At 66.5% G+C, this 56,499-nt stretch carries 53 protein-coding genes and 1 tRNA gene (2 of these 54 cut by a window edge); 32 read left to right on the top strand and 22 right to left on the bottom strand.

Going from position 1 to position 56,499, the window contains the following annotated elements:
- Together fcl and C8D95_RS04285 are read left to right on the top strand one after the other, a co-directional pair.
- Positions 1-25 carry the 3' end of a GDP-L-fucose synthase gene (fcl, locus tag C8D95_RS04290; protein ID WP_109757865.1) on the top strand. The gene continues 917 nt to the left of window position 1, outside the view, so 25 of the gene's 942 nt are visible here — the last part of the coding sequence; the start codon falls outside the window, past its left edge; it ends in the stop codon at positions 23-25.
- Positions 26-47: 22 nt separating this feature from the next.
- Positions 48-758: a substrate-binding domain-containing protein gene (locus C8D95_RS04285; RefSeq protein ID WP_164721577.1), complete on the top strand. Its 711-nt coding sequence runs from the start codon at positions 48-50 to the stop codon at positions 756-758.
- 6 nt (positions 759-764) lie between these two features.
- On the opposite strand, the gene C8D95_RS04280 is transcribed toward C8D95_RS04285, so the two are convergent.
- The 3 genes from C8D95_RS04280 to C8D95_RS04270 all read right to left on the bottom strand — a co-directional run bounded on the left by C8D95_RS04280 (position 765) and on the right by C8D95_RS04270 (position 5,477).
- On the bottom strand, positions 765-3,881 hold the full coding sequence (locus C8D95_RS04280; RefSeq protein WP_109757863.1) for an efflux RND transporter permease subunit: 3,117 nt from the start codon (positions 3,879-3,881) through the stop codon (positions 765-767).
- 4 nt (positions 3,882-3,885) lie between these two features.
- Entirely contained in the window at positions 3,886-5,049 is a 1,164-nt protein-coding gene (locus C8D95_RS04275) for an efflux RND transporter periplasmic adaptor subunit (protein ID WP_109757862.1), read from the bottom strand.
- A 179-nt stretch (positions 5,050-5,228) separates the two neighbouring features.
- The gene (locus tag C8D95_RS04270; protein WP_109757861.1) at positions 5,229-5,477 is read right to left on the bottom strand and encodes a ParB N-terminal domain-containing protein; all 249 of its coding nucleotides are present in this window, start codon (positions 5,475-5,477) and stop codon (positions 5,229-5,231) included.
- A gap of 264 nt (positions 5,478-5,741) precedes the next feature.
- Between C8D95_RS04270 and C8D95_RS04265 the strand changes: the two genes are divergently transcribed.
- Both C8D95_RS04265 and C8D95_RS04260 read left to right on the top strand, forming a co-directional pair.
- Positions 5,742-5,972, top strand: coding sequence for a hypothetical protein (locus tag C8D95_RS04265; protein ID WP_109757860.1), 231 nt, complete (start codon positions 5,742-5,744; stop codon positions 5,970-5,972).
- A 4-nt stretch (positions 5,973-5,976) separates the two neighbouring features.
- Positions 5,977-7,023 carry a fatty acid desaturase gene (locus C8D95_RS04260; RefSeq protein ID WP_109757859.1) on the top strand — a complete coding sequence of 349 codons (1,047 nt, stop codon included), beginning with the start codon at positions 5,977-5,979 and terminating at the stop codon, positions 7,021-7,023.
- 53 nt (positions 7,024-7,076) lie between these two features.
- Here C8D95_RS04260 and C8D95_RS04255 read toward each other — a convergent pair whose 3' ends face one another.
- Positions 7,077-9,158, bottom strand: coding sequence for a TRAP transporter permease (locus tag C8D95_RS04255; RefSeq protein ID WP_109757858.1), 2,082 nt, complete (start codon positions 9,156-9,158; stop codon positions 7,077-7,079).
- Positions 9,159-9,263: 105 nt separating this feature from the next.
- The gene (locus C8D95_RS04250; RefSeq protein WP_241239812.1) at positions 9,264-10,268 is read right to left on the bottom strand and encodes a TAXI family TRAP transporter solute-binding subunit; all 1,005 of its coding nucleotides are present in this window, start codon (positions 10,266-10,268) and stop codon (positions 9,264-9,266) included.
- Between the two features lie 188 nt (positions 10,269-10,456).
- Between C8D95_RS04250 and C8D95_RS04245 the strand changes: the two genes are divergently transcribed.
- From C8D95_RS04245 to C8D95_RS04195, 11 genes are all read left to right on the top strand, one after another.
- Positions 10,457-11,311: a dihydrodipicolinate synthase family protein gene (locus C8D95_RS04245; protein WP_109757856.1), complete on the top strand. Its 855-nt coding sequence runs from the start codon at positions 10,457-10,459 to the stop codon at positions 11,309-11,311.
- A gap of 1 nt (position 11,312) precedes the next feature.
- Positions 11,313-11,966 (top strand): GntR family transcriptional regulator, encoded by a 654-nt coding sequence (locus C8D95_RS04240; protein WP_109757855.1) that lies wholly within the window; start codon positions 11,313-11,315, stop codon positions 11,964-11,966.
- 43 nt (positions 11,967-12,009) lie between these two features.
- Complete coding sequence (gene dctP, locus C8D95_RS04235) at positions 12,010-13,005, top strand: TRAP transporter substrate-binding protein DctP (protein ID WP_109757854.1); 996 nt, start codon at positions 12,010-12,012, stop codon at positions 13,003-13,005.
- 51 nt (positions 13,006-13,056) lie between these two features.
- Positions 13,057-13,617, top strand: a complete 561-nt coding sequence (locus tag C8D95_RS04230; RefSeq protein ID WP_109757853.1) for a TRAP transporter small permease — start codon at positions 13,057-13,059, stop codon at positions 13,615-13,617.
- Entirely contained in the window at positions 13,614-14,909 is a 1,296-nt protein-coding gene (locus tag C8D95_RS04225; RefSeq protein WP_109757852.1) for a TRAP transporter large permease, read from the top strand. The genes C8D95_RS04230 and C8D95_RS04225 overlap by 4 nt, the downstream gene beginning before the upstream one ends.
- An 80-nt stretch (positions 14,910-14,989) precedes the next feature.
- A tRNA-Cys gene (locus C8D95_RS04220) sits at positions 14,990-15,063 on the top strand.
- A 77-nt stretch (positions 15,064-15,140) separates the two neighbouring features.
- The gene (locus tag C8D95_RS04215) at positions 15,141-16,454 is read left to right on the top strand and encodes an MFS transporter (RefSeq protein WP_109757851.1); all 1,314 of its coding nucleotides are present in this window, start codon (positions 15,141-15,143) and stop codon (positions 16,452-16,454) included.
- Positions 16,455-16,562: 108 nt separating this feature from the next.
- On the top strand, positions 16,563-17,081 hold the full coding sequence (locus C8D95_RS04210) for a 2Fe-2S iron-sulfur cluster-binding protein (RefSeq protein ID WP_109757850.1): 519 nt from the start codon (positions 16,563-16,565) through the stop codon (positions 17,079-17,081).
- Positions 17,078-18,052: an FAD binding domain-containing protein gene (locus tag C8D95_RS04205; RefSeq protein WP_109757849.1), complete on the top strand. Its 975-nt coding sequence runs from the start codon at positions 17,078-17,080 to the stop codon at positions 18,050-18,052. Before C8D95_RS04210 ends, C8D95_RS04205 begins: the two co-directional genes overlap by 4 nt.
- 41 nt (positions 18,053-18,093) lie before the next feature.
- Complete coding sequence (locus C8D95_RS04200; RefSeq protein ID WP_109757979.1) at positions 18,094-20,274, top strand: xanthine dehydrogenase family protein molybdopterin-binding subunit; 2,181 nt, start codon at positions 18,094-18,096, stop codon at positions 20,272-20,274.
- An 82-nt stretch (positions 20,275-20,356) separates the two neighbouring features.
- Positions 20,357-20,551, top strand: a complete 195-nt coding sequence (locus C8D95_RS04195; protein ID WP_109757848.1) for a YgaP family membrane protein — start codon at positions 20,357-20,359, stop codon at positions 20,549-20,551.
- A 91-nt stretch (positions 20,552-20,642) separates the two neighbouring features.
- On the opposite strand, the gene C8D95_RS04190 is transcribed toward C8D95_RS04195, so the two are convergent.
- From C8D95_RS04190 to C8D95_RS04175, 4 genes are read right to left on the bottom strand one after another with little or no spacing between them, the layout of a single operon-like run.
- Positions 20,643-21,431 (bottom strand): FAD binding domain-containing protein, encoded by a 789-nt coding sequence (locus C8D95_RS04190; protein ID WP_109757847.1) that lies wholly within the window; start codon positions 21,429-21,431, stop codon positions 20,643-20,645.
- 22 nt (positions 21,432-21,453) lie between these two features.
- Positions 21,454-23,829, bottom strand: coding sequence for a xanthine dehydrogenase family protein molybdopterin-binding subunit (locus C8D95_RS04185; RefSeq protein WP_109757846.1), 2,376 nt, complete (start codon positions 23,827-23,829; stop codon positions 21,454-21,456).
- A 25-nt stretch (positions 23,830-23,854) separates the two neighbouring features.
- On the bottom strand, positions 23,855-24,334 hold the full coding sequence (locus tag C8D95_RS04180; protein WP_109757845.1) for a (2Fe-2S)-binding protein: 480 nt from the start codon (positions 24,332-24,334) through the stop codon (positions 23,855-23,857).
- Positions 24,335-24,361: 27 nt separating this feature from the next.
- The gene (locus C8D95_RS04175; protein WP_109757844.1) at positions 24,362-24,925 is read right to left on the bottom strand and encodes an SRPBCC family protein; all 564 of its coding nucleotides are present in this window, start codon (positions 24,923-24,925) and stop codon (positions 24,362-24,364) included.
- A gap of 184 nt (positions 24,926-25,109) precedes the next feature.
- Between C8D95_RS04175 and C8D95_RS04170 the strand changes: the two genes are divergently transcribed.
- From C8D95_RS04170 to C8D95_RS04145, 6 genes are all read left to right on the top strand, one after another.
- On the top strand, positions 25,110-25,817 hold the full coding sequence (locus tag C8D95_RS04170) for a response regulator (protein WP_282957624.1): 708 nt from the start codon (positions 25,110-25,112) through the stop codon (positions 25,815-25,817).
- A gap of 40 nt (positions 25,818-25,857) precedes the next feature.
- Positions 25,858-27,027: an FIST N-terminal domain-containing protein gene (locus C8D95_RS04165; RefSeq protein ID WP_109757842.1), complete on the top strand. Its 1,170-nt coding sequence runs from the start codon at positions 25,858-25,860 to the stop codon at positions 27,025-27,027.
- The gene (locus C8D95_RS04160; RefSeq protein ID WP_109757841.1) at positions 27,027-29,213 is read left to right on the top strand and encodes a PAS-domain containing protein; all 2,187 of its coding nucleotides are present in this window, start codon (positions 27,027-27,029) and stop codon (positions 29,211-29,213) included. The genes C8D95_RS04165 and C8D95_RS04160 overlap by 1 nt, the downstream gene beginning before the upstream one ends.
- Positions 29,214-29,282: 69 nt before the next feature.
- Positions 29,283-30,191, top strand: coding sequence for a GTPase Era (gene era, locus C8D95_RS04155; protein ID WP_109757840.1), 909 nt, complete (start codon positions 29,283-29,285; stop codon positions 30,189-30,191).
- Positions 30,188-30,586, top strand: a complete 399-nt coding sequence (locus C8D95_RS04150) for a hypothetical protein (protein WP_109757839.1) — start codon at positions 30,188-30,190, stop codon at positions 30,584-30,586. Before era ends, C8D95_RS04150 begins: the two co-directional genes overlap by 4 nt.
- A complete protein-coding gene (locus C8D95_RS04145) occupies positions 30,583-30,915 on the top strand; it encodes a DUF1491 family protein (protein ID WP_241239811.1) in 333 nt (110 codons plus the stop codon). Before C8D95_RS04150 ends, C8D95_RS04145 begins: the two co-directional genes overlap by 4 nt.
- 8 nt (positions 30,916-30,923) lie before the next feature.
- Here the strand turns inward: C8D95_RS04145 and rsgA are convergent, their stop codons facing one another.
- Complete coding sequence (gene rsgA, locus C8D95_RS04140; RefSeq protein ID WP_109757837.1) at positions 30,924-31,991, bottom strand: ribosome small subunit-dependent GTPase A; 1,068 nt, start codon at positions 31,989-31,991, stop codon at positions 30,924-30,926.
- Positions 31,992-32,103: 112 nt separating this feature from the next.
- On the bottom strand, positions 32,104-32,736 hold the full coding sequence (locus C8D95_RS04135) for an arylesterase (protein ID WP_241239810.1): 633 nt from the start codon (positions 32,734-32,736) through the stop codon (positions 32,104-32,106).
- Positions 32,737-32,815: 79 nt separating this feature from the next.
- Between C8D95_RS04135 and C8D95_RS04130 the strand changes: the two genes are divergently transcribed.
- The 5 genes from C8D95_RS04130 to C8D95_RS04110 all read left to right on the top strand — a co-directional run bounded on the left by C8D95_RS04130 (position 32,816) and on the right by C8D95_RS04110 (position 38,516).
- Positions 32,816-33,511, top strand: a complete 696-nt coding sequence (locus C8D95_RS04130) for an ABC transporter ATP-binding protein (RefSeq protein ID WP_109757835.1) — start codon at positions 32,816-32,818, stop codon at positions 33,509-33,511.
- Positions 33,508-36,030 (top strand): ABC transporter permease, encoded by a 2,523-nt coding sequence (locus tag C8D95_RS04125; RefSeq protein WP_109757834.1) that lies wholly within the window; start codon positions 33,508-33,510, stop codon positions 36,028-36,030. The genes C8D95_RS04130 and C8D95_RS04125 overlap by 4 nt, the downstream gene beginning before the upstream one ends.
- Positions 36,031-36,159: 129 nt before the next feature.
- Entirely contained in the window at positions 36,160-36,975 is an 816-nt protein-coding gene (locus C8D95_RS04120) for an ABC transporter substrate-binding protein (protein ID WP_109757833.1), read from the top strand.
- Positions 36,976-37,788, top strand: coding sequence for an amino acid ABC transporter permease (locus C8D95_RS04115; RefSeq protein ID WP_109757832.1), 813 nt, complete (start codon positions 36,976-36,978; stop codon positions 37,786-37,788).
- Complete coding sequence (locus C8D95_RS04110) at positions 37,788-38,516, top strand: amino acid ABC transporter ATP-binding protein (protein WP_109757831.1); 729 nt, start codon at positions 37,788-37,790, stop codon at positions 38,514-38,516. The genes C8D95_RS04115 and C8D95_RS04110 overlap by 1 nt, the downstream gene beginning before the upstream one ends.
- Here C8D95_RS04110 and C8D95_RS04105 read toward each other — a convergent pair.
- The 3 genes from C8D95_RS04105 to C8D95_RS04095 form a co-directional block, all read right to left on the bottom strand.
- Positions 38,513-39,796: a TRAP transporter large permease gene (locus tag C8D95_RS04105; protein ID WP_109757830.1), complete on the bottom strand. Its 1,284-nt coding sequence runs from the start codon at positions 39,794-39,796 to the stop codon at positions 38,513-38,515. The genes C8D95_RS04110 and C8D95_RS04105 overlap by 4 nt on opposite strands.
- Entirely contained in the window at positions 39,797-40,333 is a 537-nt protein-coding gene (locus tag C8D95_RS04100) for a TRAP transporter small permease (RefSeq protein WP_109757829.1), read from the bottom strand.
- 69 nt (positions 40,334-40,402) lie between these two features.
- Positions 40,403-41,380, bottom strand: a complete 978-nt coding sequence (locus C8D95_RS04095) for a TRAP transporter substrate-binding protein (RefSeq protein ID WP_109757828.1) — start codon at positions 41,378-41,380, stop codon at positions 40,403-40,405.
- 64 nt (positions 41,381-41,444) lie between these two features.
- On the opposite strand from C8D95_RS04095, the gene C8D95_RS22720 reads away from it, so the two are divergent.
- A complete protein-coding gene (locus C8D95_RS22720) occupies positions 41,445-42,182 on the top strand; it encodes a FadR/GntR family transcriptional regulator (protein ID WP_109757827.1) in 738 nt (245 codons plus the stop codon).
- A gap of 33 nt (positions 42,183-42,215) precedes the next feature.
- On the opposite strand, the gene C8D95_RS04085 is transcribed toward C8D95_RS22720, so the two are convergent.
- The 8 genes from C8D95_RS04085 to C8D95_RS04050 all read right to left on the bottom strand — a co-directional run bounded on the left by C8D95_RS04085 (position 42,216) and on the right by C8D95_RS04050 (position 51,948).
- Positions 42,216-43,163: an ABC transporter substrate-binding protein gene (locus C8D95_RS04085; protein ID WP_420902659.1), complete on the bottom strand. Its 948-nt coding sequence runs from the start codon at positions 43,161-43,163 to the stop codon at positions 42,216-42,218.
- A 31-nt stretch (positions 43,164-43,194) separates the two neighbouring features.
- Positions 43,195-44,196 (bottom strand): ABC transporter permease, encoded by a 1,002-nt coding sequence (locus tag C8D95_RS04080; protein WP_206508434.1) that lies wholly within the window; start codon positions 44,194-44,196, stop codon positions 43,195-43,197.
- Positions 44,196-45,716, bottom strand: coding sequence for a sugar ABC transporter ATP-binding protein (locus tag C8D95_RS04075; RefSeq protein ID WP_109757825.1), 1,521 nt, complete (start codon positions 45,714-45,716; stop codon positions 44,196-44,198). Before C8D95_RS04075 ends, C8D95_RS04080 begins: the two co-directional genes overlap by 1 nt.
- Positions 45,717-45,916: 200 nt before the next feature.
- On the bottom strand, positions 45,917-46,972 hold the full coding sequence (locus C8D95_RS04070) for an endonuclease/exonuclease/phosphatase family protein (protein ID WP_109757977.1): 1,056 nt from the start codon (positions 46,970-46,972) through the stop codon (positions 45,917-45,919).
- Positions 46,973-47,153: 181 nt separating this feature from the next.
- Positions 47,154-48,161 (bottom strand): 5-oxoprolinase subunit C family protein, encoded by a 1,008-nt coding sequence (locus C8D95_RS04065; protein ID WP_109757824.1) that lies wholly within the window; start codon positions 48,159-48,161, stop codon positions 47,154-47,156.
- A complete protein-coding gene (locus C8D95_RS04060; RefSeq protein WP_109757823.1) occupies positions 48,158-48,886 on the bottom strand; it encodes a 5-oxoprolinase subunit B family protein in 729 nt (242 codons plus the stop codon). The genes C8D95_RS04065 and C8D95_RS04060 overlap by 4 nt, the downstream gene beginning before the upstream one ends.
- 95 nt (positions 48,887-48,981) lie before the next feature.
- Positions 48,982-50,931 (bottom strand): TRAP transporter permease, encoded by a 1,950-nt coding sequence (locus C8D95_RS04055; protein WP_109757822.1) that lies wholly within the window; start codon positions 50,929-50,931, stop codon positions 48,982-48,984.
- Between the two features lie 78 nt (positions 50,932-51,009).
- Positions 51,010-51,948, bottom strand: a complete 939-nt coding sequence (locus tag C8D95_RS04050) for a TAXI family TRAP transporter solute-binding subunit (RefSeq protein WP_109757821.1) — start codon at positions 51,946-51,948, stop codon at positions 51,010-51,012.
- A gap of 262 nt (positions 51,949-52,210) precedes the next feature.
- Between C8D95_RS04050 and C8D95_RS04045 the strand changes: the two genes are divergently transcribed.
- The 5 genes from C8D95_RS04045 to C8D95_RS04025 form a co-directional block, all read left to right on the top strand.
- Positions 52,211-53,842 (top strand): sensor histidine kinase, encoded by a 1,632-nt coding sequence (locus tag C8D95_RS04045; RefSeq protein WP_109757820.1) that lies wholly within the window; start codon positions 52,211-52,213, stop codon positions 53,840-53,842.
- 281 nt (positions 53,843-54,123) lie between these two features.
- The gene (locus tag C8D95_RS04040; protein WP_109757819.1) at positions 54,124-54,855 is read left to right on the top strand and encodes a FadR/GntR family transcriptional regulator; all 732 of its coding nucleotides are present in this window, start codon (positions 54,124-54,126) and stop codon (positions 54,853-54,855) included.
- Between the two features lie 34 nt (positions 54,856-54,889).
- A complete protein-coding gene (locus tag C8D95_RS04035; RefSeq protein WP_109757818.1) occupies positions 54,890-55,879 on the top strand; it encodes a TRAP transporter substrate-binding protein in 990 nt (329 codons plus the stop codon).
- Positions 55,880-55,930: 51 nt separating this feature from the next.
- The gene (locus C8D95_RS04030) at positions 55,931-56,392 is read left to right on the top strand and encodes a TRAP transporter small permease (RefSeq protein ID WP_109757817.1); all 462 of its coding nucleotides are present in this window, start codon (positions 55,931-55,933) and stop codon (positions 56,390-56,392) included.
- Positions 56,393-56,395: 3 nt separating this feature from the next.
- Positions 56,396-56,499 carry the 5' portion of a TRAP transporter large permease gene (locus C8D95_RS04025; protein WP_109757816.1) on the top strand. It continues 1,171 nt past the right edge of the window, so 104 of the gene's 1,275 nt are visible here — the first part of the coding sequence; it begins with the start codon at positions 56,396-56,398; its stop codon lies off the right edge, out of view.

Here is a 56,499-nt window from a genome sequence, read left to right as displayed (position 1 = left end):
TGGCTGGTACAGCGAGCACCGTTGACCCTCTCCCTCAAGGATCGAAGATGAGTCCGACCGCGTCGTCCCCCCGCCCTCTGCGCATCATCACCTCCGGCGCGCAGGCGGCCCCGATCGAGACGCTTTTGCCCGGTTACGATGGCGAGGTGGAGGTCTCCTACGGCTCGTCCCTGGGCGAGGCGCACGACTCGATCCCGACCCGGCTCGCAAAGGGCGAGCGCTTCGATCTCTACTTTCTGGCCGAAGCGGCGCACGCCCGGTATTCGCGGGACGGTCTCGTCTCTCAAGACTTCGTCCCGCTCGTCGCGTCGCGCATCGGGGCGGCCGTCCGCGAGGGCGCGCCCGTTCCCGACATCTCGACCTCCGCCCGGCTCAAGGACGCGCTCCTGGCCGCCGGATCGGTTGCGCACGCCGCCAGCGCCAGCGGCATCTATCTCTCGACGGAAGTCTTTCCCGCCCTCGGCATCGCCGACGAGATGAAGGACAAGGCGCGCACGATCTTTTCCGAGCGTGTCGGCCGCGTCGTGGCACGAGGCGACGCGGACCTCGGCTTCCAGCAGATGAGCGAGTTGCTTCCGATTCCGGGCATCACCATCGTCGGCCCCCTGCCCCCGGACTTCGCGCGCGTCTTCGTCTTCGGCGCAGCCTACGGCCTCGACGAGGGGATGCGGCCAGCGGCCGAGGCGTTCCTCGAGTTCCTGCGACGCGAGGACGCCGCGCCGACCTTCACCGCCTGCGGTCTCGATCCCATTAGCTAGGGAAGCTCACTCCGCCGGCGTGCCGCCGGTCGCCGCCCCCAACTCCCTCACGAGGATCGCCTCCTCCTCGGCCTTCGGTCGCGACAACCGCGCGAAGACGAGGTAGGCGACGGGGGTCAGGAACAGCGTGAACAGCGTCGCAAGTCCAAGCCCGCCCACGATGATCCACCCCAGCGCCTCGCGTGCCTCTGCGCCTGCGCCGGACGAAAAGATCAGCGGCACTCCACCCAGCACCGTCGAAGCCATCGTCATCATCACGGGACGGAGCCTGACGGTGGAAGCCTCGAAGATCGCGTCCCTGACGGACTGGCCCTGATCGCGAAGCTGGTTGGCGAACTCGACGATCAGGATGCCGTTCTTCGCCATGATGCCGATCAGCAGCACAAGCCCGATCTGGCTGTAGACGTTGAGGCTGCCGCCGGTGATGAGAAGTGCGAATACCGCGCAGGCGAGACCGAGGGGCACGGTGGCCATGATGATGATCGCCGAGACGAAGCTCTCGAATTGCGCCGAGAGGACCAGGAACACGACGAGGAAGGCGAAGCCGAAGGTGACGAACAGACCCGAAGACGTCTCGGATAGGGTGGCTGCCTCGGCGAGAGGAACGATCCGCTGCTGTTCCGGCAGCACCTCGTCGGCGATCTCCTGCACGGCGGAATAGGCGTCGCCGAGCGATAGCTCGGGTGTGAGCGTGGCCGAGATTTCGACGGCGCGCATCTGCGCTTCGCGGCTCAACTCCGGTGCGACGGCGCGTTCCTGCAGCGTGACGAAGCTCGAGATCGGCACCATCTGGCCGTTCCCAGCCTGGACGAAGATGCGCTCGAGGTCGCCGGGATCGTTCACCGGGTCGGACGTGGACACCATCTTGATGCTGAAGCTGCGGTCGTCGATGAAGACGGTGCCCACCGTCCGGCCGTCGAGCACCGCCTGAAGGGCCTCGCCCAGACCGTCGATGTTCACGCCGATGTCCGAGGCGCGGTCGCGGTCGACCTCGATGAACAGTTGCGGCTGCGTGGTCTCATAGCCCAGCGACACGCGGCCAAAGGCCGGATTTTCCTCCATCCGGTCGATGATGGCCTGAGCGGAATCGGCGAGACTCTGGTAGTTGTTGCCGGTCAGCGCCACCGTCAGCCCCCGTCCCGCACCCCGGATGCCAAGCGAGTTGGGCTGGATCGCGAAGGCCCGGACACCGATGACCTCCCCCACCATTCCGTTGATCTGACCCACGATCTCCTGCTGGCTGCGGCTGCGCTCTTCCCACGGCGCCAGCGACATCACCATGAAGCCGCTGTTGTCCGATCCAGTCCCGGCGATGGAGAAGACGTTGGTGACCTCGCCGGACGCGCGCAGGGGTTCGACCAGATCCTCGATCTCGCGCATCTTGCCGGCCGTGTAATCAAGCGACACGCCCTGCGGCGCCGAGACGCGAAGGAGTGCGAGCGAACGGTCCTCCGGCGGTGTGAGTTCCTGACGGATGCCGCCCATCGACAGCGCGGCCACGATGGCGAACCCGATTGAAAACACGATGACCAGAAGTGGCATCGCGAGGCAGAAGCGCAGCGCCAGCGCGTAAAGCGACGCGAGCCTCCGGCCGAGCCAGATCATCGGTCCCCGTGCCTCCGCCTTGCCCGAATGGCCCTTCAGCAGCCGGCTTGCCAGAACCGGGCACAGGGTCAGTGCCACGACCGACGACAGGAGCACCGACATCGCGAGGGTGAAGCCGAACTCGCGGAAAAGTCCCCCGGTCTGGCCGGGCAGGAACGACAGCGGGATGAACACCGCCGCCAGCGTCGCCGTTGTGGTGACGACCGCGAAGAACACCTGTTGTGTCCCGAGGACCGCCGCAGCCCGCGCGCCCATGCCCTCGGATCGTCGCCGCACGATGTTCTCGAGCACCACGATGGCATCGTCGACGACCATGCCCGTCGCCAGCACAAGCGCCAGCAGGGTCAGGATGTTGACCGAGAACCCGACCATGTAGATCGCGGCGAGTGTGCCCACCAGCGCCACCGGCAGCGTGACGGCAGGGATGAGCGTCGCGCGGACGTCCCGGAGAAAGACGAAAATGATCGCGATGACGATGGCGACGGCGATGCCGAGCGTGTTCAGCGCCTCGCGGATCGAGCCGTTGATGAAAACCGCGTCGTCGCTGGTTACGAAGACGCTGATGTCGTCGGGCAGGATCGCCTGCAACTCGTCCACGACCGCCCGCACCGATTGCGAGATTTCCAGCGTGTTGCTCTGGGCCTGCCGGATGATCCCCATTCCAAGGCCCGTCTGTCCGTTGGCGCGCAGCACGCTTTCGCCCGGCGCGGGGCCAAGCGTGACGGTCGCCACATCGCCCACGGTGACGCCGTCCCGGATCGCCAGTGCCTCGAACTCGGCGGGGCTCGACACGGTCGCGGTCGTCCGGACGACGATGCTCTGGCTGCTCGAGTTGAGGGCGCCCGCGGGCGCGTCGAAGGCCACGTTTCTCAGCGTCGTGCTGACATCGGCGAGGGACAATCCGCGACTCGCAAGCTGCATCTGGTCGACGTCGACGCGGAAAACTGATTCGCGGTCGCCGTACACCTGCAGGTCCGCGACACCCGGGACCGAGATCAGCCGATCCTCGATGACCTCCTCGGCGAACTGGGACAGCTCCTGCGCGGTGCGCCGGTTCGAGGTGACCGCGATCCGCATCACCGCTTCGGCGTTGGCGTCCGCCTTCACGATCCGCGGGTCCTCCGCTCCGTCGGGAAGCGCGTTCTGGATGCGTCCGATGGCGTCCCGCATATCGGTCGCGGCGACGTCGAGGTCGGCGTCGTCGCCGAACTCGACGGTCACCCGGCTGCGGCCGAACCGCGAACTCGACGAGATCGACTTGACCCCGGCCACCCGTCCCGCGGCGCCCTCGATCTGGGCCGTGATCTCGCGGTCCACGGTCTCGGGCGAGGCGCCGGAGAATTCTGTCGTGACCGTAATCACCGGACGGTCCACGTCCGGCAACTCGCGGACTTCTGCGCCGAAAAGCCCCGCAAGCCCGGCAAGGACGATCAGCGACGACAGCACGAAAGCCAGGATCGGCCGCCTGACGAAAAGCGCGGTGCTTGAGGAGAGAGCGGACTGCGCGCTGACGGCCATCGCCCTATCCCCGGGTCACGGCGCCCGGCGCCGGCCCCTTCAGCGCGGCGTCGTCCCCCAAAACCGTCACCTCCGTGCCAGGCCGTAGGTTCTGCATGCCCTCGGTTACCACCTGCTCGCCGACCTCGAGCCCGCCTCCGACGAGAACGGTGTCGCTGTTTCTCTGCTGGATCATGATCTTCTGCCGCTCTGCCTTGCCTTCGCGGATCACCCAGACGAAGGGGCCGTCGCTGCCCCACTGGATCGCAAGGGGATCGATGGTCGGAAACGGATCGCCCGTGAACGACAGGGTGATGCGGAACGCCATCCCGGCCCGGAGCATGTCGTCGGCGTTCGCGAGCGAGGCCTGGAGACGCAGCGTCCGGCTATCGGAATCGACGCGGTTGTCGATCGCCGTGATGCGCCCTTCCAGCTCCAGCTGGGGCCGGGCGAGAGGTGTGGCGCGGATCCCGTCGCCCGGTTCGATCTGGGCGACGAAGCGCTCCGGCACCCTGAACTCGACGACGATCTCCGAGCGGTCGTCGATCTGCGCGATCTCGGTCGTGGGCGTCACCTGGTCGCCGACCGTGTGGGCGATGATGCCAAGCCAGCCGGCGATCGGGGCCACGATCTTGCGCCGCTCGATCTCGAGTTGCGCCTCTCTCAGGTCCAGCTCTGCCGTTTGCACCGCAAGCGTGGCGCTGCTGCGCTGGATCCGCGACACCGTGCCTCCCAGCGCATTGACCCTTTCCAGCGCCTCGCGCGCGTCCTCGACCACGAAGCGGGCGCGCTCCAGCTCGATCTGCTGGCTGGCGTCGTCCATCGTCACAAGGATGTCGCCCTCGTTCACGTAATCGCCGGACTGCACGTTGACAGCGGACAGGTTGCCCGCGACTTCCGGCAGGATCGCCACGCTGCGCAGCGCTCTGCCGTCCCCGATGGTGGTGATCTCGTCATAAAGGCTGGCTTCTTCGACGGCCTTCGCGATGACAATCACCGGCCCGCCGCCGCCCCTGCCCTGACCGCCGCCGCCCTGGGTCGCGACGGCCGCCTCCGCTTCGATCCCTAGGCGTTCAAGCAGACCAAGCCGGTCCAGCATCGGGTGCGACGCCGGAACGTAGGCCGCAAGGCCCCACACGGCGACAGCGACAAGGACTACGGTGACAAGAACCTGTTTCAGCAAGGACATGTGCGGTTCAGGCGGCCCCCAAAGTTGCCAAGGCACGCAAGGAGTTGCGGCCCGTCCCTCCTACAGCATCCATGGGGCGCTGTCTCGTCAGGCATTCGTGAAGTGATCCGTTGCCGGCGCGGTGACGTAAGCGTTTATGCCGGGCGAATGCGATGCGGTGCGAGTTCGTCTTATCGGCGTCAGTGAAGACGCGAGCCCACCAGGTATCCGTCGATGGATTGCTCGCCCAGCGCACGCATCGCCTCGAGCCGGTGCAGCCCTTCCATCAGGATGAATCGCTGCCCGTCGGTCCGCAATCGGATCGGCGTCGTCTGGCCGTTCGTGAGAATGTCTTCCGCGAGCGCCGTGACCTTGTCGGGCTCAAGCGTCTTGAGCCGTTTCGCCGGGACGTAGATCATCTCGATCGGGAAGCCGCGTCTTTCCAGCATGCCGTCCTGTCCTGTCTGCCTGAATCACTCCGTCGAAACATCGACTCTGAACGCAGGAAATTGTCCGCGACGGTTATCGCGTTTTCTCCTATATCACGGTTTTGACCGGGCACCCATGATACAAATTCACCGCCTCATGTCCGGGTGGGGGTGAATTCTCTCCTTTGACGGCATATCTTCTTCAGGTCGGAGCGGTTATGGTTCATGTCGAGAACGGTCCGCTTCCCGCGGACACCCTTCCTAACTGGCGAACGGGAGAATTCGATGCCGACCGAAACGGCGAAGAGCGGTCCGCGCGCGCCATCCAAGCTCGATGCGCGCGCCACCGAAACCAATCGCGTCGCGCGGTCGATCATCGAGGCTGAGCGCGAAGATCGCGACAAGCAAACGCAGCGGCTTCGAAAGTCCAGGCTGGAACGCGAGGCCTCCGAGACCCCCAGGGCAAAGGCCGCCGCGAAGAAACCCGCCACCCGCGTCAGAAATCGGATACCATAGCAGCATGACAATTCAGAGTGCGGTGCAGGATGGCGATGCCGTCATGCCTGAAACGGACGCGCGGACATGGGTCCGCATCCTGTCCAAGTATCGCGAGCCGTCGCACCGGCGCAGCGCCTTCGAGATCGCGGTGACGGCCGTTCCCCTGATGGCCCTCTGGGTCCTCGCCTGGGCCAGCCTCTCGGTCAGCGTCTGGCTCGCGATCGGGATCTCCATCGTCAACGCGGGCTTCCTCGTCCGCCTTTTCGCCATCCAGCACGATTGCGGGCACGGATCGCTCTTCCGCAACCGCAGGCTCGGCGACTGGGTCGGGCGCGTCCTCGGCGTCGTGACGCTGACGCCCTATGACGTGTGGAAGACCACCCACGCGCTGCATCATGCCTCGTCGGGCAATCTCGACCGGCGCGGCATCGGCGACGTGATGACGCTGACGGTCGACGAGTATCGAAGTCGGTCCTGGACCGGGCGGTTGAGCTATCGTCTTTACCGAAACCCGCTGATCATGTTCCTCGTCGGTCCGGCCTGGCTGTTCTACTGCCAGCATCGCGTTCCTCTGGGCGTCGGCGGCCGCCGGGTCTGGATCAGCGCCATGGGGACGAACATCGCCATCGTCTGCCTCCTGGCGCTTGTGGTCTGGACCGTCGGTGTCGCGCCCGTCGTCTTCCTGTGGCTTCCCACGACGTTCTTCGCCGCCGCCATCGGCGTCTGGATGTTCTACGTCCAGCACCAGTTCGAGGATACCGTCTGGCAGGAAGAGCAGGATTGGCAGCTTCATCACGCCGCGGCGCATGGAAGTTCGCACTACATCCTTCCGCAGCCTCTGCAGTGGATGACCGCCAACATCGGCGTCCATCACGTCCATCACCTGCAAAGCCGGGTGCCGTTCTATCGGCTGACGGAGGTGCTGCGCGATCACCCGGATCTCGACCAGGTCCAGCGGCTTTCGGTGCGGCAGAGCCTGTCGTCGATCAAGCTCAAGCTCTGGGACGAGAGGCACCAGAAACTGGTGTCGTTCCGCGACGCTCGCCAGTCTGACGTCCGCGTCGCCTGAGATCTCACGTAACTGCCAGCGCCGTTCTCTGCGGCGCCAGCCGCTTCTCCCGCTCAACCCGCTGCGGCACCTCTGGTCCAGCGGGGAACAAGCTGACGCAGCGCCACCGGTGCGACGAGCAATAGCCCGACGGCCGTCGCGGGCAAGCTCGGCGCCACCAGCAGAAGCGCGGCGATCACCAGAAGCAGGCGCTCTACCCAGTGGATCGGCGCGAAGAGCCACCCCGACACGGCAGAGGCGAGGACCCATATCCCCAGCGCCGCACCGGTGAAGGCGAGAAGGAACGCAGGCCAGGTGAACCCGTCCGTCACGATCAGAAGCGCGGGCTGGAACGCGAAGACGAAGGGCACAAGCGCCTTGCCCATGCTCAGACGGAAGGCCGTGTTCCCCGCCTTGAAGGCATTCGCCCCGGCGATCCCCGCCCCGGCGTAGGCCGCCATCGCCACGGGTGGTGTCACGTCCGCGAGCACTCCGTAATAGAAGACGAAGTAGTGGGCCACGAGGGGCTGAACCCCGAGAAGCCCCAGGATCGGCGCGGCGACTGCCACCATGATGATGTAGTTGGCGGTCGTCGGTATGCCGCAGCCCATCAGGATGCACACGATCGCCGTAAGGATCAGAGTGAAGAGCAGCGTCAGCGACGGCACCGTCATCAGCTCGAACGGCAGGAACGTCAGCGCATCGTGCAGCGACACCGCCCAGCCGCTCGCGATGCCCGTCACCATGTAGGCGATCTTGAAACCGACCCCGGTCAGCGTCACGACACCGATCACGACGCCGACGAGCGCTGCGGCCGCGGTCACCGACAGCGACTGCTTCGCGCCGAGAATGAACCCTTCCCAGACCCCGTGGGCCGTGCCCTTGATCCCCCCGACGATGCCAGACGCCATGACCTGCTGTATGGCGAGGACGACAATGCAGGCCGTGATCGAATAGAACGCGGCCGCGAAGGGCGTGCGGCCCGACAGAAGGACTGCGATGAGGATGAGAAGCGGCAAGACCGACAGCCAGCCGGCCTTCAGCACGCGCCAGGCGTTCGGGATCTCTTCGGGCGACAGGCCCCGCAGACCCAGCCGCCTCGCCTCGAGGTGGACCTGAACGAGAACGCCGAAGAAGTGCATGAACGCGGGCACGAGCGCTGCCGTCAGGATCGTGGTCAGCGGGAGTCCCAGGTATTCGATCATGAGGAACGCCACCGCCCCCATGACGGGCGGCGTGATCTGGCCACCCGTCGAAGCTGCGGCCTCGACCGCGGCGGCGAAATGGCGGGGATACCCGATGCGGATCATGGCCGGGATGGTCAGCGCGCCCGTCGTCACCGTGTTGGCGATGGACGAGCCCGAGATCGAGCCGAGGAGTGCGGACGACAGGACCGAGACCTTCGCCGGACCGCCTGCATAACGCCCCGCCAGAGCCGAAGCCACGTCGATGAACAACTGCCCCAGCCCGATCCGCGTCGCCATCACCCCGAACAGGACGAAGTGGAAGACGTAGGTCGCGATGACGCCCAGCGCCGTGCCGTAGATGCCTTGAGACGTGAGGTAGAGGTGGTTGACGATGTTCGACCAGCTTGCGCCGGGATGGACGAAGATGCCGGGCATCGACTTGCCGAAGTAGGCATAGGCGATGAACAGAATGGCGATGACCGGCAGCGGCCAGCCCATCGACCTCCGCACGGCCTCGAGCAGAACGACAATCAGGATCGTGCCCATGGCGACGTCTATGGGCAGCGGGTTCCCGACGCGGAACGCCAGATCGCTATAGATCCAGGGCACGTAGAGGGCGCTGACGAGGCCTGCGATGGCCATCGCCCAGTCAAGGAGCGGCATCCCGAACGGCGAGGTGACGCTGTGCGGGCGTTCCTTCCTGCCAAACGCCGAGAAGCTGAGGAAGACGACCATCAGGGTCACACCAAGATGCAGGCCGCGGTGGACGGTCGCCTGCGGGATGCCGAAGCCCGCCGTGTAGTAGTGATAGCACGACAGAAGGAACAGGACGGCGCCGAGGACCAGCGCCAGCGGCCAGACGAGAACGCGGAACCGCAACTCGGGATCGTATTCTTCCTCGATCGCCTGAAGCTCGTCGGCTGTCAGCTCGCGGACGTCCTCGTCCACTGCGTTCCTGTTCTCCACCATCGGCTGCGCTCCTGTCGGCCTTTGCAAAGGAAAGGGGCCGCGACGCTGGTTCGCGGCCCCTCCGGTCGGCTCGGGGTCCGGGACGCCGTCCCGAACCGCATCGGCTTACTGGAGCAGGCCGGCTTCCTTGTAGAACTTTTCGGCACCCGCATGGAGCGGCACACCGATGCCGTCGAGCGCGGTCTCCTTGGTGATGATCTTGCCCTTGGCATGGCCCGCGTCGAGCTGCTTGCGGGTGTTGTCGTTCCACAGGGCCTTCGTGATCTCGTAGATCAGGTCTTCAGGCTGATCCGCGCTGGTGATCCACTGAGCGCCCACCGAAAGCGTGTTCACGTCGTCGGGATTGCCCTCGTAGGTGCCGCCCGGCACGGTGTCGGTCGCGAAGAACTGGAACTGCTCGCAGATCGACGGCGCATCCTCGCAGCTGATCGGGATCACCTTGACGTCGTGCTGGCTCGCCAGCTCCGAGATCGCGCCCGCGGGATAGCCGCCCACGAAGAAGAACGCGTCCATCGCGCCATCCCGCATCCGATCCGCAGCCTGGTCGGGCTTCAGATATTCGGGCTGGATGTCTGCTTCGGACAGGCCATAGCCTTCGAGGATGATCTTGGCGTCGACAAGTGTGCCCGATCCCGGCTCGTCGAGCGACACGCGCTTGCCTGCAAGATCGGCAACGCCGGCGATGCCCGAGTCGGCGCTGGCGATCAGGTGGATGCTTTCGGGATAGAGGTTCGCGATGGTCCGCAGGTTCTCGACGGCCGGCTTTCCTTCCCAGATGCCGGTGCCGGTATAGGCCCAGGTCGCCACGTCGGACTGCGAGAAGCCGGACTCGAGCGTGCCGCCCGCGATTGCGTTGATGTTGGCGACCGAGCCGTTCGCCGACAGCGCCGAGGCCACGAGGCCCGGAACGCCGCAGGACCCGCCCTCTTCGCAGGGACGCGAGCCAGGCGGGTTCGAGATGGCATTGGCGAGAAGGCCCCCGATCGGATAATAGGTGCCGGCCGTGCCGCCCGTTCCGATGCGGAAGAAGGCCATGTCCTGCGCGCCTGCCGTCGAGGCGGCGAGCCCCGCCGCGAGTGCGACACTTGCGAGTATGTTAAGGTGTTTCATGTCGGTTCTTAACCTCCGCTGCATTTGACTGAGACCAGTTACGACCATCCGGAACGGGATCTCAAGGTCTGAACCCCCTTGAACACGGGCCCCCGACGCTGGGGCAATCGTATGCACATCTGACATGTCAGTTGCGCATATCTGAAGGTTCTCCTAGGATCAGGGCGATTCAGGGGGACGACTCGCTCATGTTCGGCATTTCCACAGCACTCCTCACACCGTTCGAGGAGAACGGCGCCATCGACCTCGCGCGTCTCGGGGCACACGCCCGCACGCTGATGACCGAGGGCGCCGACGGCGTGACCCTTTACGGCACGACAGGCGAAGGCGCCTCGATCGCGATGGACGAGCGCGAGGCGGGCATCGACGCTCTCTTGTCGGCGGGCATCCCGGCCTCGAAGATCGTTCTGGGTGTCTGTGCGAACTCACTGGGCGATGCCGCTCGGCAGGTTGCGCAGGGACGCGACAGGGGCGTGTCGGACTTCCTCCTGCTCCCGCCCTTCTACTTCAAAGGCAACAGCGACGACGGCCTCTTCGCCTGGCATTCGGAGCTATTCGCACGCACCGACGCCGAAGCGCGGTACATTCTTTACCACATTCCGCAGGTCTCGGGCGTCGGGCTCTCGGCCGGCCTCGTCGGCCGGCTCGTCGGCTCGGCGGGGAAGCGCATCCGCGCGATCAAGGACAGCTCCGGCAACTGGGACACGGCGCGGTCCTTCCTCGACCTGGGCAGCCTGACCGTTCTCGTCGGCGACGAGCGGCTTCTGCACCGCGCCATGGCACTTGGCGCCGGGGGAGCGATCACCGGCATGGCGAACCTCTACCCTGCCCGCATGAAGCGCATCGTCGAGACCGCAACAGAAGATACCGCCCTGTCCGAAGAGGTCACGCGCGTCGTCTCGGTCCCCGTGGTCGCCGCGCTCAAGACCCTCATCAGCGCGCGGACCGGCGACAAGGGCTGGAACCGCCTGCGCCCGCCGCTGGCCCCTCTTGACGCCGCCGCCCGCGCCACGCTCCTCCCGGCAGACGTCAGCGCCGCCTGACATGGCCGAGGCGAACACCCGTCTGCGCGACCACGCCTATTCCAGCTTCACCGAGAAGCTGCTGGCGCGCGACATCGAGCCGGGCCAGTTCGTCTCGCAGCGCGAATTGGTAGAGCTGACAGGAATGCCGCTCGGTGCGATCCGCGAGATGATCCCCCGGCTCGAGGCCGATGGGTTGATCCGCACCTCGCCCAAGCGCGGGCTTCAGGTGCTGGCCATCGACCTCGACCTCATCCGCAGCGCCTTCCAGCTTCGCCGCATCATCGAGGGCGAAGCCTTCGCGCGCTTCAGTGAGACTGCGGCCGACCAGGATCTGGCCCGCATCGCCGAGGACCACGCCTCGATCCGCCGAGAGGCGACCGAGGGGGTGACACCGGATCTCCTTTCTCGCGCGCAGCGCATGGACTGGGCGTTCCACGACCACGTGGTCGATCACATGCAGAACCGCATCATCTCGGACATCCACCGCGTCAACGCCATCAAGATCAGGCTGATCCGCAACGCCGACACGCGAATGCTGCCCGAACTCGTCGTTTCGGTCATGGACGAACACCTGACCGTCATTCAGGCGCTCGAGGCCCGCGATCCGGCACGCACGGTCGAAGCCATCCACGCCCACATCGACAGCGCCAAGCGAAGAGCGCTTGGAGTGTGAACCAGAACCCGGCAAAGTCCGGATCATATCGGAGGAGGAACCCATGACACTGACACTCAAGCGCGCCGCACTGGCGCTGATGACCACGGCGATACTCGCCGGCCCGCTTGCGGCGCAGGACAAGATCACGCTTCGCATGTCCACGCCCGCGTCCGAAACCGACCAGCGTTCCGTCGCACTGGCCGAGGTTTTCGGCCCGGCGGTCTCGGAGTTCGCGACCTACGAGCCGCACTACAACGCTTCGCTCATCGCCCAGAATTCCGAGCTCGAGGCCATCTCCTCGGGCGACCTCGAGATGTCCATCGCCTCGGCCCAGGAGTTGGCGCAGTTCTTCCCGGAATTTTCGATCTTCACCGCCGGCTATGTCCATCAGGACGCCGCGCACCAGGTCGCCGTCTTCAACGACGCACTGATGGATCCCTTCAAGCAGAAGGTCGAGGACGAGCTTGGCGTCAAGCTCCTCTCCGTCATGTACCTTGGCCGCCGGCATGTGAACCTGCGCCAGTGCAGGGACGAGGTGGACGTTCAGACGCCCGAAGACCTGGCAGGCATCAACCTGCGGATGCCCGGCACCGACGCCTGGCAGTTCCTTGGTAAGGCGCTTGGCGCGAACCCGACGCCGATGGCCTTCACCGAAATCTACACCGCACTTCAGACCGGCTCGGTCGACGGGCAGGACAACCCGCTCCCGACGGTCGTCGACGCGAAGTTTTACGAGGTGACCTGCCAGGTCGCGCTGACCTCGCACCTCGTCGACCTGAACTACATCGCATTGTCGAAGGCCGTCTGGGACGGGCTGACGCCCGAGCAGCAGGCGACCGTGCAGGAAGCCGCTGACGCCGCTGCCGAATCCGGACGCGAGAAGCAGCTCGCCAAGGAAGAGGAGCTGGTCGCCTTCCTCACCGAGAACGGCCTCGAAGTCTACGAGCCCGACCTCGCCGCCTTCCGCGCCCACGTTCAGGAGCAGTACCAGGGCTCCGAATTCGCGGCCTCCTGGCCCGAAGGCGTGCTCGAGCAGATCAACGCGCTCGGCAACTGACCGACGACGGGCGGCTCTCGGGCCGCCCGCCTGACGAAAAGGGGGGAGGACATGGCTGCACTCAAGGTGCTGCGCCGGGTTGCCGAGGCATTCGTCGGCACGCTGATGGCGCTGATGTTCCTGACGTTCGTCCTCCAGATCACCGTCCGCTACACCGCACGGCTCGGCTGGATCGCGGAGTCGGTTCCGCTTTTCAATCCAGGCCTTTACGGCTGGACCCTCGAGTTCTGCCTTCTGCTCTGGGTCTGGATCATCTTCGTCGGCTGCGCCTTCGTCGTCCGCGACGAGGATCACGTCACCTTCGACGTCCTCTTCAATCACGTCCGCCCCGGCCTGCGACGCTGGTTCCTGATCTTGGGCGGCCTCGCCATAGTCATCGGCCTCGGTGCGTCCATCCTGCCGACGTGGGAGAAGTTCTACATCCTGCGCCTCAAGAAGACGGCCACCCTTTCCAGCCTCTTCGGAGACTGGATCCGGATGCGCGACATCTACGCGGTCTATATCCTGTTCCTCGTCGCCGTCACCCTGCGCTATGCGTGGGTCGCCTGGGGCGCCATCCGCGGGACCGGCGCGAAAGAGGTCCACCACGGGCCCGGACGGCTCGACGAATGAGCGTCGAATTCCTCCTCTGCCTCGGGACGATCCTTGTCGTGGCGGGCATCGGGATGCCGATCGCTTATGCCATCCTCCTGTCCGCCATCGTCTACATGGCCGCCGCAGGGCAGGACATCGGTCTCGCCGGCAAAATCCTGATGGACGGGCTCTACAACAGCTTCATCCTGCTGGCCGTGCCCCTCTTCATCGTCGCCGCGAACATCATGAACGCCGGCACCATCTCGGACAGGCTCCTTGGGTTCTGCGTGGCGCTCGTCGGCCGCTTCCGGGGCGGCCTCGGTCACGTCAACGTGGTGGCCTCGCTGATCTTCTCGGGCATGTCCGGCTCGGCCGTCGCTGACGCCGCCGGCATCGGGCGGATCATCATCGAAATGATGACGAAGTCCGGCCACTACACACGCGGCTATGCCGCCGCGATCACGGCCGCCTCGGCCACCATCGGTCCGATCATTCCCCCTTCGATCCCGATGGTGCTCTACGCGCTCGTGTCGAACACCTCGATCGGGTACCTCTTCCTGGGCGGCATCGTCCCCGGTCTCCTGATGGGTGCCGTTCTCATGGGTATGAATACCTGGATATCGCACCGCCGGGGCTTCGCGCTCGAGGAGCCTGTCCCGCTGTCGGAACTTCCGCGCCGCGCCGTCTCGGCCTTCCCCGCGCTTCTGATGCCCGCGATCCTGCTCTACGGCATCTACGGAGGCGTCACGACGCCGACCGAGGCTGCAGCCGTCGCCGCCTTCTACGCCCTCGTCCTCGCCGCCGCCTTCTATCGCGCGCTCAGCCTGCGGGCCCTCGGCTCGATCCTCGTCGAGAGTGCGAGGTCGTCAGCAGCCGTCGGCCTCGTGATCGGAGGCGCGCTGATCCTGAACTACGTCGTGGCCTCCGAGAACATTCCGAACATCCTGGCGGCCCGGCTTGTCGGTCTCGATGTGTATCCGCTTGTGTTCCTGCTCGGGGTAAACCTGCTTCTCCTGCTTCTGGGCTGCATCCTCGACGCGACGACGATCATCCTGGTCATCATCCCGCTGTTCCTGCCGACCTGCCGCGAGCTTGGCATCGACCTTGTCCACTTCGGCGTGGTTGCCGTCGTGAACTGCATGATCGGCCTCATTACCCCGCCCTACGGCATCCTCCTTTTCGTCATCAACGCGGTCACCCGCATCCCCCTGGCCGAGATCATCCGCGAAATCTGGCTCTTCCTCGCCGTCCTCATCGTCGCACTCGCCGCCATGATATTCTTTCCCGGCATCGTCCTCTGGCTGCCCCGCGTCTTCGGCTACCCCGGCTGACCGCTCGTCTCCCGGAGCCGCTGCGCCCCTCCAATCCGCTTGACGCCGCGCGCGCGCCACCCTAATCACACAAGGCCTTCGGCGAGTTGGCGGAGTGGTTACGCAGCGGATTGCAAATCCGTGCACACCGGTTCGATTCCGGTACTCGCCTCCAAATCTCTCCTTCATGTCACGCGCGGCCTTTCGAACTCACCTTGCGCGCGGGCGCGGCTTCGGCATCATCGGCACGACATGCTCGCGATCCTTTCCAACCGGACATACTGCCACCTCTTCGCCGCGCAGGTCATTGCGTTGGTGGGGACGGGTCTTGCGACTGTGGCGCTGGGCCTTCTTGCCTGGCAGATAGCAGGCGAGGAGGCCGGGCTTGTCCTGGGCACGGCGCTGGCGATCAAGATGGTCGCCTATGTCACCCTCGCGCCGGTTGCCTCGGCTTTCGCGGACCGCGTGCCGAGACGCGCGATGCTGGTGGCGCTCGACCTGATCCGTGCCGTCGTGGCGCTGGCTTTGCCGTTCGTGGACGAGGTGTGGCAGATCTACGTGTTGATCTTCCTGCTTCAGGCCGCGTCTGCGGGGTTCACGCCGACGTTCCAGGCGACGATCCCGGACGTCCTGCCTGACGAAGCCGACTATACCCGGGCGCTGTCGCTGTCGCGCCTGGCCTATGATCTCGAAAGCCTGCTGTCGCCCATGCTCGCCGCCGCCCTCTTGACCGTCGTCAGCTTTCCCGTCCTCTTCGGCGGGACGGTCATCGGCTTTCTCGCCTCGGCCGCTCTCGTGCTCACGTCCACGCTGCCGTCCCCCAAACCCGTTCGTCGGCGAGGCATCCTCGACCGCACGACGCGCGGCATCCGCATCTATCTCGCGACGCCGCGCCTGCGCGGTCTCCTCGCCCTGAACCTCGCGGTGGCCTCGGCCGGCGCAATGGTGATCGTAAACACGGTCGTGATCGTCAAGGCGGACTTCGGCCTCGAGGAGGCGCAGGTCGCCCTGGCGCTCGCGGCATTCGGAGGCGGGTCGATGATCGCGGCTCTCCTCCTGCCCCGGGTCCTGGAAAAAAGACCGGATCGCCCCGTGATGATTGCGGGAGCGCTGGTCCTGGCGGCGGGAACGGCGCTCGGTCCCCTGGCGGGATCGCTCCCCGCGCTGATGGCGCTGTGGCTCGTGCTTGGCTTCGGCTACAGCCTGACCCAGACGCCGACGGGCCGGCTTCTGCGCCGCTCGTCGCAGCCCGAGGATCGGCCCGCCCTCTTCGCCGCGCAATTCGCCCTCAGCCATGCCTGCTGGCTGCTCACCTATCCCCTGGCGGGGTGGCTTGGCGTGACATTCGGCCTTGACCCGACCTTCCTCGCGATGGCGTTCATCGCTGCAGTTGGCGTCGCGCTCGCGATCAGGATCTGGCCGGCAGACGAGCCGGACGCCCTGCCCCACAGCCATGCCGACCTGCCCTCCGATCACCCGCATCTGCGCGAGCACGGGCGAGACGGCCACCGTCATGCCATCGTCATCGACGATCTTCACCACCACTGGCCGACGCTCTCCACCTGACGCTGCGACAGGGGCGCCCTGCGGCGACGGAGTTACTCGCTCCTCCGACCACGGTCGGAACCTTTGCCTGCCCGGGACATTGAGCCAGGGCGGAATGAGGGGAAGAGCATGGACGTCACGCTCAGCATCAACGGCACCGATCACAGGCTGGATCTTGACCCCAGGGTCACGGTCCTCGACGCGCTTCGGCATCATCTGGGCCTCACCGGCACGAAGAAGGGCTGCGACCACGGGCAATGCGGGGCCTGCACCGTCCTGCTGAACGGGCGGCGGGTGAATTCCTGCCTCACGCTGGCGGTCATGCACGACGGTGACGAGATCACGACGATTGAAAGTCTGGGAAGCCCGGACGCGCTCAACCCGCTTCAGGATGCCTTCGTTAGAAACGATGGCTTCCAATGCGGCTATTGCACGCCGGGGCAGATCATGAGCGCAACCGCGATGCTGCAAGAGGCCGAGGACGGCTGGCCCTCCTATATCTCCCGCTCGCTCGAGACAGACCCGGACCTTACGGATGAAGAGATCGCCGAACGCATGAGCGGCAACCTCTGCCGGTGTTCGGCTTACCCTCGCATCCGTCAGGCGATTGCCGAAGTGCGCGACGCGCGCGGGATGGCGGCGGAATGAAGCCCTTCGACTACGCGCGCGCAGGCGACGTCGCCGAAGCCTCCCGCCACACAGCCAAGGGGGCGACCGTCATCGCGGGCGGAACGAACCTTCTGGACCTGATGAAGCTTCAGGTGATGACGCCGTCGGCACTCGTCGACATCACGCGGACAGGGCTCGATGGCATCGAAGAAAGCAATGGCGGCCTTCGCATCGGCACGCTGGTCACGAACTCGGACCTCGCCGTGCACCCCATTGTCCGTAAAAGCTATCCCGTCCTGTCCCGCGCCCTTCTTTCGGGGGCGACGGGGCAACTCAGGAACAAGGCGACGACGGGCGGAAATCTTCTCCAGCGGACGCGGTGCCCCTATTTCTACGACACGGCTGCCGCCTGCAACAAACGCGAACCCGGGACCGGCTGCGCCGCTCTCGAAGGGCGCAACCGCGTCTGCGGTATCCTGGGCACGTCGCCCCACTGCATCGCCACACATCCATCCGACATGGCGGTGGCGATGATGGCCCTGGGGGCTCAGGTCGAGATCGAAGGCCTGAACGGCACGCGTGCCGTTCCGCTCGACGACTTCTATCGCCTGCCGGGCGACACGCCGCATATCGAGACCTGTCTCGAAGAAGGCGACGTCATCACCCATGTCACCCTGCCCGCGCCGCCCGAAGGCACGCAAGGGTACGTGAAGGTCCGCGACCGCGCGTCCTACGCCTTCGCCCTCGTGTCCGTCGCCGCCATCGTTCGGTTCGACGGCGGGCGCGTCGTCTCCGGTCGGCTCGCCTTTGGCGGCCTCGCGCCCCGACCCTGGCGGACGGATGCCGTCGACGCCGTGCTGGAGGGCAAATCGCCCCTCGATGCCGCCGAAGCCGCCGCCGACGCCCTTCTCAGCGAGGCCGAGGGGCATGGCGACAACGACTTCAAGATCCTCCTTGCCCGCCGCACCTTGCGCCGAGCGATGCGCGAACTCAGCGAAAGCCAGGCCTGATGTCCCTTGACCAATCCCCCGACCAGACGACCGAGCTTACGATGGACAAGGCACAGCCTCGCCTTCTCGACGCGATGTCGCAGGGCCTCCTCGGCACCCGCCTGTCACGCCCGGAGGGAGCACTCAAGGTCACCGGACGGGCCGCCTATGCCGCCGAGCATCTGCCCGACAACCTCGCAACCGGGGTCCTCGTCCGCGCCACGATCACGAAAGGCAAGGTCAGCCACATCGACAGCGATGGCGCCAAGGCGATGAAGGGCGTGCTGGCCGTCTTCAACGGCGATCCCCTTGTCCGCAACCCCGCTCAAGGTCAGGCAGGCGAGGCGCCCGCGCAGGTTCTGCCCGAGGTCCATTACTTCGGCCAGCCGATTGCCCTGGTCGTCGCCTCGACATTCGAGCAGGCGCGCGCGGCGGCACAGTCGATGACGGTGACGTATGAAGAAGAGGACGCCGAAGTCGAGCCCGCGACCGCCTCGACGGTCGACAAACCGAAGAAAAGCCAGAGCGACACGGGCGACCTCGAAGGTGCCCTCCGCGACGCGGCGACAGCGATAGACGTCACCTATGCCACGGCCCCTCATACCTCGGCGGCGATGGAACCTCATGCCTCGGTCGCCGAGTGGAAGGATGGACGCCTGACCCTTCACGGCTCCTACCAGATGCTGAAGCACAACCTGGCCGAACTGGCCGACGCGCTCGATATGTCCGAAGACAACGTCCGCATCCTCGCCCCCTATGTCGGCGGAGGGTTCGGCAGCAAGCTCGGCATCGCGCCGGAGGCGGTCGCGGCAGCTCACGCGGCGCGCGAACTGAAGCGGCCCGTCCGCGTCGTCATGGGCCGCGATCAGGTGTTCCAGATGACCCTTCGCCGGTCCGAGACCACGCAGCGCATCAGGCTCGGCTGCGATGCGTCCGGCAGGATGACCGCCCTCGCGCATGAAGACAGGGTCTCGAACCTGCCGGGCGAGGCGTTCTCCGAACCCGTCGCCCAAGGCACCCACTTCCTCTACGGCGGCGAGAACCGCCGCTTCACGCACGAAGTCGCCCGCATCCATCGCCCCGGCACGGGCTCGGTGAGAGCTCCCGGCGAGGCCGTCGGCATGATCGCCCTCGAATGCGCGATGGACGAACTTGCCGAGGCGACGGGCATCGACCCCATCGAACTCCGCGTGATGAACATGCGTGAGACAACCCCGGCGGATGGCCTGCCCTATTCCGAGCGGGGGCTCGAGCGCTGCCTGCGCGAGGGCGCAGCGCGCTTCGGATGGGACGGACGCCGCCCGGCGGCGCAGCGGCTCGACGGCGACTGGTGGATCGGCATGGGTGTCGCATCAGCCGTGCGGACCAACCAAATGGAGGAATCCGTCGCCCGCGTGACTCTCCAGTCCGACGGCACGGCGCTTGTCGAGACCGACATGACCGACATCGGTACAGGCTCCTATGCCATTCTCACCCAGATCGCCGGCGAGATGCTGGGCCTTCCCGCCAAAAAGGTCCGGGTTCGCATCGGCGATTCAGACCTGCCCAAGTCCAGCGGCTCTGGCGGGAGCTTCGGCGCGCAGTCCTGTGGATCGGCGGTCTTCCTGGCCTGCAAGGGTCTGAGGGAGTGGATCGCAGACAAACTCGACGTGTCTCCAGCCGATTTGACCCTTCGCGACGGAGTCGCCACGGGCGGCAACGTCCAGATGTCGCTCGCCGATTTCGCGGGGCTGCCCCAGACGTCCGAGGGTCACGTCAAGCCGGGTGACACCGCCGACGACTTCGCCATCGCCGGATACGGCGCGCACTTCGCCGAGGTGGGCGTTCACGCCGACACGGGCGAGGTTCGTGTCCGCCGAATGCTTGGCATCTTCTCGATCGGTCGCGTCCTGAACCGGCTCACTGCTGAAAGCCAGTGCCACGGCGCCATGATCTGGGGCATCGGATCCGCGCTGACCGAAGAACTCATGCACGACCCCCGGGATGGGCGGATCGTCAATCACAACCTTGCCGAGTACCATGTCCCGGTCCACCTCGACGTCCCGCAGCTCGATGCCATTCTCCTCGAGGACACCCGAGACGACCAAGCCAATCCCATTCAGGCGAAGGGCATCGGCGAGCTTGGGATTTCGGGGGCGGCCGCCTCGATCGGAAACGCGGTCTTCAACGCCTGCGGTGTCCGCGTAAGGGACTTCCCCATGACGCCCGACAAGATCATCGCGGGGCTGCCCGACCGGCCCTGAGCCAGTTGACCTGTGACAAAGTCACCGACACGCGTCCCGTGCGATCCTAGCCTTCTCGTCGTCATGCACAGGAGGCTGGAAAATGACACGCAACGAAGGCTCGCTCGACCGCATTCTCAGGATCATCGTCGGTATCGGCCTGATCTCCCTCGTCTTCATCGGGCCGCAAACCCCCTGGGGCTGGATCGGCGTCGTGCCGCTTCTGACCGGGCTGATAGGGTGGTGCCCGATTTATTCGCTCTTCGGGTTTCGAACCTGCCCCATGACGCAGCGCTGACCGGCGGCTGCAATGAGCTGATCTCCCGCCGCCTGAACGAAGAAGGGCCGCGCCTGCCGAACGCGGCCCCTCTCCACAAGTCCCGTCGCTGTCAGCTCGCGGCCAGAACCGCGCGGCCCGTCAACTCCTTGACGAGGTGCGCGCGATAGGCGCCCGAGCCGTGGATATCGGCGATCATGTCGTCGGCTGACACCGACAGGCCCGCCAGCGCATCCGCCGAGAAGTTCGACGACAGCGCGCTTTCGGCCTCGCTCCAGCGGAACACGCCGTCGTTGCCGGCACCCGTGACCGCGACCCGTACGCCGTCGGCGAAACGGGCGACGAAGACGCCGACCATGGCAAAGCGCGAGGCAGGCTGCAGGAACTTCTGATAGTTCGCGGCCTGCGGGATCGGGAAACGCACCTCGGTGATGATCTCGCCCTCGTCCAGAGCGGTCGAGAACATGCCCTGGAAGAACTCGTCGGCGGCGATCTCGCGCCGGTCCGTCTTGATCGTGGCACCCGTGCCCAAGGCCGCGGCGGGATAGCAGGCCGCGGGATCGTTGTTGGCCAGCGAGCCGCCGATGGTGCCGCGGCTGCGGACCGCGGCATCGCCGATGTGCGACGCAAGTTGCGCCAGTCCGGGGAAGACCCCCCCGGCCTCCCGCGCCACGATGGCGTGGGTCGTGCCCCCCTTGACGATCAGCGTGTCGCCCGAAGACGAAACACCCTTCATGCCGGGGATTCCGCCCAGGCTCACGAGCCGTGTCGGCGAGGCAAGCCGCGCCTTCATCGTGGGCAGAAGCGTCTGTCCGCCGCCGAGAGGCATCGCGTCCTCGTGGCGGAGGGCCGCGACCGCATCCTCGATGGAACCGGGCTTCTGGAATTCGAAGTTGTACATGATGTCTCTCCTTCTGCCCTTGTCAGCTGTTGTGGATCGCGTCCCAGACGCGCGAGGGCGTCAGGGGCATGTCGATGTGGGTGACGCTCGACCGGCCGGCGCGCTGAAGCGCGTCGATGACCGCGTTGACCAGCGCCGGCGGCGAGCCGATGGCGCCCGCCTCGCCGCAGCCCTTCACGCCAAGCGGGTTGTGCGTGCAGGGTGTGTTGGCCGAATGGTCGACCTTGAACATCGGCACGTCGTAGGCGCGCGGCATGGTGTAATCCATGTAGCTCGCCGACAGAAGCTGGCCGTTCTCGTCGTAGACCGCGTTCTCCATCAGCGCCTGACCGATGCCTTGGGCGATGCCGCCGTGGACCTGGCCTTCGACGACCATCGGGTTGATGACGTTGCCGAAGTCGTCGGCCGCGGCGAAGGACATGACCTCGACCTTGCCGGTGCCCGGATCGACTTCGACCTCGCAGGCATAGCAGCCTGACGGATAGGTGAAGTTGGCCGGATCGTAGAAGGCTGTCTCCTCGAGCCCCGGCTCGATCCTGTCGAGCGGGAAGTCGTGCGGGATATAGGCCTTCAGCGCAACGTCGCCGAAGGGCACGTTCTTGTTCGTGCCCCTGACCGAGAAGACGCCGTCCTCGAAATCGACCTCGGCGTCGCCCGCCTCCATCATGTGACCTGCGATCAGCTTGGCCTTGGCGATGATCTTTTCGGTCGCCCGGACCACGGCCGAGCCGCAGACCGCAAGGCTGCGAGAGCCATAGGTGCCCATTCCGAAGGGAATCTTCGCCGTGTCGCCGTGGACGATCTCGATCTTGCTCTCGTCGATGCCAAGCCGGTCCGCCACGATCTGCGGGAAGGTCGTCTCGTGACTCTGGCCGTGGCTGTGAGCGCCGACCATGACGCTGATCGTGCCGGTGGCGTTCACCCGCACCGTCGCCGCGTCATAAAGGCCGACACGGCCCCCGAGCGCGCCCACGAGGTTCGACGGCGCGATGCCGCAAGCCTCGATGTAGGACGAGATCCCGAGGCCGCGCAGCTTGCCGCGCGAGGCGCTGTCGTTCAGCCGCCGTTCGAAGCCAGAGAGGTCGGCGATCGCCTCCAGCCGGTCCATGACGGCGTCATAGTCCCCGGTGTCGTATTCCAGCGCCACCGGCGTGGTGTAGGGAAACTGGTGCGGCTTGATGTAGTTCTTGCGCCTGATCTCGATGGGGTCGATGCCCAACTCGCGGGCGCACTTGTCGATGACGCGCTCGAGGCTGAAGGTCGCCTCGGGCCGGCCCGCGCCCCGGTAGGCGTCGACGGGCACGGTGTTGGTGAAGACGCCCTTCACGTTCACGTAGACGTTCGGGACGGTGTAGTTGCCCGCCATCAGCGTGCCGTGCAGGAAGGTCGGCGTCGCGGTGGCGAAGTTCGACAGATAGGCGCCGAGGTTCGCGAAGGTTTCGGTCCGCACGGCGATGAAGTTGCCGTCGAAATCGGTCGCCAGCTCGATCTTCGTGACGTGGTCGCGGCCATGCGCGTCGGTGAGGAAGGCCTCGCTGCGCGAGCAGGTCCACTTGACGGGCCGCCCGATCCGCTTTGCGGCGGCAAGGACGAGAGCCTCCTCGCCGTAGTGATAGATCTTCGAGCCGAAGCCGCCGCCCACGTCGGGAGCGACCACGCGCAGCTTGTTCTCGGGGATGCCCATGACGAAGGCGCAGACCAGAAGCCGCGTCAGGTGCGGGTTCTGGCTGGTGGTGTAGAGCGTGTAATCCTCGGTCCCCGGATTGAAGTCGCCGATCGAGCAGCGCGGCTCGATCGGGTTCGGAGACAGGCGGTTGTTGCGCAACTCCAGCGTCGTGACGTGCGGAGCGCCTTTGATGGCCTCGTCCACGGCGGCGCGGTTATCCTCGATCCAACCCCAGTCGAAGCAGACGTTCGACGCGACCTCGTCATGGACGCGGTTCGACGTGTCGGACGCCGCCTGCCGAAGGTCGACGATGGCCGGAAGCTCTTCGATGGTCGCGTCTATCGCCTCGGCGGCGTCGCGAGCCTGCTCGGCGGTCTCGGCGATGACGGCTGCGTAGGCGTCGCCGACGTGACGGACCTTGCCGTGCGCCAGAACGGGCCGCTTGGGCTCGGTCATGGGCGTGCCGTCGCGGCTGTGGATCAGCCAGCCTGCGGGATTGCCGCCGACCTCGGCGAAGTCCTCGCCGGTGAAGACCGCCAGCACGCCGGGCATCGCCTCGGCGGCTGAGGTGTCGATGGACACGATCTTGCCGTGCGCCACGTCGGAGCGCGCAAAGGCGGCATAGGTCTGGTCCTTCAGCACGATGTCGTCGGTGTATTGACCGCGGCCGGTGATGAAGCGCTTGTCCTCGCGGCGCTTGGTCGATGTGCCGATCACTGAATCCTTGGGCATGTCGCCTGTCTCCTCCCTCTGGGCCTCACTCGGCCGCGATCGCGACCGGCTGGCCGGAGGCCGCCATGATCGCCTTGACGATGTTGTGGTAGCCGGTGCAGCGGCAGATGTTGCCGTCGAGATATTCGCGGATCTCGTGCTCGTTCGGCTTCGGGTTCTCCTTGAGGAGCGCCGCCGCCGACATGATCATGCCCGGGGTGCAAAAACCGCACTGAAGCCCGTGATGCTCCTGGAAGGCGGCCTGGATCGCGTGAAGCGTCCCGTCCTTGCCCGCCATGCCCTCGATTGTCTTCACCTGCGCGCCCTCGGCGTCAGCCGCCAGCATCGTGCAGGCCTTGACCGGCTCGCCGTCGACATGGACGACGCAGGCGCCGCACTGGCTGGTGTCGCAGCCGACGTGCGTGCCGGTCAGGCCCAGGTCCTGGCGCAGGTAGTCGACAAGCAGGCGGCGGTCCTCGACCTCGCGGGCGACCTCCTTGCCGTTGACGGTCATCGAAATCTTCATGTCTTCTCCTCCCTCAGAGTCTCGATCCTAGCCGAAGATACGGCCGAGCAATCCCTTTTTCTTGGCGGTTTCCTGCTCGGCGGGCGTCGCGTTCGCCGTCGCGGCAGTTGCCGTGGACGAGGCCTCGACAGGGGCGGCGGACGCCACCTGCCCGGCCTCGACGGTCTCCTGGAAGCGCTGGAAGAACTGGTCCGCCAGCCGCTTCGTGAAGCTGTCGATGATCCGGCTGCCGAGCTGCGCGAGCTTTCCGCCCACGCTGGCCTCGGCGTCGTAGATCAGCCGGGTACCGCCGTCCTGCGGCTCGAGCCGCACCGTGGCGCCGCCCTTGGCGAAGCCCGCAGCGCCACCCTTGCCTTCGCCGACCAGCTTCAGGCTCTGTCCCTCGACGATGTCCTGAAGCTTGACCTGACCCTTGAAGGTCGCCTTCACGGGGCCGACCTTCTGCGTGACGACGGCCTCGAACCCCTCCGAGGGGTTGCCGGTCATCGACTCGCAGCCGGGAACGCACTGCCTCAGGATGTCGGGATCCAGAAGAGCCTCCCACACCTTCTCCGGCGGGGCGGCGATCTGCCGTTCTTCAGAAAGCTTCATGGCGATATCGTCCTTCTCGCGGCCAGACTACGGATCATGCGCGGTCCGCGATATGCGACCTTTGGGGGCATTGCGTCACCGCTCGGGGGGCAGAAGGGTCAGGCTATCGTCGACGAACGACGCGGCTGCCAAATCTTCGTTTGCCCGGTGCCGACCAAGAGACGTGTTGGACAAGGATCCCATTGTGCTAACCTCACCCCGGTATCCTGTCGCCACGGAAGGCCTGCGCGTCTTGCGGAACACGCTCATCATCGACGATCACCCGCTGTTCTGCGACGCGCTCTCGATGACGCTCCGCATGGTTGTCGGCGTCGACACGGTGCGCGACGCGCCCGACCTTGGCACCGCCATCGACATGCTCGACACGTCGGCGCCGCCCGACATCATCCTTCTCGACCTGAACCTTCCCGACGTAAGCGGCCTCGACGGGCTGTTGCGCCTGAAGAAGGCCGCGGGCGATGTGCCCGTCATCGTCGTGTCCTCGATCTCGGATCCTGCCATGATGCGCGCCGCCATCCGCGCCGGCGCCTCGGGCTTCGTGCCGAAGCACAGCGCGCGCGAGGTCTTCCAATCCGCCTTCCGCACCATCGCCGCCGGCGGCGTCCACCTGCCCGAAGGCGTGGCCGCAGATGCCGACGAGAGCCCGGGCGAGACGCGCCGCCTCGACGCGCTCGAACGCATGGGCCAGCTGACGCGCCAGCAGATGAAAATCCTCGAGCTGATCTGCGAGGGCAAGCTGAACAAGCAGATCGCCTTCGACCTCGCCATCGCCGAGGCGACCGTAAAGGCGCATGTCACCGCCATCATGCGCAAGCTCGGCGTCCAGAGCCGGACGCAGGCGGTCCTGATCGCGCAGGAGGCGAACTTCGGGAAGATGTTGCACGACCGCTGACGCACCAGCACACTAGCCGAATTCATACGGGGAGGACGGAATGGACAGCGGCAGAGGGTCCGCCGACGCCGCGGGTCAGGCGCGCAGGGGCCTCTTCGTCCAGGAATTCGAGGTCGGCGACCGGGCCGGCCTCCGTCGCGCGCGCGCCGCGTCGGTCGAGACGCCACTCGCCCTCGTGATCCTCTTCGTCTGCCCCACTGCCGATATCGCCGCCGTCATGGCCGAGGCGGCCCGCACCTTCGGCGAGACGCCCGTGATCGGCTGCACGACGGCGGGCGAGATCGGCCGGGCCGGCTATTCCGAGAACCGCATCGTCCTTCTCGGCTTTCCTTCGGACCATTTCGCTGCCGAAAGCGTGCTCCTGCATCCCGTCGACGAGATCGACAAGGTCGACCTCGTGTCCGGCATGATCCGCCGCCGCGCCCGCCTGACGGTCGAGCGGCCGGGCTGGAACAACGAATTCGCCTTCCTGCTCGTCGACGGCCTGTCGCTGGCAGAGGACCGCGTCGCCGCCGCCTGTTCCGACGCGCTCGGCCCCGTGCCGCTCTTCGGCGGCTCGGCGGGCGACGGCACCCGCTTCCGCTCCACCTCGGTCGCCATAGGCGGCGAGGTCTATTCGAACGCCGCCGTCCTCACCTACTTCCGCACCGACTGCCGGATCCGCGTCTTCAGCCTCGACCACCTGATCCCGACCGAGCACCGCATGGTCGTCACCGGCGCCGACCCCAAGCGCCGCGTGGTGCGTGAAATCAATGCCGAACCCGCCGCGCGCGAATACGCCCGCATCCTCGGCAAGGACCCCGAACAACTCGACACCTTCACCTTCGCCGCGCACCCCGTCGCGGTCCGCTTCGGCGGCAAGCACCACGTTCGCGCCATCCAGCAGGTCAAGGACCGCGAGGAGCTGGTGTTCTTCTCTGCCATCGAGGAAGGCCTCGTCCTGTCGCTGGCCGACACCGAACACATGGGCACGCACCTCGAACGCGAACTCGCGGCCCTGTCGCAGGACGTCACGCCGGACGCGATCATCGCCTGCGACTGCATCCTCCGACGGCTCGAGGCGCAGGAGAAGCAGTTGACGCGCGAGGTGTCGGACATCCTCGCCCGCCACGGCGTCATCGGCTTCTCGACCTACGGCGAGCAGATGGGGGGCATGCACGTCAACCAGACCATGACGGGGGTCGCCATCTATCCGCCCGAGGCCGGCTGATGCGGGGCCTCGTGATGAACGCCGCCGACTCGATCGAGCGGCAGAACGAGAAGCTCCTCAAGATCACCGAGGTGCTGATGCGCCGGGTCGAGCAGGTGACGAACGACGGCGGCGCGGCCTACGAGCACTTTCAGCGCGCGGTCATGCTTGAGGACCAGGTCCGCACCCGCACGCGGGAACTGGAAACGGCGCTCGACCTCCTGAACCAGTCGAACGCGCAGCTCTCCGGCGCCATCCGGTCGGCCGAGGCCGCGCGCAACACCCTCACCGATGCCATCGAGACGGTCCGCGAAGGCTTCGGCCTCTTCGACGAGGACGATCTCCTGGTCCTTTGCAACAGCCGCTTCGCGATGTTCATGCCGGACATCCGCGAACACCTCCGCACCGGCCTGTCGTTCGAGGACTACATCGACCGCGCCAGCCGCTCGCGCTTCCTGAACCTTCCCGCCGGCCAGACCCCCCGGCAGTGGGCCGACCGCCGCCGCGCCCGCCACCGCGACGACCACATCGTCTTCAACGTCTCGATCACCGGCGACAGGTGGGTCCAGATCTCGGAGCACCGGACCGAGGCGGGCCAGACCGTCGTGCTTCAGACCGACGTGACCGACATCATGCGGATCGAGCGTCGCGAGAGATCGCGCATCCTCGACAACCAGTCCCGCCTGATCGGCGCCACGCTCGAACACCTCGACCAGGGCGTGTGCATCTTCGACAACGCCGGCGTGCTGATGGGCTGGAACAACCGGGCCGCCGAGCTTCTGGGGATGCCGCTCGCCGCCCTGCGGCTGGGGACGCCCCTGTCGTCGCTTCTCGAGCAGGCTGCCCATTTCGACCTGCGACCGGCCGGCGGGCCGACCATCGCCGACTGGATCGCGATCGAGGGCGCCCGCCCGCCGCTCGCCTACGAGATGACGCACCCGCCGGGCATCGTCCTCAAGGTCGACGCCCGCGAGATGCCGGACCGGGGCTTCGTGGTGTCGTTCAGCGACATGACGCAGGAACGCCGCGCCGCCGCCGAGCTTCGCCGCGCGAAGGAAACGCTCGAGCGCCGCGTCGTCGAGCGAACGCTCGATCTCGAAGACGCCCTGACCGCCGCCGAGCGGGCCAACGCCTCGAAGATCCGTTTCGTCGCGGCGGCGAGCCACGACCTCCTCCAGCCCCTGTCGGCGGCGAAGCTCTTCGTGTCCTCGCTGGCCGAGGCCCCCGACGGCGACACCGCCCGCATCGCCGCGAAGACGCAGAACGCGCTTGAAAGCGTCGAAAGCATGATCGAGTCGCTTCTCGCCATCTCGAAGCTGGAAACGGTCGAGACCTTCGAGGTCGGTCCGGTCGATCTGACGCGGCTTCTCGCCCAGCTTCGCGCGGAGTTCGCCCCGGCGGCCGCCGCCAAGGGTCTCGACCTCCGGGTGGTCGGCAGCTCGGCCTGGGTCGAAAGCGACCGTACCTATTTCCGCCGCATCGTGCAGAACCTGATCGGTAACGCGATCCGCTATACGCCGTCAGGCAAAGTCCTCGTCGGCGTGCGCCACCGCGGCGGCACGGTCAGGATCGAGGTCCACGACACCGGCCCCGGCATCCCCGAGGAGAGCCAGGAGGAGATCTTCAAGGAGTTCCACCGCCTCGACGCCCGCGCCTCCGCGTCCGAAGGGCTTGGCCTCGGCCTCGCCATCGTCGACCGGGCCTGCGCGCTTCTCGGCCATCCCCTCGGCCTCCGCTCGGAGGTGGGGCGCGGATCGACCTTCAGCGTGACCGCCCCGCTTGCCGTGCCCCCCTTCGTCATGCGCCAGACGCAGGCCATAAGCCACGTCGCCGATACCGGCCGCCTCGTCCTTCTGATCGAGGACGACGACGAACTGCGCGAAGCTCTCGAACTCGCGCTCGGCCGGCGGGCACATCACGTCATCGACGCGCCCGGCATCGAAGCGGCCCTCGCCCTCGTCGCCGACCTCGACCTTCTGCCCGACGTCTGCCTCGTCGACTATCAACTCGGCGACGGCACGACGGCCTTCGACGGTCTCGATCGCCTCCGCGCGGGCTTGCCCGGCGTGCCCCTGTGCATGCTGACCGCCAACCGCGCGCCTCAGGTTGCCGAGCGATGCGCAAAAGAGGGGATGGAACTGATCCAGAAGCCCGTCGACCTCGACACCCTCGACCGTGCGCTGAAGCGCCTCGCCGTCGGCGGCTGAGGGCTGGCAAGACGCGCGCAATCCCGCTAGACCGCGAAGGACACGCCCTCAGCCCGGACCCTTGCCCACATGCCCACCCGCGCCGGATTCGTCGCCCTGATCGGAGAGCCGAACGCCGGCAAGTCGACGCTTCTGAACCGCATGGTCGGCGCGAAGGTGTCCATCGTCACCCACAAGGTCCAGACCACCCGCGCCCGCATCCGCGGCATCGCGATGGAGGGCGAGAGCCAGATCGTCTTCGTCGACACGCCGGGCCTCTTCCGCCCGCGCCGGCGGCTTGACCGCGCGATGGTCGCCGCCGCCTGGGGCGGGGCTGCCGATGCCGACGTCGTGGTCCTGATGATCGAGGCGCACCGCGGCGTGACGCCCGGCGTCGAGGCGATCCTCGAGCGTCTGGCCGAGATCGGCCAGGGCCGCACCGTGGCGCTCGCCATCAACAAGATCGACCGCGTCGAGGCGCCCGTCCTCCTCGACCTGACGCGCGACATGAACGAGCGCTTCTCGTTCGAGAAGACCTTCATGATCTCGGCCGAAAAGGGCTTTGGCGTCGCCGACTTGCGCAAGTGGCTGGCGGAGACCGTGCCGGAAGGCCCGTGGTTCTATCCCGAAGACCAGATCGCCGACATGCCGATGCGCATGATCGCGGCCGAGATGACGCGCGAGAAGCTGACTCTGCGCCTGCACGAAGAACTTCCCTACCAGCTCACGGTCGAGACCGAAGCCTGGGAAGACCGCAAGGACGGCAGCACACGGATCGACCAGGTCGTCTACGTCGGACGCGACGGCCACAAGGGCATCGTCCTCGGCAAACGGGGCGAGACGATCAAGACGATCGGACAACTGGCGCGGGCGGAGATCTCGGCCTTTCTCGAACGGCCCGTCCACCTGTTCCTGACCGTCCGCGTGCGCGAGAACTGGCAGGACGAGGCCGAGCGCTATTCCGAGATGGGCCTCGACTTCCGGGACGGGTCGGAGTGACAGAACAGTCCGCGCACCGCGACGTGGCGCTCTGGAGCTACGAGCGGCCCTCGCGCGGATACTTCGGCTATCACCTGCGCGCGGCCAACGCCGAGGCGCGTCTTCGGCTGAGGCAGCGCCTGGCTCCGCTCCGTCTCGGCGACGCGCACCGCCTGCGGTTCGGCGGCAGGATCGAGGATCCATTGCCGTGGTCGCGGGTCCTGCACCCCGACGTCCTTATCACCGTCGGCACCAGCGCCGGTCGGGCGGACGGCACGCTGTCGCTTGCCATCGAGCTGGACGACCTTCGCGACCTCCTGGGGCTTCTCGATGGCGTTCCGCCTGACCAGGAATCGAGCGTCACCGTCGAGACCGACGACGGCGCCCGTCCCCTATGGATATGGTGGGACCCGTGACGCGGCTGACGTCGGGCTTCTGGGTCTCGGCCTACCTGACGCGACTGCGCCTGGCAGACATTCCCGCCTTCGTCGTGCGCAAGGGCGACGTGACCGCGGGCGCGGTCCTCGTCAAGCTCAACACGCTGGACGGCCGTGCCGTCTGCTTCCAGCGGTCCTTCGACCTGATGACCGGCGACCGGGCCTGGGTCGTTCTGACCGATGGCGACGAGGCCGAGGTCGACGCCTCCATCGCCAGACAGCGCCGCTTCGATCCCGACCTCTGGGTCATCGAGGTGGAGGACAAGGCGGGCCGCCACCTTCTGGACGAGCCGGGGCTGGCCAGCTAGGCCGTCAGTCACTTCGATCTCTTGTCCTTCACGACCTCTTTCACCAACTTCCCGAACTTCCGTTCCCGGGCATGACGCTCGGCAAGGCTTTCGGTGTTGTGGCGATCCTCGGCGACAAGCTTCTTCCAGCGCGCCATGCGAGGCTCGTCCAAGACGCCCGCCTCCATCGCGGCCCGTACGGCGCAGCCCGGTTCGGTCTCGTGGGCGCAGTCGCGGAACTTGCACTGTGTGGCAAGGTCCTCGATGTCGCCGAAAAGCTCGGAGAGCCCCGCGCCGACATCGGAAAGCTGCAGCTCGCGCATGCCGGGCGTGTCGACGACGCCCGAGCCTTCCTCGGTGAACAGAAGCTGACGGCGCGTGGTCGTGTGCCGGCCGCGCGAGTCGTCCTCGCGGACCGCGCCCGTCTCGACCTTGTCTTCGCCCAGCAACGCGTTGACCAGCGTCGATTTTCCTACGCCGGAGGTGCCGAGGAACGCAACGGTGCGGCCGAGCCCCAGCCAGGGCTTCAACGCCTCCCTCACGGCGGGGGTCCGCGCATCGACCGTCAGCACCGGGACCTTGTCCGAGATCGCCTGCGCCTCACGCTCGAAGCGGTCCTGTTCTTCACTGAGGTCGGCCTTGGTCAGCACGATGACCGGGTCCGACCCCGCCTCGAAAGCAAGGGCCAGGTAACGCTCCAGCCGCGCGACGTTGAAGTCGCGGTTGCACGAGGTGACGACAAAGACCGTGTCGACGTTGGCGGCGATCAGCTGGCTCTGGCGGTCGTGGCCTGCGGCACGGCGGCGGAACAGGCTCTTGCGGTCGAGCAGCCGGCTGTCCGACGGCCGCTCGCGGTCGAACAGAAGCCAGTCGCCGACCGTGACATCGGCCCGGGGCGGGAGCGTCTCGTCCAGATCCTCTCCCCTGACGATCAGCCCGCTGCGATGGACTTCCAACACGCGCACCGGCGGAAAGGCGACCATCTCGTCGGCGTCGGTCTGGCGCGCGAAGACCGTCTGCCACCCGAGCCGCGTCAGTGGCGGCACGTCGAACCTCTGGCTCCCGGACCCGAAGATCAGGCTGTAGTCCCTTGTCATCTCTGCAATTCTGCCTCGACACGTTGCCCCACCCCTCGCATCGTGCGACGGGCGTGCCGTGTGTCGGCGTCTCCAAAAGTCATGCGAATCCTAGCAGGCGGCGTCGGCACTGTCAGCCGCCGCCCGCGCGGGCCGCGAGCTGCATCACATGCGGACCCAGATCCTCGACGATCTTCGCCACACCCGCTGCGTTAGGATGGACGGCGTCAGGCTGCATGTAGTCGTTCAGCGTCGAGGCCCGATCTTCCAGAGCCGCCAGCGCGCCGAGGAAGTCCGGCGCGAAAAGCGTGCCCCACTCTTCGGCCAACTCGGGATAGATGGCGTCGAAGGCGGCCTCGTAGTCCGCGCCGTAGTTCGAGGGCGCGTCCATGCCCACCAGAAGCACCGGCACGCCCTGCGCCTCGGCCGCCGCAAGAATGCCGTCGAGGTTCGCCCGCGTCACGGCAGGGTCGATCCCGCGCAGAAGATCGTTGCCACCAAGCGCCACGATCAGGCCATCGACGTCGTCGGTCAGCGTCCAGCCGACGCGCGACAGCCCGCCCGCCGAGGTGTCGCCCGAGACGCCTGCGTTCACCAGCCGCACCTCCGCCCCCTGCCCGTCAAGCCAGCTCTGAAGCTGCGGCACGAAGCCGTCCTCGGGCGGAAGGCCATAGCCTTGCGTCAGGCTGTCGCCGAGCGCCGCGATGACGACGGGTTCGGCCGAGGCGCGGGAAACGCTGACGGAGAGAACAGTTGCAAGGCTCACCGATAGAATTGTCCCCAACCTCACGTTGCGGATCGCGCCCGAAGGCCCATATCCCTTCACACGACGGAACGGAGCGAAGATGACCGATACGATCCTGTCCCTCAGGGACGCACGGCTTTCGCTCGACGGCAACGCGGGCCGGGTCGAGATCCTCAAGGGCATCACGCTCGACGTCCGCCGGGGCGAGACGCTGGGGCTGGTCGGTCCGTCCGGGTCTGGCAAATCGTCACTCCTCATGCTCATGGGCGGACTCGAACGCGCCACCGGCGGCAGCATCACCGCGCTCGGCCACGACCTCACGCGCTTGGGCGAGGACGCGCTGGCCCGTGTCCGTCGGGAACATATGGGCGTCGTGTTCCAGTCCTTCCACCTCATTCCGACGATGACGGCGCTGGAAAACGTGGCGACGCCCCTGGAACTGGCGGGCAAGGACGACGCCTTCGACCGCGCCGCCGAGGAACTGCGCGCCGTGGGCCTGGGCGCGCGCCTCGACCACTATCCCTCGCAGATGTCGGGCGGCGAGCAGCAGCGCGTGGCGTTGGCCCGGGCCGCCGCGCCGCGTCCCGAGATCCTCCTCGCGGACGAGCCGACCGGCAACCTAGACGCTGCGAACGGAGCGGCGATCATCGAGATTCTGTTCGATCTCAACAAGCGTTACGGCTCGACGCTGATCCTCGTCACGCACGCCCCCGAACTGGCCGAGCGGTGCCAGCGCGTCGTCCGCCTCGACGACGGCCGCATCGACGCCGACGACGTCCGCGCTGCCGCCGAATGAGCCTCGCCGCCGCCGCACGCATTGCGCGCCGTGAGCTTCGCGGCGGCCTGTCGGGGTTCCGCGTCTTTCTGGCCTGCCTGATCCTAGGGGTCGCCGCCATCGCCGCCGTTGGCAGCGCGCGCGAGGCGATCCAGTCGGGGCTGTCGCGCGAAGGGGCGACGCTTCTTGGCGGCGATGCCGAGATCGAGTTGACCTACCGCTTCGCAACGGATGACGAGCGCGCCTGGATGACCGCGAACGCCCTCCGCGTGTCCGAGTTGGTCGATTTCCGGTCGATGGCGGTCTATGGGTCGGGGGATACCGCCGAGCGTGGGCTGACGCAGGTCAAGGCCGTCGACGACGCCTATCCCCTTCTGGGCGAAGTGCGGCTCGACCCTGCGATGCCACTCTCCGAGGCGCTGGCAGGTCGCGACGGACTGCCTGGCGCCGTAATGGACCCGGTGCTTGTCGCAAGACTTGGTCTGACGGTCGGCGACAGCTTCAAGCTTGGTGCGCAAGCCTTTGTCCTGACAGCCGAACTTCTGCGCGAGCCGGACAACGCAACAGGTGGCTTCACGCTTGGTCCGCGAACCATCGTGAGGACCGAGGCGCTGGCCGACAGCGGACTGATCCAACCCGGCACGCTGTACGAGACGGACTATCGCCTTCTCTTGCCCGAGGACGCCAACCTCGAACGTCTGGAGCGCGAAGCGGAGGACACCTTCACGGGCGTCCGCTGGCGCGACAAGCGCCGTGGCGCGCCCGGGGTGGATACCTTCGTCGACCGGCTGTCGTCGTTCCTTGTCCTCGTGGGGCTTGCCGGGCTTGCGGTCGGCGGCGTCGGCATCTCGTCCGCCGTCACGGCCTATCTTCGGCGCAAGACGCCAGTGATCGCCACGCTGAGGACGCTTGGCGCCGACGGGCGAACCATCTTCCTGGTCTATTTCCTCCAGATCGGTGCGCTGACGCTTGTGGGGCTTGTCGCCGGTCTGATCCTCGGCGCGGCGTTGCCACTGGTCTTCGCACCCCTGATCGAGGCGCGTCTGCCCGTTCCGGCGGAGTTCGCTGTCTATCCCAAGCCTCTGGCCGAAGCGGCTCTCTACGGCACGCTGGCAGCGCTGATCTTCACCCTCTGGCCCCTGGCGAGGGTCGAGGAGGTGCGCGCCGCGACCCTCTTCCGCGATGGCGGCGGTGGCGGACGCGTCCTGCCGCGGCCCCTGTGGATCGGCGTCACGCTGTTTCTCGCCACGGCCCTCGTCTTGTCGGCGGCGGCGCTTTCGGGCCTCTGGACCCTGACCTGGGGCGCGGCGGGCGGCGTGGCGGCGGCCTTCGCGCTTCTCATCCTCGCGGCGGCGGGTGTGAGGCGGCTCGCGCGCCGGCTCGCGCCGCGTGTGCGGGGGCGTAGCGCCCTTCGCCTCGCGCTTGGAGCCGTCGGCGCCCCGCAGGGCGAGGCGGCAAGCGTGATCCTGTCGCTTGGCCTCGGGTTGTCGGTGCTGGCCGCAGTGGGACAGATCGACACCAACCTGCGCGGCGCGATCCGGAACGACCTGCCGGAACGTGCGCCGTCCTTCTTCATGGTCGACATCCAGCCCGACCAGATGGAGCCGTTCCGTGCGACGCTCGACGCGGATGCGGCGGTAAGCCGGATCGACAGCGCGCCGATGTTGCGCGGGATCATCACGCAGATCAACGGACGGCCGGCGGCCGAGGTAGCGGGCGACCACTGGGTGCTGCGTGGCGACCGGGGCGTGACCTATTCCGACGCACCGTCCGAGGGCACCGTCCTGACGGCGGGTGAGTGGTGGCAGCCTGGCTATGACGGCCCGCCGCTGGTCAGCTTCGCCGCCGAGGAAGGCGAGGAGCTTGGCTTGAAGTTGGGTGACGAGATCACCGTCAACATCCTCGGCCGCGACATCACCGCGAAGATCGCGTCGTTCCGAGTGGTCGACTTCTCGACGGCAGGCATAGGCTTCGTCATGTCGATGAGCCCGAACGCGCTGCAGGGCGCGCCGCACAGCTTCATCTCGACGGTCTACGCCGAGCCGGAAGCCGAGGCCCGGCTTTTGCGCGAGGTGTCGAACGCCTATCCGAACGTGACGGCGATCCGCGTGAAGGACGCCATCGAGCGGGTTTCCGAGATCCTGTCAGGCATCGCAGCCGCGATCACGGCGGGCGCGCTGGTGACGCTGATCACCGGCGGCGTCGTTCTGATCGGCGCGGCGGCGGCAGGCGTGCAGACGCGGACCTACGAGGCGGCGGTGCTGAAGACGCTCGGCGCGTCGCGGCGGACGGTGCTGGCGAGCTTTGCCTTGCGCTCGGCCATCCTCGGTGCGGCGGCGGGGCTGGTGGCGATCGTCGCGGGTGGGCTTGCCGGCTGGGCCGTCATGCGCTTCGTGATGGAGGCCGACTTCCATTTTGAGCCGGTCTCGGCCCTCGTCATCGTGGGGGCGGGCATCCTTGCCACGATGGTCTCGGGGCTGCTGTTCGCCTGGGGCCCCTTGTCCGCGCGTCCGGCGCAGGTGCTGAGGGCGCGCGAGTAAGGCGGGGGCGCTGCCCCCGTCCCGGCTGGTCGCCGGGACTCCCCCGGAGTATTCGCCGGACAGAAGAAGGGCATGGACATTCGGCGTCCCCGATCCAAGCATGTGCGGCAAAGAGCGGGAGATGTTTCCATGCGACTCACAGTTTCCATTTTGGCCCTTTCGGTGGCCTCCGGCGCGGCCTTCGCTCAGAACGACTGCGCGGCGGGCAAGACCCTGACCGAGGGCACGCTGACCGTGGCCACCGGCAACCCGGCCTATTTTCCCTGGGTGATCGACGATGCCCCTGAGTCGAAGCAAGGCTTCGAGGCGGCTGTGGCCTATGCGGTGGCGAACGCCATGGGCTTTTCCGACGACCAGGTGACCTGGGTGCGGTCGTCCTTCGACCAGGCCATCCAGCCCGGCGCCAAGGACTTCGACATCAACATCCAGCAGTACTCGATCACGCCCGAGCGGGACGAGATCGTGGATTTCTCGGCGCCCTATTATTCGGCCGCGATGGCGGTTCTGACGCGCAAGCCCGTGGTCGACGCCGGGCTCGACACCTCTTTCGAGGCGCTGAAGGGCGTGAAGTGGGGCGCGGACGCGGCGACGACCGCCGTGCCGATGCTGGCCGAGATCATCCAGCCGGACGAGGCGCCGCTTCTCTACAACGACAACGCCGACGTGGTGGAGGCGATGAAGGCCGGGCAGATCGACGCCGCGCTCTTCGACCTGCCGACGGCGCTTTATCTCGGGGCCGTGGTCCTGGACGACGGCGTGGTTCTGGGGCAATTCCCGGCCGAGCGGACCGAGAAGCCGGACCAGTTCGGGATGCTGTTCGAGGAGGGCAATCCGCTGAAGGCCTGCGTCGACGCAGCCCTGGAGCAGCTTCGCGCGGACGGCACACTGGCCCAGTTGGAAGCGACCTGGCTTTCCGAGACGACGGGCGTGCCGGTCATCGAATAAGTGCCGACGCGGCGGCAGATCCACGAGGCGCGGATCAGGCGGCGATCCGCGGCAGTCGCGGCGGCGTCGAGCCTTGCGGTGCTCGCCGCCATCGTTCTCTTGGTTCCCCTCGCGCCCGGGTGGCCTGCGGTCAAGAAGAGCTTCGCCAACGGCGAGGTCTTCGCCAAGACCTTTCCGGGGCTCCTCGACGCGTTCCTCCTCGACATCGCGATCTTCGCCTGGTCGGCGCCGCTGATCTTCGCCGCGGGACTGATCGTGGCGCTGATGCGGGATGCGCGCGCGCCGGCGCTTTATCCCTTGCGGCTTTTAGGCATCGTCTACACCGACGTCTTCCGGGGCGTGCCGGTGATCCTCGTGATCTACCTCGTTGGGTTCGGCGTGCCTGGCCTCGGGATGCCGCGACCGTGGAATTCCCCCTACCTCTGGGGGACGGTGGCGCTGGTGCTGACCTATGCGGCCTACGTGGCGGAGGTGTTCCGGACGGGCATCGAGAGCATCCACCAGAGCCAGCGCGCGGCGGCCCTGTCGCTTGGCCTCTCCGAGAGCGACACCATGCGCTATGTCATCCTGCCGCAGGCGATCCGCCGGGTGGTGCCGGCGAACATGAACCTCTTCATCGCGCTTCAGAAGGACGTGGCCTTGCTGTCCTTCATCGGGCCGGTCGAGATCTTCCGGCAGGCGGGGGTCTACAAGTCGCTTCTGGCGAACTTCACGCCCTACGTGGGCGCGGCGCTGATCTTCCTCGCCGTCACCATTCCCGCCACGCGTTATGCCGACCACCTGATGGCGAAGCAGTTGCGGGCGCGGAGCTGATGGCGCGGCTCGAGGTCCGGGGGCTGAGGAAGAGCTTCGGCGCGAACGAGGTCTGCCGGGGGATCGACCTGACCGTGGCCGAGGGCGAGATGGTGTGCCTGATCGGAGCGTCGGGGTCGGGGAAGTCGACGCTGCTGCGCTGCCTGAACCTTCTCGAGCCGATCGACGACGGGGTGATCCTTCTGGACGGGGTCGACATCGCGGAGCCCGGACTCGATCCGCAGCCTGTGCGGCAACGCATCGGCATCGTGTTCCAGAGCTTCAACCTGTTCCCGCACATGACGGCGCTCGAGAATGTGCTTCTCGCTCCTCGCCGGGTGCGCGGGCGGACACGCGAAGCGCTGATGCCGGAGGTGGAGGCGCTGTTCGCGCGGTTCGGGCTGTCGGACCGGATGGAACACTACCCGGACCAGCTTTCGGGCGGGCAGCAACAGCGGGTGGCCATCGTGCGCGCCTTGGCGATGACGCCCGAGATCATGCTCTTCGACGAGATCACCAGTGCGCTCGACCCGGAACTGGTGGGCGAGGTGCTGGATGTCCTTCGCGACCTGCGGGCGGATGGGATGACGATGGTGCTGGCGACGCACGAGATGGGCTTCGCGCGCGAGCTGGCGGACAAGGTCTGCTTCCTGGACGCGGGGACGATCCTCGAGGAGGGGCCGCCAGCCGAGCTGTTCTCACAGCCCCGGCACGAGCGGACGCGGGCGTTCCTGTCGCGCGTGCTTTAGCCCGCGAGAGCGCGCGGCAGCGTCAGCGAGATCGCCGGGATGAAGGTTGTCAGCGCCAGCGCCACGAGGATCGCGATGTAGAACGGCCAGATGGTTCGGACCGCCTTCTCCATCGGGACCTCTCCGATGGCGCAGCCGACGAAGAGGCAGGCGCCCACGGGCGGCGTGCAGAGGCCAAGGCCCAGGTTCATCATCAGGATCATCCCGAACTGGAGCGGGTCCATCCCGAGAGAGGTGGCGACGGGCAGGAAGATCGGCGTGCAGATCAGGATGAGGGCCGCCATGTCCATGATCATGCCCAGAATCAGGAGCGTGGCGTTGATCATCAGAAGGACGGCGATCGGGTTCTCGGAAATGCCGAGCATCGTCTTCACGACCTTGTTCGGCACCTGGTAGAAGCTGAGCATGTAGGCGAAGGCCGCCGCGCAAGCGACGAGGATCATCACCATCGAGGTGGTCTTGACGGCCCGCGTGACGGCGATGAGGAAGTTCTCCCAGGTCAGCGAGCGGTAGACGATCAGCGTCACGAGGGCGGCGTAGATCGTGCCGAAGGCGCCCGACTCGGTGACGGTGAAGACGCCCGAGAGGACGCCACCCACGATGATGACCGCCGTGAAGAGACCGGGCAGCGCGTAGACAAAGCTGAGGAACAGGGCGGTCCAGCCCGGGAAGGTCTCGGAGGGATAGCCGCGTTTCACCGCGATGACATAGGCCGCAACGGCGAGGCAGACGCACATGACGACGCCGGGAACGACGCCTGCGAGGAACAGCGACGAGATCGAGATCCCGCCGCCCGCCGCGACGGCGTAGAGGATCATGTTGTGGCTTGGCGGGATCATGATGCCCGCGATGGACGAGGTGACGGTGACGTTGACCGCGTAATCGTCGTCGTAGCCTTTCTCCTTCATCACGGGGATGAGGATCGAGCCGAGCGCCGAGACGTCGGCGACCGCCGAGCCCGAGATGCCGCCAAAGAGCATGGACGAGAAGACGTTGACAATACCGAGGCCGCCGCGGACCCATCCGACCGCCGCCGCGGCGAAGCGGACGAGGCGCATGGCGATGCCCCCGTGAAACATCAGCTCGCCCGCGAAGATGAAGAAGGGGATGGCGAGAAGCGAAAAGACGTTCACGCCCGAGACGATGCGCTGCAAGCCGATCAGAAGAGGCAGCCCCTCCCACCAGAAGGCGGTCAGCGCCGCGGCGCCTAGCGCGAAGGCGACCGGCATTCCGATGACGACGCCGAGGGCGAAGAGCGAGAGAAGGATGAATAGGCCCATTTACTCGACCAGCTCCGAGACGTCGAGCTCCTGCCTTTCGCCGCGCGCGATGGCGACGAGGTGACCGAGCGAGAAGAGAAGAACGAGGATGCCGCAGGCGGTGATCGGCACCGCGCGCCAGCCTTCGGAGACGCCGATCAGCGGGATCGAGGATTCCCATTTCAGGACGGCGAGCTTGTAGCCGTTCCAGGCGAGCACCGCGCCGAAGACCGCCATGAAAACGTGGCTGACGACCATGAGCCAGGTGCGGACGCGGGACGGCACGATCTCGCGGAAGTAGGAGACGCCTAGGTGCGTGTTCTCGCGCACGCCGACCGCCGCACCGAGGAAGGTGATGAGCATGATGAGCAGAAGCGCCACCTGCTCGACCCAGGTCGGCGTGTCGTTCATCACGTATCGGCCCCAGACCAGCCAGCCGAAGATCAGCGTCAGGACGACGATGGCGGTGCCGGAAAGGAGCTTGCAGACGAAGGACAGGGCGTCGAGCACCCTGTCCAGGCCGGACGCCCTGCCCGGTCTCGGCGATTTGGTGGTCATCTGGGAAGCGTCGTCCGTGATGGCATGTGACGCGCCGCCCCGCGTGGGGGCGGCGGCGAAATCAGGCGCTTACTGCAGGCTCTGGATCAGCTCGACCAGCGGCGCGATATCCGGGTTGGCGGCGAGGTAGGTCTCGTAGACCGGCTTCATCGCCTCCTGGAACGGGGTCTTGTCGGCGATCTCGTTGAACTTGACGCCGGTGGCCATGACCTTGTCGCGGCTCTCGGTCTCGCGGGTTGCCCATAGCTCGCGCTGGAGCGTGGCGGATTCCATCGCCGCCTCCTTGACCGCCGTCTGCTGTTCCGGGGTCAGGGCATTATAGACGTCGGCGTTGATGCAGACGCATTCGGGGATGATGAGGTGCTCGGACAGCGAGTAGTAGCCCGCGACCTCGAAGTGCCCGGTCGACTCGTACGACGGCCAGTTGTTCTCGGCCCCGTCCACGACGCCGGTCTTCAGCGACTGGTAAACCTCGGCGAAGGCCATCGGCGAGGGGTTGCCGCCAAGCTCCTGGATCATGCCGGAGTAGAGGTCGTTGTTCATCACGCGGACCTTCATGCCCTGAACGTCGGCGGGCGTGTTGATGGGCTTCTTCGAGTTGTAGAAGCTGCGCGCGCCAGAGTCGTACCAGGCAAGTGCGATGAGACCCTTGGCCGCCATGCCGTCCGAGATCTTCTGGCCTGCCTCGCCGTCCATGGCGCGGTGCATGTGGTCGACGTCCTTGAAGACGAAGGGCAGCGAAACAACGTTGGTTTCAGGAATGGTCGGGCCCATGGGTCCGAGGTTGAAGTTGCCGATGGCCAGCGCGCCGGCGCGGACCTGCTCGATGGCGTCGGGCTGGCTGCCGAGGACGCCGCCGTGGAACATCTGAAGCGTGATCTCGCCGTTCGTCTTCTCGGCCAGAAGCTCGCCGAACTTGTCCATCGCGACGGTGTTCGGATAGCCCTCGACGTGGATGTTCCAGCCTTTCCATTCCTCGGCAAAGGCAGCGGTCGCCACGAGCGCCGAGACGGCAATGCCGCCCAGCACCGATTTCGTGAAAGTCATGTCGTCTCCTCCCAGACATTGTCGCCGGTTCGGCGGGTTGTTATGAATTCATCATGATGACTTCATGCCCTACGGTCAATCTCCTATCGGGCGAGTCGTGACGCTCGCCGAGGATGGTCGTAGCCTGACCGACCGCTTGCGCGACACGCTGGCGGCGCGGATCGAGGCGGACCGGCTGAAGCCGGGCGATCGCCTTCCGACCGAGCGCGAATTGATCGCCGAGTTCGGCGTGTCGCGGACCGTGGTGCGCGACGCCTTATCCCGGTTGCGCGAACAGGGACTCGTCGAATCGCGACAGGGATCGGGGGTCTATGTCCGCGACGGGCTTCTGCCGCCGTCGCGGGCCGAGAGCATCGCGACGCTGTCGGGCATCATCCAGACCATCGAGGTGCGGGCCGCTATCGAGATAGAGGCGGCAAGGCTGGCGTCGGTGCGTGCCTCGTCCGAACAGCGCAAGGTGATCGGCGCGCGTTTCGAGGCGTTGAGAACGGCGGAGATGGGTGTCGCGGCCGAGACGGCGGACCTCGCCTTTCACCGCTCCATCGCGCACGCGACGAACAACACGCGGTTCGAGGAGTTCTTCGACTTCTTGGGAGGCCGAACCATTCCGCGCGCCGAATTGCGGGCGCGACGGTCGCTCGACATCCCCGAGGGGCTGGATCGTGTGCTTCTGGAAGAACATCGCCGGATCCGGGATGCGATCCTCGCCAATGACGCCGAGGCAGCGGGAGAGGCGATGCGCTATCACCTGACGACGAGCCGCGAGCGCTATGCGGCGCTGATCCGGGCGCGGCAGGGATGAGCGGGGCCGGCGCGTGGCCGGCCCCTGCCCCGATCAGAACGGGCTGTCGGGGAAGTAGAAGCTTTCGGCATTGTCGGGCGTGATCAGCACCGAGCCGATGGTGAAGGTGCCCGAGACGGGCGCCGTCGAGGTCATGCCGACCGCCGTCAGCTCGATCGCGGTCGCGATCATCGACGGCGGATAGGTCACGTCGGCGGGGATCATGGTGTCGCCGTCCATGACGCGCTTCACCATCTCCTTCATTCCCGCGCCGCCGAGCACGAACTGGACGTCGTCCCGGCCTGCCGCGTCGATGGCGGCGAGGACGCCTACGGCCATGTCGTCGTCCGAAGCCCAGACCGCATCGATCTGCGGGTACTTCGAGAGAAAGTCCTGCATCACGTTGAAGCTGTCGTCACGGTTCCAGTTGCCGTGCTCCATGCCGATGATCTCGATGCCCGAGCCCTCGATGGCGGACTCGAAGCCTTCGACCCGCTCGTTGTCGATGGTGGTCGGGATGCCGCGCAGGACGACGATCTTGCCGCCGTCCGGCATCTTTTCGGCCATGTATTCACCCGACACGCGGCCGAAGCCCGGGTTGTCGCCGGCGACGTAAAGGTCCTCGATCCCCTCGACCGAGAGGCCACGGTCGACGACGGTGACCCAGGCGCCGCCTTCCTTGACGGCCTGGACGGGCGCGGTCAGCGGCTCGGATTCGAAGGGCAGGACGACGAGCGCATCGATGCCGCGCGTGGCGACCATGTCCTCGATGTCGTTGACCTGCTGGCCCGGGTCCGAAGCGGTGGCGAGGACGAAGTCGAGCTGCGGATAGACCTCCTCGAGCCGCTCGATCGCCTCCTGGGCGTGGAAGTTCATGCCGCCGGCCCAGCCGTGCGTCGCGGCGGGGATGGAGACGCCGATCACCTGCGTATCCTGCGCGGCGGCAGCGGTGCCGAGTGCGGCGACCGCTGCGCCTGTCAGAAGGGCTCTCATATAAGACATTATCGTATTCTCCCTGTTGATGTGGCCGGGCTTAGCCCTTGGCCTTTGCTTCTCGCTGCAAGATCACGGCGAGGATGATGATGATCCCCTGGATCGCCCCGTTGAGGTAGGGCGAGACGAGGTCGGTCAAGTTCAGAAGGTTGTCGATCAGGCTGAGGATCAGGACGCCGATCACCGTGCCCCAGACCCGGCCGAAACCGCCCTTGAGGACGGTGCCGCCGATGATGACGGCGGCGATGGCCTCCAGCTCCCACAGGACGCCCGTCGAGGCCGAGGCCGAGCCGAGGCGCGGGACGTACATGATCGTCGCGACACCTACGAGGACGCCGAGCATCGCATAGGTCAGAAGCCGGGTGCGGTTGACGTCGACGTTGGAATAGTGCGCGACATGCTCGTTCGAGCCAGTCGCGGCGCAATGGCGGCCGAAGCGCGAGCGGCTCATCAGGATCTCGCCCAGGATCACGACCAGCGCGAAGACGATGATGGGCCAGGAAATACCGAGGATGCCGCCGAAGTAGACCGGTCGGTAGAAGGTCCGAAGCCCGAAATCGAGTGACAGCGTGCCGCCGTCGGCGAGCCAGGTCACGAGGCTACGGTAGATGCCCATGCTGCCGAGGGTGACGATGAAGGCCTCGATCCCGAGCGTCGTTATGAGAAATCCGTTGAGGAGGCCCGCCAGGAGCCCCGCGACCAGGGCGACCGCCATGCCGAGAAGGATGATGGGTATGCCAATGCCAAGCGTCGGCAGCGCCCAGTTCATCACGAGGATCATCAGCCCTGCGATGAAGGCCGCCATCGAGCCGACCGACAGGTCGAGGCCGCCTGCGGTTATGACGAAGGTCATGCCGACCGCGATGATGCCGATGAAGGCCGATCGGGCGAGGACGTTGGTGATGTTGGCCGCGCTGACGAAGTTCGGGTTCAGGAAGGCGCCCACCAGCACGAGAACGACAAGGGCCACGATGGGGCCGAGGACGCTCATCGACGGAAGCCGGCGGCGGGCCGGGACGGTGTCGGCGGTTTCGGCAGCCATCAGGCGGCCCTCCCCTGGCTGTCGGCCCCGACGCCCATGGCGTGGCGCACGATGGCGTCCTCGGTGATGGCCTCGCCCTCGAGCATACCGGCCACGCGGCCCCGCCGCATGACGAGCACGCGGTCGGAAAGGCCGATCACCTCCTGCATCTCGGACGAGATGACGATGATCGCGCGGCCCTCGTCCGCCAGGCGGCGGAGGAAGGTATAGATCTGCTGCTTCGTCCCGATGTCGATGCCGCGCGTCGGCTCGTCTACAACGAGGATGCGTGGTTCGGACTGCATGACCTTCGCGAGAAGCAGCTTCTGCTGGTTGCCTCCTGACAGGTTCGACACGCGCGACTCGCGCTGTCCGCCTCGGATGTCGAACTCGCGGATGGCGGCGTCGAGCGCCTTCTCCTCGGCCTGGCGGTCGACCATCAAACCGCCAAACTTTTCAAGCGATTGGAGCGTGAGGTTGACGCGCATTCCCTTCTCGAGAAGCAGGCCCTTCAGCTTGCGGTCCTCGGTCAGATAGCACAGCCCGTGAGACAAAGCGTCGGCGGGCCGGCGGATGGCGACCGGCGCACCGTCGATCTCGATGCGCGCCGCGGAGGCGGGCCTCAGGCCGCACAGACCCTCCATCGCTTCGGTCCGGCCGGACCCGACGAGACCCGCGATGCCGAGGATTTCGCCGCGCCGCAACTCGAAGCTCACGTCCTCGGCGAAGCGCGGCACGCTCAGGCCCTCGACCTTCAGCATCACGGGCGCGTCGTCCGGGCGGCGCCCCTTCGGCGGATAGAGGTCCGAAACGTCTCGCCCGACCATCGCCGTCGCCATGGCATCCTCGGTCATGTCCGCCACAGGGCCATCATGGACAACGGCTCCGTCGCGCATGACGGTGACGCGGTCGGCGATCTCGCTGACTTCGGACAGCTTGTGGGAGGTGAAGATGATCGCGGTTCCCGCCGCCTTGAGCGCCCGGACCTGGTCGAAGAGGATGCGCGATTCCGTGTTCGTCAGCACCGCTGTCGGCTCGTCCATCACGAGGACGCGCGCGTCGCGCCCGAGCGCCTTGGCGATCTCGACCATCTGCTTTTCCGAGTTCGACAGGGACGAGACCACGCGGTCGGGGTCGACCTCGCACTTCACACGGTCGAGATAGTCGCGCGACAATTGACGCATCCGGGCCTTGTCAAGGAAAAGTCCCTTTCGCAGCTCGCGACCGAGGAAGATGTTCTGTTCGACCGTAAGCTGCTCGGCGAGGTTGAACTCCTGGTGGATCAGGACGATGCCCGCTTCCTCGCCCGCGTGGAGCGATCCGAACGTCACCTCCTTCCCGTCGAGGAGGATGCGCCCAGAAGTCAGCGGCTGGTAGCCCGCCAAGCACTTCATCGCCGTCGACTTGCCGGCGCCGTTCTCGCCGATCAGGGCCAGAACCTCGCCCGCGCGCACCTCGAGATCGACGTCGTGAAGCACTTCGACCGGGCCGAACCGCTTGGTCGCGTCGCGCAGCGCTATGACGGGCGCTGCGTCGGTCATGCGAGCCCGTCTTCCCGAGTGGAATACTTGCGCGATTGCACCGGATGACCCCCCTGTTGCACGGGAGACAACCAGCTTGGCCCCTAGCCGTCAAGCGCGAACAACCGGTCCGCAAGGCCTTGAATTTGCATCGCGGAAGACCATAGCCCGGGTCAGCTCGAGACCGTCCGGCACCGTCCCGCCGAGATCATGCGACGGCGTCAGTCCACAGCCTCGCGGCCGTTCTCGATCTTTTCCCGGGCCTCTTCACGATCCTCCTGATCGGCCTCCGGAGCGTCCTGCACCGCCTCGGCCTGCGGCTCGTACTGAAGCTCGACAAGGACCGGGAAGTGATCCGAGCCGATGTTGGGCAGACGCCTCAGCTCGACCAGCGTGAAGGCGTCGTCGTGGAAGACGTGGTCAAGGGGCCACCGCAGGAAACGATGTCCGGCGTGAAAGGTGTTGTACATGCCGCGTCCCCGCCGCGGATCGAGCGCGCCGCTCGTGCGCTGGAACAGGCGGGTGGTGTGCGACCAGGCGACGTCGTTGAGGTCGCCCGCCACGATGGCGGCCCTCTTCGACTGGCGCAATTCCTTCGCGACCAGCAGGAGTTCGGCGTCCCGGCCCTCGCTGTCATAGTCCTTGTCCGGCGGGCGCGGGTGAACGCCGAAGAAGTCGACCCATGTCCCCGAGGGCAGACGCACCCCGGTGCGGATCGAGGGGATCTCGTCGGACAGCAGGAAACGAACGTCGCTCTCCTCGAGTTCGAACTTCGAGAAGAACTCCATGCCGTAGTAATTGTCCTGCGGCCGCTTGATCCGGTAGGGGAACGAGGCGTCGAGCGTCTCGATCGCGTCGTGCCACCACGCGTCGATTTCCACCAGCAGAAGCAGGTCTGGACGAACGTCGTTCACGACATCGAGCAACCGCTGCGCGTCGCGGTTCTCCATCAGGACGTTGGCGACCATCACCCGCACGCGGCTGTCGGGGGTGTGCGCCGTGGCGTCGATGACCTGGTTCGGCGCCATCGTCGTATAGGGGAAGATACGGTAGAGCTGATAGCAAAGGGCGGCGATGACGACGACCAGATAGAGGAAGTCCCAGTTGTCCGAAACGCCGACGACCGCGAGGTATCCTGCGAGCAGCACGGCCAGGGCGACGGCGAACTGAAGGCGGGGAAAGTCGCTGACGCGGATCCATGCCTTCGAGCTGCGGATCAGGGGGAAGATCGTCTGGACCACGAAGAAGGCGGAGATGATCCAGAACAGCAACCTCATCGAGAGGACCTCCAATGGTGGCACGGGTTAGCCGACGCGTCCGATGACCCGTCCCGCAAGGTGGCTTCGACGGAAAGAACCATCATCCCGCGCCTGCGGCAATGGCAAGACGACCGGGAATTCCAGCCGGTCGACTAAGGAGACGTGAGGGCAACCCCGTCGCGGCGCGATTTCGCCACGCTCATTCGCCGGTCACTTCGCGCGGCGGACGGTCCACCAGATCGTAGCTCAGAAGGTCGGACATCTCGCGCGGATCGCGGACCCTCGGAACAAGTCCCCGCCTGAGCCGCCCGAGGATGGTCTCGTCACTTTCCCATGCGGCTGTGGCCTCATCCACCGTGACGAAGCGGAAGCGGAGAGCCTCGCCCGGCCCGGCCTGCGCGATGCGCGGCAGATCGGCCGGAAGCACGGTGCCGATGCGGGGATAGCCTCCCATCGTCTGGCAGTCGGCAAGAAGGACGTAGGGCGCGCCATCGCCCGTCATCTGGATGTCCCCCTCGGCGATGAAGTCGGACACGAGGGTCAGTTGGCCTCCGGTCGCAAAGGGCGCGCCGTCGTGGTCGAGCCGGACGCCCTGACGGTTGGCGCGGGGGCTGCGGGTGAATGTGGCGGCCTCGAAGGCGGTACGGACCTCGTCAGGGAACGAGGCGGTCTGCGGTCCGGGCATGACACGCAGGGGTTCTGCGGAACGGGAGCGGCCGGACAGGCGCATCGGCGGCGCGTCCGGCGTGGGATCGGAGGCAAGCGGAAGGTGGTCGCCGTCCCGCAGGGGTCGACCGAGGCCCGCGATGCCGTGAAAGCCGCGCCCTCCCAGCTCAGGTTCGGTGGCGATGCCGCCCGCGACGGTGAGATATCCGTAAACGCCCGAGACCGCCGCGCCGATGTCGAGGACCGAGCCTGCCGTCGCCACATGACCCGCGTCCCACTCCAGCGGCGCACCGTCGAGCGTCGCCTTCATCTGCGCCCCCGTAAGGGCGATGCGGACGGGGGCCTCGACCAGAAAGCGTCCGCCGACGCCTGCCATCTCGATGGATGCCGTTCCCGGCGGGAGACCCAGAAGGGCCAGACCTTCGAGCCAGGCGCCTCGGTCGGCCGCACCGCCCCTGGACAGGCCGAGGCCCAGAAGTCCCTCCCGGCCGCCGTCCTGAACCGAGAGCGCAGGACCCGCGCGTTCGACCTTGAGCGTCATGCCAGCGCCTCGCGCGTCGCGCCGCCGAAGGGTTCGGTCTCAAGGCGGGCGAGGTCCGAGGGTGCTGCGGGGCGGAAGCGCACCTCGTCGCCCGGGCGAAGCGGAATCGCCGGATCGGCCTTGGGGTCGTGGCAACGGAAGGCGGTGCGACCGACCTGCCGCCAGCCCGTCGGCGCGGCATTGGCGAAGGGGATCACCTGCCGGACAGCGACGACCACGGCTCCGCGCGGCACGCGAGGCGTGACCTCGGTCCGGCGGGGGATGTTCCAGGTCTCGGACAGGAAGCCGAGGTAGGGCTGGCCCGGTGCGAAGCCGAGGGCGAGGACACGGAGCGGGACCTCGCAGATCTGGCGGACAGCCTCCTCGGGGGTGAGGCCGGCAAGGTCCGCGGCTTCTTCAAGGTCCGGCCCCTCCGCGCCGCCGAATGCTGCGGGAAGGGTCCAGAGCGAGCGGCCGGCCGGCAGGTCCGCGTCGCTCCAGTCGCGGCTGTCGAGGGTGGTCCGCACCGCCGTTTCGACGTCGGCGCGCGCGATCCGGTCGGGGTGGAAGCGGACGAAGACCGACGTCAGCGAGGTCGCCGTCTCGACCACGCCCTCGGGCGCCGTCTCGTCGAAGGCCGCGCGAAACGCGATTGCCGCACGGTTCGGGGCGTCGCCCAGACGGTCGGAAAAGCGCAGCAGCAGCCCGTCAGGGCCGAGGGGAAGAAGATCTGGTCCATCGCTCATGCCGGCAGGATTCCACAGGCGGGAAGGAATGGAAACGGCGGTGCATGCCGTTGCGGATCGGGAGGCGGTGTCGTCGCAGAGCTACCTGCGACGTCCTAATGTTTCGCGGGATGGGCCGCGGGCGACTCGTTCCAGTCCTCGGGCTCGATGGGGGCCGAGACCGGAGCCTCGACGTGGCCGATGTGCGGTTCGTCCAGCGCGGGCGCGGTGTCCGGCGCGGGCCAGCGCAGGTTCATCACCACGCCGAGGACGGCCAGGCCGATGCCGACCGCGTCCGTCAGCAGGCCCGGCTTGATGAGCGTGAGCGCCGCCGCGACGAATATGACACGGTTCAGGAACCGCGCCGGACTGACGAGATAACCGCTGAGGCCGGCCGACAGGAAGGTGACGCCGATTATGGCCGTGATGGCGGTGGTCACGATCTTGTCCCAGGTGCCGATCAGAAGAAGCGAGGGGCCGAAGACGAACATGAAGGGGATGATGTATCCCGTCAGCCCCAGCTTCACCGCCGAGACGGACGTCTCCCATACCGTCGCCCGACTTATGCCGCAGGCGGCATAGACCGCGATGGCGACGGGCGGCGTGATGGCCGAGAGGATGGCGAAGTAGAAGACGAACATGTGGGCCGCCGGGACCGGGATTCCGAGACGGACAAGTGCCGGGACCAGGAGCGCCACCTGGACGATGTAGGCGGGCGTCGTCGGCATCCCCATGCCGAGGATGATGCCCGCGAGCATGGTCAGGATCAGGGCGGGCAGCAGCATCTCGTTCGCCGCCGCGCGAACGATGCCGGTGAAGGTCAGGCCGAGGCCGGTCTGTGCGATGACGCCGATCACGATGCCCGCCGTGGCGCAGGCGAGCGCCACGATAACCGAGTTGATCGCGCCGGATTCGAGGCCGTCGATCAGGCGGGCGACGCTGAACTCGCCTCGGGTCGTCTTGCGCATGAGGACGACCGGGACGACGGAGAGGATCCCCATCAGCGCCGAATAGGGCGCCGAGAAGCCCGACATCAGCGTGCCGATGATGATGACGAGCGGCAGGAACAGGTGACCCCGTTCGCGCAGCACCTCGCCCACCCTCGGCAGGTCGGCGCGCGGCAGGCCGCGCAGGCCCTGCTTCTTGGCTTCGAAGTGAACGGCGAGGAAGACGGCGAGATAGTAGAGGAGCGCGGGCAGAAGGGCATAGCCCGCCACGGTCAGGTAGCTGACGCCCAGGAACTCGGCCATGACGAAGGCGGCCGCCCCCATGATCGGCGGCATGATCTGCCCGCCGGTCGACGCAACGGCCTCGACCGCGCCCGAGAAATGCGCGGGGTAGCCTATGCGCTTCATCAGGGGGATGGTGAAGGTGCCCGTCGTCATCACGTTGGCCACGGCCGAGCCCGAGACGGACCCGAAGAGGCCCGAGGTCACGACCGCGACCTTGGCGGGACCGCCCGCCTGGTGGCCGGTCAGCGCCAGGGCGAAGTCCATGAAGAGCTTGCCCAGTCCGAAGCGCTCGGCGAGGGCACCGAAGATAACGAAGAGGACGACGTAGGTGGCCGAGACCTGCGCCGGGATGCCGAAGAGCGCGTCCGTCGTCATGTACTGGTATTCGAGCAGCCGCAGGATTCGCGTGTCGGTGAAGAACACCTGGTAGGACAGGAAGATCAGCGCGGTGACAGGCAGGATCGGACCGATGGCCCGGCGCGTCGCCTCGAGCACGGTCACCATCATCACGACGGCGAAAAACTGGTCCGAGGTCGACACCGGGCCGACATAGGCCATGCGGGTGTTGAAGTAGTCCTTGAAGACGATCGGATAGGCGCAGGCCGCGACGGCTGCGACGAGGAACAGCCAGTCGAGAGGGCTCTTTCCCTTGCCCTCCTTCGTCCAGATACCGGGGAGGGTCATGTAGGCCAGGGCCAGCGCCAGTCCGAAGTGCGTGGCGCGGAGCGTGAAGGCGTTCGGCGGGCCAAAGTAGGCGACCCAGAGGTGGAAGAGGCTCATGCCGACGGCGACGACGGTGACGGCCTGCTTCAGCAGACGCGCGCTCTGGTCCATGGATGCCTCCCTTCGGGCCTCGCGGGAAGATGGGCGGCGGCGTGTCGGCCGCCGCCCGTCACGGGTGCGTAACCCGCGTTACTGCGAGACGCCCTGAGCGGCGTAGAAGGCCTTGGCGCCTTCGTGCATCGGCACGCCCACGTCCTGCGCCATCTGCTCGATGGTCAGGCCGGACATGGCCGAGGCGATGGAGGTCAGATCCTCTCGGTTCTCCCACATCTGGGTAAGGATGCCCTCGACGATGGCCGGATCGAGATCGCAGCGCGCGACGACGTGGGTCGCGTAACCCACGGCGTTCACGTCGGCGTCCTGACCAGGATAGCTGCCGGCAGGAATGTTGATCGCGGTATAGCCCGGGTTGATGTTGGTCTTCATGTCCTCGATGAACGCCGGGTCAAGCGAAACGAGCGTGATATCGGTCGAGTTCGCGAGATCCATGATCGCCGACGCGGGCACGGTCGTGCCGAGGGTGAAGATGTCCCCGTTGCCGTCCTGCATGAGAGAGACGCCGTCCGAGTAGGAGACGTAGTCGACGGCGCTCATGTCGTCATAGCCCAGGTCCGCCGTTTCGAGCACGGCGCGGGTGACCTGCTCGGCCGTATTGCCCACGGGCTGCGTGACGAGGCGCTTGCCGGCGAAATCGGCGGGCGACGTGATGCCCGAATCCGCAGTGGTGACGATCTGGAAATACTGCGGGTAGAGCGTCGCGATGTTGCAGACATTGTCGGCCTTGCCGGTGAAGGGCTCCCGGCCCTCGATGGCGTCGACCGTCGAGATCGAGTTGCCGAATCCCAGGTCGGCGTCGCCGTTCTGGACGCCCTGGACGTTGGCCACGCCGCCGCCGGGCAGGACCTGGATCGAGGCGACCCCCGCCTCGTTCGCCATGCCCTGGATCGCGCCGCCGAGCGGATACCACGAGCCCCCCTGGGGCCCGGTCATCAGGCGAAGCTGTTGCGCTCCGGCCGTGGTTGCGAAAGCGGTCGCCACGAGACCGAGCGCGAGTGTCGTCATCTTCATGTTTCAGTTCCTCCCTTGGCGTCACGCGCCAGTTATCCGGGCGGCGTGCGGCGCCGCTCCGTCCCGGGGATGGTCGCCCGTCAGGCTGGGGGCGTCAAGGCGCGGAGGACGCGGGACGACGGTTTTCGCTCCCTGATCCGCGCAGACAGATGACTGCTCGTCTCTTCGCGTGAGGGTGCGGATTTTGCTGCGCTTCCCCGGATTGCTGCTATCATCGGTCCTTGCGACGCAGCGGAGCGCCGGGGGAAGCTTGACTACCAAGTTGGCACAAACTGGCGATCCCGACGTCGTGGGCGGGGGCAGCCTTCGACTTCTACCGATACGCGCGCTTTCGGCGGGTACGCTGATAGCACTTCTTGGACTTATCCCGGTCCTGCCTGGCGCCGCATTCCTGAGCTACATGGCGATGGACGTTCAACGCGAACGCATCGAGATCACGCAGTCGCTGGGAAGCTCCGAGGCGAATTACGCAGCCGATCGGCTCGACACCGAGATCGCGACGCTCGAGACGCTTGTGTCCGTCTTCGCCCGAAGCGGATGGCTCGAGGAGGACGCGCTTCAGACGCTCCACCGGCGGGCCCGCGCGGCCCTCGTCGGGCAGGACAGGCACCTGATCGTCCTGAACGAGTCTGGGCGGCAACTTCTCAATACACGCGTTCCCTGGGGCACCCAGTTGGGAGTGTCGTCCGACGCCGGCGCCGTCGCCATGGCGCGTGGCGAGGACGCCGCGCCCGTGTCGAACTTCTTCACAGGACGGGTCGCGGGCGAGCTTGTGTTCAACGTCCTTCAGAGGGTCGACCTGCCTGACGGTCGCAGGCGCGTCCTTATCCTGACGCGGAACGCCGAGACGCTGGAGCCCCTGGTGCTGAACGAGCGAACTTCGGCGCGGTGGAACGTCGAGCTTCGCGACGCGGAAGGGACGGCCGCATTCCGCTATGGTCCCCAGGCCGATCTCTTGGCTGACGACTGGAACGCGAAGTTCGCCAACGCAGCCTTCGCCGTCACCCAGCCTTTGCGGAAGGCGCCCTGGGACATCGTCGTCTGGGGCTCCACGAACCTCGTGTCCGATGCGACGCCTTTCAACCGCGCGATCCTTATCGGCGGGATCGCATGGTTCGCCATCGCGCTGGCCACCGCGCTCGGCGTCGGCATCGCGATCTCGCGGTCGATCAAGTCCACCGCCCAATTCGCCAGCGCGCTCGGGTCAGGAGCACATCCCTCCGCCACTCCTTCGGTCATCACCGAGGTCAACGACATTCGCCAGGCGCTCGAAGACGCCGCTCACCGCCTGAGCGAGCGCGACGCGGAACGCCGGATGATCCTGAACGAGACGGCGCATCGGGCGCGCAACCAGATGGGCCTCGCCGTCGCGATGGTGAACCTCACCGCGCGCTCCAGCACCGATGTCGATGAGATGAAGGCGTCTCTGGGCCAGAGACTGAACGCGCTCGGCCGTGCCATCGACGTGGCGGAATCCTCAAGCGGCGTCGCGCCCACCCTGAGAAGCCTCGCCGAGAACCAGCTCGCCCCCTTCATCGACGGCCACGGACATCGCTTCACATTCGAGGGCGACAACATCCATGTCGGGCGGTCGGCGGGCCAGTCGCTTGCGCTCGTTCTCCACGAGCTTGCGACCAACGCCACCAAGCACGGCGCGTGGTCCGTTCCGGGCGGTCACATCCGGCTCGTTTGCCTGAAGGGCCGCACAGAGGTGGCAATCACCTGGACCGAGACCGGCCGCGCGGCAGCACCGCCAACGCGGAAAGGCTTCGGCTCGCAGCTTCTGCACAGCATCGTCGAGCTGGGATTCGGCGGCAGCTACGAGCGTGACTTCACGCCCGAGGGCATGATCTTCCGCATGACGGCGCCCATCGCGTCGCTCGAGGGGCGCTAGACCGCCGACGGGCGGCCGGCATCCGGAACGATGCCGCGCAAGTCTGCGCCGTCACAGCCGCGACTGCTGCCGCAGCGTCCTGTCGCGCGACAGACTTCCGCTTGCTGAAAGAGATTCCCCAACTCCGGAGGAGGTGCAGCCAGTCTAACTGGCTGTGGAAGCCGAGCGTCTCCTCCTGCAGCAAACGGTATTGGTCTTACCAATTTTCTTCGAACTTGCAGGGGAATATTCCGGCATCTACTCTCGATTCTTGAAGCCTGAAACTAGATTGGCAAGACCACATGAACGTCGCATTGCGTCCCGAAGGCAGCCCTTCGGACCGTGTCATCGGCTACTTCCGGTCGGAGTTGATATCGGGAAGCCTGCGGGTCGGGGACCGCATTCCGCCCGAGCGCGACCTGGCTCTGAAACTCGGGGTCGGACGCCCGCTTCTGAGAGAGGTGCTGAAGTCGCTGACCATGCTCGGCCTTCTGAAGACGCGGCAAGGCAGCGGCACGTATATCGGCAAGGCCGATTTCGGTGTCCTGACGGACTTCTTCACCTTCTGCCTGTCACAGGAACAGGACGTTCTGGGCGACGTGATGCAGGCGCGCATCGCAATCGAATGCCAGGCCATTCGCCTGGCCTGCGGGCGCGCAACGGACCAGGACCTTGCCGAAATGCGCAAGTGGCTCGAAGTCCTGATGGAAACCCTCGATGACCCTGAAAAGGGCGGGAACGCCGACTTCATGTTCCACCAGGCGCTGGTGGAGGCGAGCCACAGCCGCTCGCTGACCACCCTCTATGCCGCACTGTCGAGCCTTCTGAGGGAAAGCCACGTCGAGCGGCGGAAGACGACCTACAGGTCGCGCGAGATCATCGGGGACCTGGTCGACGCTCACCGCGAGGTGTTCCTGGCCATCGTCGGCAAGGATCCGGATGAAGCGGACCGCAGGCTCCGCGACCACTTCGCCATCGGCGATGAGCTTCGCCGGAAAAGCCTCATCGACGAGTATCGCCGCAAGTCAGACTGAGTTCGCAGAAAAAATCACCAAGGGAGGAATGAAAATGCTGAGACTGAATCCGAAGGCCATTCTAGGTGCGGCCGCGTTCGCGCTCATGGCCGTGCCGTCTGTTGCCCAGGAATTGCGCTATGCCCACGTCGGCGCCGAGGGCGATATCCAGACGCGCTACGCGACGGAGGCCGCGGCCGAAATAGAGGCCGCGACAAACGGCGAAGTGACGGTTCAGGTCTTCCCCGCCAGCCAGTTGGGGAACGTGGCCGAAATGGTCGACGGCGTCCGGATGGGGACGATCCAGATGGGTCACCATGACTTCGCATCACTGGCAAGGATCGTGCCGGACGTCGCGGTGTTCAACGCGCCGTTCATCTACCGCGACGGGGCGCAGGCGCTCGCGGCGACGAACCCGGCAACATCTCCGGCACTCCAGGAGATCAACGAGCGCCTGGTCGAGGAAGGCGGAGTGCGGATCATCGGCCGCATCTACCGCGGCGCTCGCCACATCTCGTCCAACTTCGAGATCAAGTCGCCGGACGACATGGCCGGCAAGCCGTTCCGCGCGGTGCCCCTCGATCTGTGGATTTCGATGGTGACCGGATTCGGCGCGACACCGACGCCCGTCGAGGTGTCGGAGCTTCCCACCGCACTGATGACCGGGCTGGTCGTCGGCCAGGAAAACCCGCTGACGATGATCGCGGCAAACAAGCTTTACGAGGTTCAAAGCCACGTCGCGATGACCGGTCACATGCAGTCCGTTCTGGCCGTCTTCATCAATGAGGACGTGTGGCAGGAGCTGACGGAAGAACACCGCACCGCGATAACCAACGTTCTCGACAAGAAAGCCGAGGAATCGCTGCAGTGGGCCCAGGAAAGCGAGGGCGCGCTCATCGAGGAACTGAAGGCGAACGGCATGACGTTCACGACTGTCGAGAACGGCTTGGACCTCGACGCCTTCCGCGAGAAGGTGCTTGCGCAGATCAACACCGACTTCCCGGAATACACGCCGTATATCGATCAGATCATGGCGGTCGAATAAGGATTGGACGGGCGGGCTGTCGTGCCCGCCCTTCCCGCCGGGAGAGGATCGATGCTCAGAAAGCTTCTCGAGGTGGTCTGCGTCCTGCTCCTCGGCGCGCTTGTGACCGTGCCCTGCGTCCAGGTCATCATGCGCGACGTCTTCAACGCACCGATCGTGGGCGCGGAAGAATTGACGAGGTTCCTCCTGATCTGCACCGTCTTCGCCGCCTATCCCCTCGTTGTCGACGCCGGCGAAAATATCGTCATGGGAGAGATACGAGAGAGCCTTCCGGACCGGGCAGGACGGGGGATCCTTCTCATTTCGTCGATCCTCGCCGTCATCGCCTGTGCGTTCGTGGCTGTGGTGGTGGCGCTGAACATCTCGTCTAACCTCAACAACGCGACTCCGACCCTGAAGATCCCCTTCTGGATCTTCCTCGGCGCGACCTTCCTGGGATTTGCCGGCGCCGCCGCAGTGCATCTGTTTCATTTCCGCAAGCCGCCGCAGAAGCAGACGACCGTGAGTCTCTGAGAGATGGGCTTCGCCATCATCCTCGCGTTCCTGGCGTTGTTCATGCTGGGCTTTCCGGTGGTCTATGCGATCCTGCTTCCGGCAATCGCATACGTCCTGATCGAAGG

Origin of the sequence: Silicimonas algicola, from assembly GCF_003148765.1 — a bacterium.
GTDB classification, from domain to species: Bacteria; Pseudomonadota; Alphaproteobacteria; order Rhodobacterales; family Rhodobacteraceae; genus Silicimonas; species Silicimonas algicola.
This window is presented reverse-complemented; position numbering and strand designations above follow the sequence as displayed.

Coding starts and splice junctions, on each gene's coding strand:
- era (WP_109757840.1), top strand. CDS start 29,283: ATGCCCACCCGCGCCGGATTCGTCGCCCTGATCGGAGAGCCGAACGCC.
- C8D95_RS04050 (WP_109757821.1), bottom strand. CDS start 51,948: ATGAAGATGACGACACTCGCGCTCGGTCTCGTGGCGACCGCTTTCGCA.
- C8D95_RS04270 (WP_109757861.1), bottom strand. CDS start 5,477: ATGCTGGAAAGACGCGGCTTCCCGATCGAGATGATCTACGTCCCGGCG.
- C8D95_RS04160 (WP_109757841.1), top strand. CDS start 27,027: ATGCGGGGCCTCGTGATGAACGCCGCCGACTCGATCGAGCGGCAGAAC.
- C8D95_RS04125 (WP_109757834.1), top strand. CDS start 33,508: ATGAGCCTCGCCGCCGCCGCACGCATTGCGCGCCGTGAGCTTCGCGGC.
- C8D95_RS04190 (WP_109757847.1), bottom strand. CDS start 21,431: ATGTACAACTTCGAATTCCAGAAGCCCGGTTCCATCGAGGATGCGGTC.
- C8D95_RS04180 (WP_109757845.1), bottom strand. CDS start 24,334: ATGAAGATTTCGATGACCGTCAACGGCAAGGAGGTCGCCCGCGAGGTC.
- C8D95_RS04245 (WP_109757856.1), top strand. CDS start 10,457: ATGTTCGGCATTTCCACAGCACTCCTCACACCGTTCGAGGAGAACGGC.
- C8D95_RS04225 (WP_109757852.1), top strand. CDS start 13,614: ATGAGCGTCGAATTCCTCCTCTGCCTCGGGACGATCCTTGTCGTGGCG.
- C8D95_RS04175 (WP_109757844.1), bottom strand. CDS start 24,925: ATGAAGCTTTCTGAAGAACGGCAGATCGCCGCCCCGCCGGAGAAGGTG.
- C8D95_RS04165 (WP_109757842.1), top strand. CDS start 25,858: ATGGACAGCGGCAGAGGGTCCGCCGACGCCGCGGGTCAGGCGCGCAGG.
- C8D95_RS04110 (WP_109757831.1), top strand. CDS start 37,788: ATGGCGCGGCTCGAGGTCCGGGGGCTGAGGAAGAGCTTCGGCGCGAAC.
- C8D95_RS04075 (WP_109757825.1), bottom strand. CDS start 45,716: ATGACCGACGCAGCGCCCGTCATAGCGCTGCGCGACGCGACCAAGCGG.
- C8D95_RS04060 (WP_109757823.1), bottom strand. CDS start 48,886: ATGAGCGATGGACCAGATCTTCTTCCCCTCGGCCCTGACGGGCTGCTG.
- C8D95_RS22720 (WP_109757827.1), top strand. CDS start 41,445: ATGCCCTACGGTCAATCTCCTATCGGGCGAGTCGTGACGCTCGCCGAG.
- C8D95_RS04210 (WP_109757850.1), top strand. CDS start 16,563: ATGGACGTCACGCTCAGCATCAACGGCACCGATCACAGGCTGGATCTT.
- C8D95_RS04070 (WP_109757977.1), bottom strand. CDS start 46,972: ATGAGGTTGCTGTTCTGGATCATCTCCGCCTTCTTCGTGGTCCAGACG.
- rsgA (WP_109757837.1), bottom strand. CDS start 31,991: ATGACAAGGGACTACAGCCTGATCTTCGGGTCCGGGAGCCAGAGGTTC.
- C8D95_RS04105 (WP_109757830.1), bottom strand. CDS start 39,796: ATGGGCCTATTCATCCTTCTCTCGCTCTTCGCCCTCGGCGTCGTCATC.
- C8D95_RS04265 (WP_109757860.1), top strand. CDS start 5,742: ATGCCGACCGAAACGGCGAAGAGCGGTCCGCGCGCGCCATCCAAGCTC.
- C8D95_RS04120 (WP_109757833.1), top strand. CDS start 36,160: ATGCGACTCACAGTTTCCATTTTGGCCCTTTCGGTGGCCTCCGGCGCG.
- C8D95_RS04130 (WP_109757835.1), top strand. CDS start 32,816: ATGACCGATACGATCCTGTCCCTCAGGGACGCACGGCTTTCGCTCGAC.
- C8D95_RS04260 (WP_109757859.1), top strand. CDS start 5,977: ATGACAATTCAGAGTGCGGTGCAGGATGGCGATGCCGTCATGCCTGAA.
- C8D95_RS04035 (WP_109757818.1), top strand. CDS start 54,890: ATGCTGAGACTGAATCCGAAGGCCATTCTAGGTGCGGCCGCGTTCGCG.
- C8D95_RS04030 (WP_109757817.1), top strand. CDS start 55,931: ATGCTCAGAAAGCTTCTCGAGGTGGTCTGCGTCCTGCTCCTCGGCGCG.
- C8D95_RS04230 (WP_109757853.1), top strand. CDS start 13,057: ATGGCTGCACTCAAGGTGCTGCGCCGGGTTGCCGAGGCATTCGTCGGC.
- C8D95_RS04080 (WP_206508434.1), bottom strand. CDS start 44,196: ATGGCTGCCGAAACCGCCGACACCGTCCCGGCCCGCCGCCGGCTTCCG.
- C8D95_RS04255 (WP_109757858.1), bottom strand. CDS start 9,158: ATGGTGGAGAACAGGAACGCAGTGGACGAGGACGTCCGCGAGCTGACA.
- C8D95_RS04240 (WP_109757855.1), top strand. CDS start 11,313: ATGGCCGAGGCGAACACCCGTCTGCGCGACCACGCCTATTCCAGCTTC.
- C8D95_RS04185 (WP_109757846.1), bottom strand. CDS start 23,829: ATGCCCAAGGATTCAGTGATCGGCACATCGACCAAGCGCCGCGAGGAC.
- C8D95_RS04095 (WP_109757828.1), bottom strand. CDS start 41,380: ATGACTTTCACGAAATCGGTGCTGGGCGGCATTGCCGTCTCGGCGCTC.
- dctP (WP_109757854.1), top strand. CDS start 12,010: ATGACACTGACACTCAAGCGCGCCGCACTGGCGCTGATGACCACGGCG.
- C8D95_RS04280 (WP_109757863.1), bottom strand. CDS start 3,881: ATGGCCGTCAGCGCGCAGTCCGCTCTCTCCTCAAGCACCGCGCTTTTC.
- C8D95_RS04195 (WP_109757848.1), top strand. CDS start 20,357: ATGACACGCAACGAAGGCTCGCTCGACCGCATTCTCAGGATCATCGTC.
- C8D95_RS04285 (WP_164721577.1), top strand. CDS start 48: ATGAGTCCGACCGCGTCGTCCCCCCGCCCTCTGCGCATCATCACCTCC.
- C8D95_RS04250 (WP_241239812.1), bottom strand. CDS start 10,268: ATGAAACACCTTAACATACTCGCAAGTGTCGCACTCGCGGCGGGGCTC.
- C8D95_RS04200 (WP_109757979.1), top strand. CDS start 18,094: ATGGACAAGGCACAGCCTCGCCTTCTCGACGCGATGTCGCAGGGCCTC.
- C8D95_RS04055 (WP_109757822.1), bottom strand. CDS start 50,931: ATGGACCAGAGCGCGCGTCTGCTGAAGCAGGCCGTCACCGTCGTCGCC.
- C8D95_RS04040 (WP_109757819.1), top strand. CDS start 54,124: ATGAACGTCGCATTGCGTCCCGAAGGCAGCCCTTCGGACCGTGTCATC.
- C8D95_RS04100 (WP_109757829.1), bottom strand. CDS start 40,333: ATGACCACCAAATCGCCGAGACCGGGCAGGGCGTCCGGCCTGGACAGG.
- C8D95_RS04205 (WP_109757849.1), top strand. CDS start 17,078: ATGAAGCCCTTCGACTACGCGCGCGCAGGCGACGTCGCCGAAGCCTCC.
- C8D95_RS04215 (WP_109757851.1), top strand. CDS start 15,141: ATGCTCGCGATCCTTTCCAACCGGACATACTGCCACCTCTTCGCCGCG.
- C8D95_RS04275 (WP_109757862.1), bottom strand. CDS start 5,049: ATGTCCTTGCTGAAACAGGTTCTTGTCACCGTAGTCCTTGTCGCTGTC.
- C8D95_RS04065 (WP_109757824.1), bottom strand. CDS start 48,161: ATGACGCTCAAGGTCGAACGCGCGGGTCCTGCGCTCTCGGTTCAGGAC.
- C8D95_RS04085 (WP_420902659.1), bottom strand. CDS start 43,163: ATGTCTTATATGAGAGCCCTTCTGACAGGCGCAGCGGTCGCCGCACTC.